This is a genomic window from Gulosibacter sp. (assembly GCF_052090685.1).
Lineage (GTDB): Bacteria > Actinomycetota > Actinomycetes > Actinomycetales > Microbacteriaceae > Gulosibacter.
Map to the genome: position 1 here is coordinate 1 of NZ_JBQDBE010000021.1, position 55,321 is coordinate 55,321.

At 61.6% G+C, this 55,321-nt stretch carries 59 protein-coding genes, 1 pseudogene and 1 riboswitch (1 of these 61 cut by a window edge); of the genes and pseudogenes, 39 read left to right on the forward strand and 21 right to left on the reverse strand.

Annotated elements, in window-relative coordinates; genetic code table 11:
• Positions 1-245: 245 nt before the first annotated feature.
• The 3 genes from rpmF to mutM are packed head-to-tail and all read left to right on the forward strand — an operon-like array spanning position 246 to position 2,092.
• The gene (gene rpmF / locus ACTHXA_RS12480) at positions 246-449 is read left to right on the forward strand and encodes a 50S ribosomal protein L32 (protein ID WP_441672848.1); all 204 of its coding nucleotides are present in this window, start codon (positions 246-248) and stop codon (positions 447-449) included.
• A gap of 3 nt (positions 450-452) precedes the next feature.
• Positions 453-1,193: a ribonuclease III gene (gene rnc / locus ACTHXA_RS12485; protein WP_441672850.1), complete on the forward strand. Its 741-nt coding sequence runs from the start codon at positions 453-455 to the stop codon at positions 1,191-1,193.
• Between the two features lie 2 nt (positions 1,194-1,195).
• Complete coding sequence (gene mutM, locus ACTHXA_RS12490) at positions 1,196-2,092, forward strand: bifunctional DNA-formamidopyrimidine glycosylase/DNA-(apurinic or apyrimidinic site) lyase (protein ID WP_441672851.1); 897 nt, start codon at positions 1,196-1,198, stop codon at positions 2,090-2,092.
• 13 nt (positions 2,093-2,105) lie between these two features.
• Here mutM and ACTHXA_RS12495 read toward each other — a convergent pair whose 3' ends face one another.
• Positions 2,106-2,690, reverse strand: a complete 585-nt coding sequence (locus ACTHXA_RS12495; RefSeq protein ID WP_441672852.1) for a hypothetical protein — start codon at positions 2,688-2,690, stop codon at positions 2,106-2,108.
• 195 nt (positions 2,691-2,885) lie between these two features.
• On the opposite strand from ACTHXA_RS12495, the gene ACTHXA_RS12500 reads away from it, so the two are divergent.
• From ACTHXA_RS12500 to ACTHXA_RS12535, 8 genes and pseudogenes are all read left to right on the forward strand, one after another.
• On the forward strand, positions 2,886-3,119 hold the full coding sequence (locus tag ACTHXA_RS12500) for a type II toxin-antitoxin system ParD family antitoxin (protein ID WP_441672854.1): 234 nt from the start codon (positions 2,886-2,888) through the stop codon (positions 3,117-3,119).
• The gene (locus ACTHXA_RS12505) at positions 3,116-3,406 is read left to right on the forward strand and encodes a type II toxin-antitoxin system RelE/ParE family toxin (RefSeq protein ID WP_441672855.1); all 291 of its coding nucleotides are present in this window, start codon (positions 3,116-3,118) and stop codon (positions 3,404-3,406) included. The genes ACTHXA_RS12500 and ACTHXA_RS12505 overlap by 4 nt, the downstream gene beginning before the upstream one ends.
• 50 nt (positions 3,407-3,456) lie before the next feature.
• Positions 3,457-3,600, forward strand: a pseudogene (locus ACTHXA_RS12510) (zinc finger domain-containing protein); the annotation flags it as partial.
• 153 nt (positions 3,601-3,753) lie between these two features.
• The gene (locus ACTHXA_RS12515; protein WP_441672857.1) at positions 3,754-4,545 is read left to right on the forward strand and encodes a CPBP family intramembrane glutamic endopeptidase; all 792 of its coding nucleotides are present in this window, start codon (positions 3,754-3,756) and stop codon (positions 4,543-4,545) included.
• 169 nt (positions 4,546-4,714) lie between these two features.
• Complete coding sequence (locus ACTHXA_RS12520; protein ID WP_441672859.1) at positions 4,715-5,314, forward strand: addiction module protein; 600 nt, start codon at positions 4,715-4,717, stop codon at positions 5,312-5,314.
• A 2-nt stretch (positions 5,315-5,316) separates the two neighbouring features.
• A complete protein-coding gene (locus tag ACTHXA_RS12525; protein ID WP_441672861.1) occupies positions 5,317-5,565 on the forward strand; it encodes a type II toxin-antitoxin system Phd/YefM family antitoxin in 249 nt (82 codons plus the stop codon).
• Positions 5,556-5,816, forward strand: coding sequence for a type II toxin-antitoxin system RelE family toxin (locus tag ACTHXA_RS12530; RefSeq protein ID WP_441672863.1), 261 nt, complete (start codon positions 5,556-5,558; stop codon positions 5,814-5,816). Before ACTHXA_RS12525 ends, ACTHXA_RS12530 begins: the two co-directional genes overlap by 10 nt.
• 111 nt (positions 5,817-5,927) lie before the next feature.
• Positions 5,928-6,485, forward strand: a complete 558-nt coding sequence (locus ACTHXA_RS12535; RefSeq protein WP_441672865.1) for an OsmC family protein — start codon at positions 5,928-5,930, stop codon at positions 6,483-6,485.
• 65 nt (positions 6,486-6,550) lie between these two features.
• On the opposite strand, the gene ACTHXA_RS12540 is transcribed toward ACTHXA_RS12535, so the two are convergent.
• Together ACTHXA_RS12540 and ACTHXA_RS12545 are read right to left on the reverse strand one after the other, a co-directional pair.
• Positions 6,551-7,960, reverse strand: a complete 1,410-nt coding sequence (locus ACTHXA_RS12540) for an AAA family ATPase (protein WP_441672867.1) — start codon at positions 7,958-7,960, stop codon at positions 6,551-6,553.
• A 122-nt stretch (positions 7,961-8,082) separates the two neighbouring features.
• Positions 8,083-8,511, reverse strand: coding sequence for a hypothetical protein (locus tag ACTHXA_RS12545; RefSeq protein ID WP_441672869.1), 429 nt, complete (start codon positions 8,509-8,511; stop codon positions 8,083-8,085).
• A 121-nt stretch (positions 8,512-8,632) separates the two neighbouring features.
• Between ACTHXA_RS12545 and ACTHXA_RS12550 the strand changes: the two genes are divergently transcribed.
• Both ACTHXA_RS12550 and ACTHXA_RS12555 read left to right on the forward strand, forming a co-directional pair.
• A complete protein-coding gene (locus tag ACTHXA_RS12550) occupies positions 8,633-8,863 on the forward strand; it encodes a FitA-like ribbon-helix-helix domain-containing protein (RefSeq protein WP_441672871.1) in 231 nt (76 codons plus the stop codon).
• Positions 8,860-9,261, forward strand: coding sequence for a type II toxin-antitoxin system VapC family toxin (locus ACTHXA_RS12555; RefSeq protein ID WP_441672873.1), 402 nt, complete (start codon positions 8,860-8,862; stop codon positions 9,259-9,261). The genes ACTHXA_RS12550 and ACTHXA_RS12555 overlap by 4 nt, the downstream gene beginning before the upstream one ends.
• On the opposite strand, the gene ACTHXA_RS12560 is transcribed toward ACTHXA_RS12555, so the two are convergent.
• Both ACTHXA_RS12560 and ACTHXA_RS12565 read right to left on the reverse strand, forming a co-directional pair.
• Positions 9,242-9,997, reverse strand: coding sequence for an ABC transporter permease (locus ACTHXA_RS12560; RefSeq protein ID WP_441672875.1), 756 nt, complete (start codon positions 9,995-9,997; stop codon positions 9,242-9,244). The genes ACTHXA_RS12555 and ACTHXA_RS12560 overlap by 20 nt on opposite strands.
• A 294-nt stretch (positions 9,998-10,291) precedes the next feature.
• Positions 10,292-10,609 carry a nucleotidyltransferase family protein gene (locus tag ACTHXA_RS12565; protein WP_441672877.1) on the reverse strand — a complete coding sequence of 106 codons (318 nt, stop codon included), beginning with the start codon at positions 10,607-10,609 and terminating at the stop codon, positions 10,292-10,294.
• Between the two features lie 316 nt (positions 10,610-10,925).
• Here ACTHXA_RS12565 and ACTHXA_RS12570 point away from each other — a divergent pair, with 316 nt between their 5' ends.
• From ACTHXA_RS12570 to ACTHXA_RS12595, 6 genes are all read left to right on the forward strand, one after another.
• On the forward strand, positions 10,926-12,047 hold the full coding sequence (locus tag ACTHXA_RS12570; protein ID WP_441672879.1) for a DUF4232 domain-containing protein: 1,122 nt from the start codon (positions 10,926-10,928) through the stop codon (positions 12,045-12,047).
• Positions 12,038-12,319: a GntR family transcriptional regulator gene (locus ACTHXA_RS12575; protein ID WP_441672881.1), complete on the forward strand. Its 282-nt coding sequence runs from the start codon at positions 12,038-12,040 to the stop codon at positions 12,317-12,319. The genes ACTHXA_RS12570 and ACTHXA_RS12575 overlap by 10 nt, the downstream gene beginning before the upstream one ends.
• Positions 12,320-12,562: 243 nt before the next feature.
• A complete protein-coding gene (locus tag ACTHXA_RS12580; protein WP_441672883.1) occupies positions 12,563-14,086 on the forward strand; it encodes an HNH endonuclease in 1,524 nt (507 codons plus the stop codon).
• Between the two features lie 140 nt (positions 14,087-14,226).
• Positions 14,227-17,742, forward strand: coding sequence for a chromosome segregation protein SMC (gene smc / locus ACTHXA_RS12585; protein ID WP_441672885.1), 3,516 nt, complete (start codon positions 14,227-14,229; stop codon positions 17,740-17,742).
• Positions 17,743-17,790: 48 nt separating this feature from the next.
• Positions 17,791-18,288, forward strand: a complete 498-nt coding sequence (locus tag ACTHXA_RS12590; RefSeq protein WP_441672886.1) for a GyrI-like domain-containing protein — start codon at positions 17,791-17,793, stop codon at positions 18,286-18,288.
• Positions 18,289-18,307: 19 nt separating this feature from the next.
• Positions 18,308-18,799 (forward strand): GyrI-like domain-containing protein, encoded by a 492-nt coding sequence (locus ACTHXA_RS12595; RefSeq protein ID WP_441672888.1) that lies wholly within the window; start codon positions 18,308-18,310, stop codon positions 18,797-18,799.
• 19 nt (positions 18,800-18,818) lie between these two features.
• Here the strand turns inward: ACTHXA_RS12595 and ribH are convergent, their stop codons facing one another.
• Genes ribH through ribD form a run of 4 tightly spaced genes read right to left on the reverse strand, consistent with a single transcriptional unit; the run spans position 18,819 to position 21,745 of the window.
• On the reverse strand, positions 18,819-19,292 hold the full coding sequence (ribH, locus tag ACTHXA_RS12600; protein ID WP_441672890.1) for a 6,7-dimethyl-8-ribityllumazine synthase: 474 nt from the start codon (positions 19,290-19,292) through the stop codon (positions 18,819-18,821).
• Positions 19,293-19,312: 20 nt separating this feature from the next.
• Entirely contained in the window at positions 19,313-19,969 is a 657-nt protein-coding gene (gene ribB / locus ACTHXA_RS12605) for a 3,4-dihydroxy-2-butanone-4-phosphate synthase (RefSeq protein ID WP_441672892.1), read from the reverse strand.
• Entirely contained in the window at positions 19,966-20,637 is a 672-nt protein-coding gene (locus tag ACTHXA_RS12610; RefSeq protein WP_441672894.1) for a riboflavin synthase, read from the reverse strand. The genes ribB and ACTHXA_RS12610 overlap by 4 nt, the downstream gene beginning before the upstream one ends.
• A gap of 28 nt (positions 20,638-20,665) precedes the next feature.
• On the reverse strand, positions 20,666-21,745 hold the full coding sequence (gene ribD, locus ACTHXA_RS12615; protein WP_441672896.1) for a bifunctional diaminohydroxyphosphoribosylaminopyrimidine deaminase/5-amino-6-(5-phosphoribosylamino)uracil reductase RibD: 1,080 nt from the start codon (positions 21,743-21,745) through the stop codon (positions 20,666-20,668).
• Between the two features lie 105 nt (positions 21,746-21,850).
• Positions 21,851-21,999: riboswitch (FMN riboswitch) on the reverse strand.
• 110 nt (positions 22,000-22,109) lie between these two features.
• On the opposite strand from ribD, the gene ACTHXA_RS12620 reads away from it, so the two are divergent.
• Entirely contained in the window at positions 22,110-24,632 is a 2,523-nt protein-coding gene (locus tag ACTHXA_RS12620) for a DEAD/DEAH box helicase (protein ID WP_441672898.1), read from the forward strand.
• On the opposite strand, the gene ACTHXA_RS12625 is transcribed toward ACTHXA_RS12620, so the two are convergent.
• Entirely contained in the window at positions 24,629-26,029 is a 1,401-nt protein-coding gene (locus ACTHXA_RS12625; protein WP_441672900.1) for a cation:dicarboxylate symporter family transporter, read from the reverse strand. The two genes, ACTHXA_RS12620 and ACTHXA_RS12625, sit on opposite strands and share 4 nt — an antisense overlap.
• 225 nt (positions 26,030-26,254) lie before the next feature.
• Here ACTHXA_RS12625 and ACTHXA_RS12630 point away from each other — a divergent pair, with 225 nt between their 5' ends.
• Complete coding sequence (locus ACTHXA_RS12630; protein ID WP_441672902.1) at positions 26,255-27,523, forward strand: ATP-binding protein; 1,269 nt, start codon at positions 26,255-26,257, stop codon at positions 27,521-27,523.
• Positions 27,520-28,215 (forward strand): response regulator, encoded by a 696-nt coding sequence (locus ACTHXA_RS12635; RefSeq protein WP_441672904.1) that lies wholly within the window; start codon positions 27,520-27,522, stop codon positions 28,213-28,215. The genes ACTHXA_RS12630 and ACTHXA_RS12635 overlap by 4 nt, the downstream gene beginning before the upstream one ends.
• A 181-nt stretch (positions 28,216-28,396) precedes the next feature.
• Here ACTHXA_RS12635 and ACTHXA_RS12640 read toward each other — a convergent pair whose 3' ends face one another.
• Genes ACTHXA_RS12640 through ACTHXA_RS12650 form a run of 3 tightly spaced genes read right to left on the reverse strand, consistent with a single transcriptional unit; the run spans position 28,397 to position 32,523 of the window.
• Positions 28,397-30,022 (reverse strand): solute symporter family protein, encoded by a 1,626-nt coding sequence (locus ACTHXA_RS12640; RefSeq protein WP_441672906.1) that lies wholly within the window; start codon positions 30,020-30,022, stop codon positions 28,397-28,399.
• On the reverse strand, positions 30,019-30,450 hold the full coding sequence (locus tag ACTHXA_RS12645; RefSeq protein ID WP_441672908.1) for a DUF485 domain-containing protein: 432 nt from the start codon (positions 30,448-30,450) through the stop codon (positions 30,019-30,021). Before ACTHXA_RS12645 ends, ACTHXA_RS12640 begins: the two co-directional genes overlap by 4 nt.
• A 60-nt stretch (positions 30,451-30,510) precedes the next feature.
• A complete protein-coding gene (locus tag ACTHXA_RS12650) occupies positions 30,511-32,523 on the reverse strand; it encodes an AMP-binding protein (RefSeq protein WP_441672910.1) in 2,013 nt (670 codons plus the stop codon).
• Positions 32,524-32,742: 219 nt separating this feature from the next.
• Between ACTHXA_RS12650 and ACTHXA_RS12655 the strand changes: the two genes are divergently transcribed.
• The 5 genes from ACTHXA_RS12655 to ACTHXA_RS12675 all read left to right on the forward strand — a co-directional run bounded on the left by ACTHXA_RS12655 (position 32,743) and on the right by ACTHXA_RS12675 (position 38,321).
• A complete protein-coding gene (locus ACTHXA_RS12655; RefSeq protein ID WP_441672912.1) occupies positions 32,743-33,657 on the forward strand; it encodes a LuxR C-terminal-related transcriptional regulator in 915 nt (304 codons plus the stop codon).
• A 341-nt stretch (positions 33,658-33,998) separates the two neighbouring features.
• Complete coding sequence (locus tag ACTHXA_RS12660; protein ID WP_441672914.1) at positions 33,999-34,670, forward strand: GntR family transcriptional regulator; 672 nt, start codon at positions 33,999-34,001, stop codon at positions 34,668-34,670.
• 39 nt (positions 34,671-34,709) lie between these two features.
• On the forward strand, positions 34,710-36,245 hold the full coding sequence (locus ACTHXA_RS12665) for an MmgE/PrpD family protein (RefSeq protein ID WP_441672966.1): 1,536 nt from the start codon (positions 34,710-34,712) through the stop codon (positions 36,243-36,245).
• Positions 36,246-36,285: 40 nt separating this feature from the next.
• Positions 36,286-37,185, forward strand: coding sequence for a methylisocitrate lyase (prpB, locus tag ACTHXA_RS12670; RefSeq protein ID WP_441672916.1), 900 nt, complete (start codon positions 36,286-36,288; stop codon positions 37,183-37,185).
• A 26-nt stretch (positions 37,186-37,211) separates the two neighbouring features.
• Positions 37,212-38,321 (forward strand): bifunctional 2-methylcitrate synthase/citrate synthase, encoded by a 1,110-nt coding sequence (locus ACTHXA_RS12675; RefSeq protein ID WP_441672918.1) that lies wholly within the window; start codon positions 37,212-37,214, stop codon positions 38,319-38,321.
• A 100-nt stretch (positions 38,322-38,421) separates the two neighbouring features.
• On the opposite strand, the gene ACTHXA_RS12680 is transcribed toward ACTHXA_RS12675, so the two are convergent.
• Together ACTHXA_RS12680 and ACTHXA_RS12685 are read right to left on the reverse strand one after the other, a co-directional pair.
• The gene (locus tag ACTHXA_RS12680) at positions 38,422-39,567 is read right to left on the reverse strand and encodes a TerC/Alx family metal homeostasis membrane protein (RefSeq protein ID WP_441672920.1); all 1,146 of its coding nucleotides are present in this window, start codon (positions 39,565-39,567) and stop codon (positions 38,422-38,424) included.
• Between the two features lie 221 nt (positions 39,568-39,788).
• A complete protein-coding gene (locus tag ACTHXA_RS12685) occupies positions 39,789-40,358 on the reverse strand; it encodes a histidine phosphatase family protein (protein ID WP_441672922.1) in 570 nt (189 codons plus the stop codon).
• Between the two features lie 51 nt (positions 40,359-40,409).
• Here ACTHXA_RS12685 and ftsY point away from each other — a divergent pair, with 51 nt between their 5' ends.
• Positions 40,410-41,291 (forward strand): signal recognition particle-docking protein FtsY, encoded by an 882-nt coding sequence (ftsY, locus tag ACTHXA_RS12690; protein WP_441672924.1) that lies wholly within the window; start codon positions 40,410-40,412, stop codon positions 41,289-41,291.
• On the opposite strand, the gene ACTHXA_RS12695 is transcribed toward ftsY, so the two are convergent.
• Complete coding sequence (locus tag ACTHXA_RS12695) at positions 41,288-42,208, reverse strand: LysR family transcriptional regulator (RefSeq protein ID WP_441672926.1); 921 nt, start codon at positions 42,206-42,208, stop codon at positions 41,288-41,290. The genes ftsY and ACTHXA_RS12695 overlap by 4 nt on opposite strands.
• Before the next feature lie 112 nt (positions 42,209-42,320).
• Between ACTHXA_RS12695 and ACTHXA_RS12700 the strand changes: the two genes are divergently transcribed.
• From ACTHXA_RS12700 to ACTHXA_RS12740, 9 genes are all read left to right on the forward strand, one after another.
• Positions 42,321-43,031, forward strand: coding sequence for an SDR family NAD(P)-dependent oxidoreductase (locus ACTHXA_RS12700; RefSeq protein WP_441672928.1), 711 nt, complete (start codon positions 42,321-42,323; stop codon positions 43,029-43,031).
• Positions 43,032-43,044: 13 nt separating this feature from the next.
• Positions 43,045-43,770: an SDR family NAD(P)-dependent oxidoreductase gene (locus ACTHXA_RS12705; protein WP_441672930.1), complete on the forward strand. Its 726-nt coding sequence runs from the start codon at positions 43,045-43,047 to the stop codon at positions 43,768-43,770.
• Between the two features lie 89 nt (positions 43,771-43,859).
• Complete coding sequence (locus ACTHXA_RS12710; protein WP_441672932.1) at positions 43,860-44,708, forward strand: substrate-binding periplasmic protein; 849 nt, start codon at positions 43,860-43,862, stop codon at positions 44,706-44,708.
• 15 nt (positions 44,709-44,723) lie between these two features.
• On the forward strand, positions 44,724-45,506 hold the full coding sequence (locus ACTHXA_RS12715) for an amino acid ABC transporter ATP-binding protein (protein WP_441672934.1): 783 nt from the start codon (positions 44,724-44,726) through the stop codon (positions 45,504-45,506).
• Position 45,507: 1 nt separating this feature from the next.
• Entirely contained in the window at positions 45,508-46,155 is a 648-nt protein-coding gene (locus tag ACTHXA_RS12720) for an amino acid ABC transporter permease (protein WP_441672936.1), read from the forward strand.
• Positions 46,152-46,799 (forward strand): amino acid ABC transporter permease, encoded by a 648-nt coding sequence (locus ACTHXA_RS12725; RefSeq protein ID WP_441672938.1) that lies wholly within the window; start codon positions 46,152-46,154, stop codon positions 46,797-46,799. Before ACTHXA_RS12720 ends, ACTHXA_RS12725 begins: the two co-directional genes overlap by 4 nt.
• Before the next feature lie 176 nt (positions 46,800-46,975).
• On the forward strand, positions 46,976-48,268 hold the full coding sequence (locus ACTHXA_RS12730; protein ID WP_441672940.1) for a flavin-containing monooxygenase: 1,293 nt from the start codon (positions 46,976-46,978) through the stop codon (positions 48,266-48,268).
• A gap of 146 nt (positions 48,269-48,414) precedes the next feature.
• On the forward strand, positions 48,415-49,626 hold the full coding sequence (locus tag ACTHXA_RS12735) for a S1C family serine protease (RefSeq protein WP_441672942.1): 1,212 nt from the start codon (positions 48,415-48,417) through the stop codon (positions 49,624-49,626).
• 43 nt (positions 49,627-49,669) lie between these two features.
• Entirely contained in the window at positions 49,670-50,173 is a 504-nt protein-coding gene (locus ACTHXA_RS12740; protein WP_441672944.1) for an aminoacyl-tRNA deacylase, read from the forward strand.
• Between the two features lie 9 nt (positions 50,174-50,182).
• On the opposite strand, the gene ACTHXA_RS12745 is transcribed toward ACTHXA_RS12740, so the two are convergent.
• Positions 50,183-50,740 (reverse strand): gamma carbonic anhydrase family protein, encoded by a 558-nt coding sequence (locus tag ACTHXA_RS12745; RefSeq protein ID WP_441672946.1) that lies wholly within the window; start codon positions 50,738-50,740, stop codon positions 50,183-50,185.
• 38 nt (positions 50,741-50,778) lie between these two features.
• On the opposite strand from ACTHXA_RS12745, the gene ACTHXA_RS12750 reads away from it, so the two are divergent.
• Together ACTHXA_RS12750 and ffh are read left to right on the forward strand one after the other, a co-directional pair.
• A complete protein-coding gene (locus ACTHXA_RS12750; protein WP_441672948.1) occupies positions 50,779-51,681 on the forward strand; it encodes a LysR family transcriptional regulator in 903 nt (300 codons plus the stop codon).
• Between the two features lie 48 nt (positions 51,682-51,729).
• Positions 51,730-53,280 carry a signal recognition particle protein gene (gene ffh, locus ACTHXA_RS12755; protein ID WP_441672950.1) on the forward strand — a complete coding sequence of 517 codons (1,551 nt, stop codon included), beginning with the start codon at positions 51,730-51,732 and terminating at the stop codon, positions 53,278-53,280.
• Positions 53,281-53,318: 38 nt separating this feature from the next.
• Here ffh and trmD read toward each other — a convergent pair whose 3' ends face one another.
• The 4 genes in view from trmD to rpsP are tightly spaced (at most 4 nt apart) and all read right to left on the reverse strand, a layout consistent with a single transcriptional unit that may run on beyond the window.
• Complete coding sequence (gene trmD / locus ACTHXA_RS12760; protein WP_441672952.1) at positions 53,319-54,047, reverse strand: tRNA (guanosine(37)-N1)-methyltransferase TrmD; 729 nt, start codon at positions 54,045-54,047, stop codon at positions 53,319-53,321.
• Between the two features lie 4 nt (positions 54,048-54,051).
• Positions 54,052-54,714 carry a ribosome maturation factor RimM gene (rimM, locus tag ACTHXA_RS12765; protein WP_441672954.1) on the reverse strand — a complete coding sequence of 221 codons (663 nt, stop codon included), beginning with the start codon at positions 54,712-54,714 and terminating at the stop codon, positions 54,052-54,054.
• A gap of 1 nt (position 54,715) precedes the next feature.
• A complete protein-coding gene (locus ACTHXA_RS12770) occupies positions 54,716-54,946 on the reverse strand; it encodes an RNA-binding protein (RefSeq protein WP_441672956.1) in 231 nt (76 codons plus the stop codon).
• 2 nt (positions 54,947-54,948) lie between these two features.
• Positions 54,949-55,321, reverse strand: partial view of a 30S ribosomal protein S16 gene (gene rpsP / locus ACTHXA_RS12775; RefSeq protein WP_441672958.1) — the 3' portion only. 56 nt of this gene lie beyond the right edge of the window; only the last 373 of its 429 coding nucleotides appear in the window; its start codon lies beyond the right edge, outside the window — the gene reads right to left on this strand; it ends in the stop codon at positions 54,949-54,951.

Consider the following 55,321-nt stretch of genomic DNA (forward strand, 5'->3'; position numbering starts at 1 on the left):
TCAAATGAGGCAACGTATCGAGCTACGCGGAGGTTTCTTATGAGTCAACGCGCGGGGTCGCGCGGTGTTCGTTTCTCGCGTAGACTTGCTCGTTGGTGTAGGGCTCACGCTTCGAGACCTCTTGACTCAGCCCGCTCCGGTCATTTGACCGATGCGCGGTGGAGCCCCATCGCCCGCGAGGCACGCACCGATTGCGAAGCCATTTCGCGGAAGCAGACATTAACTCATAGAACAGGAAGGCAACCATGCCAGTCCCCAAGCGCAAACTGAGCCGCTCGAACACCCGTTCGCGCCGTTCGCAGTGGAAGGCCAAGACCCCCACGCTCATCAAGACCGTTGAAAACGGCAAGGTTACCTACAGCCTCCCGCACCGCGCGAAGCTCGTAGAAGACGTTGACGGCACCCCGCTCCACTACGAGTACAAGGGCCGTCGAGTCGCCGACGCATAGTCAGTGACCACACGCACCAAGAAGTCCGACCCCGAGATTGCCGACCCAGCTCCGCTGGCACAGGCACTCGGGGTCGACTTCGTTCCAGAATTGCTCGACCTCGCGCTGACACACTCTTCGTGGGCATACGAGCACGACGAAGCGCCCGATAACGAGCGACTCGAGTTTCTTGGCGATTCGGTGCTCGGGCTTACTGCCGCGAGGCTCGTCTTTGACGAGTTTCCGGAGGCTCACGAGGGCGAACTCTCACGTCGACACCACGCACTGGTGTCGACTGTGACACTTGCCGATATCGCTCGCAAAATCGAGTTGGGGCCATTTCTGCGGCTCGGTCGCAGTGAGCACCTCACCGGCGGGGTCGACAAAGATTCGATTCTTGCGGATGCACTGGAAGCGGTATTCGGGGCGGCTCACCTCTCGGCAGGATTCGAGGTCGCAACCGACCTCATCCTTCGCCTTATCCGTCCCTACCTCGCCGATATCGATCGGCTCAGCGCGGAGATGGATCCGAAAACAGCCCTCATTGAGTGCTCCTTGGAACGCGGCGGCGATGTGCCCGTTTACGAAGTCACGGGCGAAGGCCCGGACCACGAGCGTGTGTTTACCGCGATCGTGCGCGTTTCGTGCCGCGAGAAGTTGCTCGTCGAAGCGAAGCGAGAAGGCCGCAGTAAGAAGCAGGCTGAAATTGCCGCGGCACTCGCTGCCTGGACCGAACTGCGCCAAACACCCGCCAAGGGCAAATAGCGATGCCCGAACTGCCCGAAGTGGAGGTGGTTCGTCAGGGCCTCGCAGCTGCCGTCGCAGGTTCGACGATTAGCGCTGTTGAGGTGCTCGACGAACGCGCACTCAAGCGACACCGCGGTACGCCGCTCGATTTCGTGTCGCGCCTCGAGGGGCGCGTGCTGTTGCCGGCCAGCCGGCGTGGCAAATTTCTTTGGGTGCCGCTGGAGCCACTGGCGGGGTTTGAGGCTGATTCCCGGCCGCAGGATGCGCTTCTTGCCCACCTGGGGATGAGCGGCCAAATGCTGGTGCGCACGCTCAGCGCGCCCGAGGACAAGCAGCTGCGGATTCGGATGCGGGTCGAAGGGCCGGCGGGGGAGTACGAGCTGCGGTTCATCGACCAGCGGCTTTTCGGATCGCTTGCCGTCGACGAACTTGTGGCTCCCGTGGATGCCGCGACCGAACGCATCCCGAGCCAGGTCACTCACATTGCTCGTGACCCGATCGATCCACTCTTTGATCGCAAGCTCTTCTCGCTCCGGATGCGATCGACGAAACGCGGTATCAAGGCGGCGCTGCTTGACCAGGCGATCATCTCGGGCGTGGGCAATATCTATGCCGACGAGGCACTGTGGCGAGCACGATTGCATTGGGCGCAGCCCGCGGCTACTGTTTCGGCACGCAAAATCACCGAACTGCTCGAGCACGTGCAGGATGTGTTTGCGCAGTCCCTGGAAGAGGGCGGCACCTCCTTCGATTCGCTCTACGTCAATGTGAACGGTGAGTCCGGGTATTTTTCTCGATCGCTGCAGGCCTACGGCCGCGAGGGCGAAGCCTGCCCACGGTGCGGCACCGCGATCAAGCGCGAGCCATTTGCGAACCGATCTTCGTATCGCTGCCCCCGCTGTCAGCGGAAGCGCTGATCACTGGGTTTCGTCAGAATGGGAGATCTGCAGCCTTCGTGTCGGTTGGGAGATAGAGCACCCCGACGATGGCGTTATCTTGGTCGAACGCGACCCGTCCCATAACCTCGCCAGCCTCTTGGCGTAGGGCGGTGACTCCAACGGCGATGCCGAGAAGCTTGCCATCGCTCATTTCGCTGAGTTCGTTGAGCGGGGATATGCCGCCGGGGTAGGTGACATAGGTCTTGGTGATTGATTCGAGGCTGCCGAATTCGGTCAAACACTGGTTCCAAACCTCAGCGATATCAGTCCAGGGCAGTTCTTTACGTGCTGTTGGGTGGATCATCCCCATGGCTAGTTCTTCTTCACCGCGTGAAACATGTGTGAAGAACTGTTCGGTGAGACGTTTTGGTTCATTGAGGTTGCGGGGGGTCATCTGTTCTCCTGTCAGGATGTTCGTTGTAGTTCCGAATCGTTTGAATGCTGCTTGTCGTGTGATGCCAAGGCGCCGGCCAATATCTGCCCATGACTTTCCAAGTGCCCGTTCGGCAGCCACAGCGTTCGCCAGGTTTTGCTCGGCGTCTTGCAACGCATTGAGTGCTCTCAATAAGTTGTCCATGAAGAAAGTCAACCATTGGTTGACTGTCGCGTCAACCATAAGTTGACAGAAATCGAAACAATCACTGCCGTACGGTGCTCGGCAGCCCCTCGGTGCGATGTTTGATCCGCTCGCTCCTCTCAGTAGCGTCGGTGGCGACTCTGAGACCTGCGGATAACCTCGGTCGACATTACCAATTATTGGTATACTCGTCGCATGGCAACCAATACCTCGGTCAGCTTGGATGACCATTTCGCAGGATTCCTCGCACGAGAAGTTGAGAGTGGGCGTTACAAGTCAGCGAGCGAGGTGGTGCGTGCTGGGCTGAGGCTGCTCGAAGATCGAGAGACTCAGATGAGGGCTCTGCGAGAAGCGCTCCTTGCTGGCGAAGCGAGTGGTGAGCCTGAGCCGTTTGACTTCGACGCATTCATTGCCGCGAAGAAATCGTGAGCATCGTTCGGTTCACTCCTGCGGCGCGGCATGATCTTTCATCGATTTGGGATTACACCGCCGAACGCTGGGATGTATCGCAAGCTGACACCTATATTGGCGAACTCCAAGCCGCGATCGAACGTGTTGCAGAACAGCCAGAACGCGGTCAGGCATGCGATGAGATTCGAGAGGGCTATCGTCGATATGCGGTCGGTAGCCATTTGGTGTTCTATGTCACGTCAGAACTCGGCGTTGATGTGATCCGTATCTTGCATCAGCGAATGGATCCAAGCAGAGACTTCTAGCGCACTGGGCAGTATCGGCCGTATTCGGACATGAACGTGCATAAGTGTTGAAGTCGGGGTACTTTTCGCGATCGCTGCAGGCCTACGGCCGCGAGGGCGAAGCTTGCCCGCGCTGCGGTACCGCGATCCAGCGCGAGCCATTTGCGAATCGGTCGTCGTATCGCTGCCCGCGGTGTCAGCGCATGCGGCAGTAATGCGGCAATAACCTATTCGGTTTGTGCAGATGGCATCATTAGAAGAAAGCGGCCCAGCCGAAGAATTTGACTTCGCTGTATTCATCTCGGCGAAGAAGTCTTGAACACTTATCGGCTGAGAGGCCGTTGATCAAAATTCGTTAGCCTCGAATCATGTCAAGGAAGACAGTCGCCAGTCGTCCCGCGCTCGCGTGGGGGCTGCTAGCTGCTCGTCTCGCCGCGATCGCGATCGTAACAGTCGTGATGTGGGCCATCCTCGCCGGATTTTTCGATACCCCTGGGTTCCCGCCGAGCATGGTCTGGGCGACCGCTGGCCTGCTCCCCGTTAACCTGCTTAGCCTGTGGCTCGTGTTGCGACTCTATCGTCGCGAAGGCATTTCATTGCGGGATGCATTAGGTATCCGCCGAGGCAAGATCGGTCGGGACATCCTCTGGGGATTGTTGTGGCTGGTCGTCGTGAACACACCGTTTATGGTCGGGGTCTCTGGCACGGTGTTTTTGATGTACGGCGCGGACGCTCCGGCTGCCTTCGAGACAATCTTCGTGAACCCGGAAGCGACTTCCGACATCGCACCGCTCTGGTTGCTGGTGATTTCGATCATCACGGTCATCCCGTTCATGCTCATTAATGCGCCGACCGAGGAACTCGTCTACCGCGGCTATGGCATGGACGGTATCGCGACAAAACACGGCGGCGTGTTCGCCGTGATCGCGACGTCGATTCTATTTGGCGTGCAGCACATGGCCTTCGCCGCGACGCCACCTGGAATGCTGGTTTTCTTCGTTGCCTTCACGCTGTGGGGTGCTGCCGCCGCAATCATTGTGCGGAAGCAAAAGCGGCTGTTCCCGATCGTGATCGCGCATTGGATCATCAACATTATGCTCGCCGCACCCGCGATCGTTTTCCCGATTCTGCAACTCACGGGCGTGATTCCAACCCAGTGACTTGACCGACCTATCTCGGTGCGATTGCCCGAAGATTTGCGAGTGGTCCACTCGACTCTCGCTTGGTGCGACAACCCGTCTCAGAACGGTTGCATTGAGCAGACGCTGCTGTAACCATGAATAAGCTGCACGCATGGTCGACGTCCGTGCGTCGCCGTACAATAAGGGCATGACTCCGAAGCTGTCTGACTGCATTGAAGCGGGCAAGAGCCTCGACGCCGATGAGCGCGAGATTGCCGCGCTCGCGCTTCAGCAGGTCGATCGGACAGCCCAGGCAGAGATCGATGCCGCCTGGGACGAGACGATCGACCGCAGGTTTGATGATCTTGCCAACGGCGAGGTTACGCCAGTCAGCGGCCGTGAGACCATCGCCATCGCGCGCGCGATCGGCTGCACGGCGCGGATGAACCTTGACTGGAGCGAGCATCCTGAGGCTCGTGCCGACTTCCTGGACGCCCACCGGCGCTACGACGAGATCGGCGACGGAACGCTGGGTGACGAGTTCATCGACGCGGCCGAATCCGCGGCGGAGCTGATTCTTCGGTGGCCGGACGAGGCGATGGTACGTACATGGCACCTCGGCAAGTTCCCTTACCGGCTCGTTTACACCGTCCGCGCGAAAAGAGGTCTTCGTGCTTGCCTACGCGCACGAGGCGCGCAAGCCCGGCTACTGGTCGCACCGCGTGAGCAACTGACCTGTCAATGCAGCAACCGCGTCGTTTCGACTCGGGGACCCTGTACGTTTCAAACTCTGAAATGTACGATATAAGCATGGCTACCTTGGCATCCTCTGACGCACGTAAGAACTTTGCTGATGCAATTCGCATGGCTCAGACCGAGCCTGTCATGATTGAAAAGCGTGGCGAACGTCAAGTAGTGATGCTTGCGCCAGAATTGTTTGAGCGCCTCACGGAGGCTGCAGAAGAGCTCGAAGACACTGTTGCCTTCGATGAAGCGATGAACGAAGAGGGGGAAAATATCCCCTGGGACGAGGTCAAAGCTGATCTGGGATGGGCGTGAGTTACCGCATTGAGGTTCGTCCCGCTGCACTCCGCGCGCTACGCAAAGTTCATCCGGACCACCGGAAGCGTATCCAAGGTGCCATAGCGTTGTTGGCTCAAATCCCAAGGCCGCCAGGAGCAGTTGCTCTCCGTGGCCGCGAAGGGATGAGGGTGCGCGTTGGCGACTATCGGATTATTTATACCGTTCGAGACGATGTGTTGCTCGTTGTTGTGGTGAGTGTTGGACACCGCAGGGAGATCTACCGTTGAGCTCAGGCACAGGCTGGGCCCTCGCGCAAAGAAATTACCTGCGATGACGCGGTATGACGACGAGTTGCATACTTCGGTGACAGTCATTCGGACACTGGTTAGCGTGGCCGCATGACTACTACACTCACTGCATCCACCGAAATTCCTGAAATCTCCGCAGACGACCGTGCCGAGCGTCTCACCGAGGCAGGTCAAGCTTGGAGCGACCGCATCGACGCGAAGCGCTCCTCTTCAGAACTCACGTACCGCGTCACCGGTTTCGGCGAAGGTGCCGTTGCGACTCGCGTGACCTCAGGGAAGCACGAGTTCGTGGTCGACGAACCGGCCGCGCTCGCGGGTGATGACGTCGGTGCGAGCCCGGTCGAATACGCACTCGGCGCACTCATTGGGTGTCAGACCGTCGTGTACCGCCTCTACGCACAGAACCTCGGCATCCAGGTTGATGAAATCAAGGTCACTGCTGAAGGTGATCTCGACGCGGCTCGTTTGCTCGGGAAGGACCCTTCGGTCCGCCCCGGATTCAGCGGCGTTCGCCTTAATGTTGAGATCACGGGACCGGAAACCCAGGAGCGCTACGAAGAACTCCGCGTTGCCGTTGATGAGAACTGCCCGGTATTTGACCTCTTCGCGAACCCGACCCCGGTCGAGGTGACCGTCACGAAGGCTTGACTCCTTCAGTTTCAAGCTGCGAAAGCCGCGCTCACAGCGCGGCTTTCGCAGCTTAAGATTCGCGATCAGTAAGAGTGCCAGTCGTCGCTCGAGTCCTCCGTGCCCGCATCCGGATCGCCACCGAGCATTTGGCGCGTGAGCTGACCTCGCGCGCTCAACAGCTCCTCGAGCGCGAGTTCCAAATGTGCGTCACCTGCGGTTTCGTCGGGGGCGGCTGCGAGCAAGACGCTGCGGCGGACCAATTCTTTGGCGAAGGATGCGGTTACCCCGTCCGTACGTTCGGCCGCTTCGACGAGGGCCCGCTCCGAGAAGTTCAGACCGCGCGCATAGTGTCGGTAGAGCCGTGTCCGTTCGTCGAGCTCGGGCAGCGGAATTTCCACTGCGAGATCCACCCGGCCCGGTCGTTGCGCGAGGGCACGTTCGAGCACATCCACCCGGTTCGTGGTCATCACGAACGCAACGTCGGCATCACCATCCAGGCCATCGAGTGCCTCAAGGACTTCGAACAGCAGTGGTTGCGGCGAATGGTGCCGTTCCATCGCCACGAGGTCGATGTCCTCCAACACCACGATCGAAGGCGAAAAGGTCCGCGCGATCTCGGCAGCCGTGCTGATGAATTGGATGCTCGTCCCAGTCAATAAAATCACGGTCGCCTCGATCGACCTCGACAGCAGGTGACGCACCGTGAGTGTCTTGCCCGTTCCCGGAGGTCCATACAGCAGCACTCCGCGTTTGAGGTGCTGGCCCGCGGTGAGCAAGAGTTGGCGATGTTCGCCAATCCCGACGACGTGTTGGACGACCTCGTCGAGGATTCCTTCCGGCAGAATGACATCCTCCAAGGACACATCCGGGCGCTGGAGGAAAGTCGCACCCGCATCGCCGCGGCCGTACTCAGTTGGTGTGAAAGACAACACCTGGCCGCGCAATACGCTGTGCTCGAGCATTAGGGCACGCAAGTGTGACAGGAACGCAGAGACGACACTGGGGTCGGTTCCCATCACTTCGAGACCCGCGCTTTTGCGCCCTCGTTCCGGAGCCGCGGCCCGCTGCGTGAGCGCGATTGGCTGTCCGTCATGGGCGAGCAGGCGCACACCCATCGAGACAACCCGACGGTTCGTCGTCGGCCCGGTTGCCCGCTCAGAATAATCCACGGGTCCTATCGGGAAGGGCACGTGCGGGTTGCTGATCAGCTCAGCCATGCCCATGTGGTGACGCTGCTCACCTCCGCCGACGCCAAGCAGTTCACCGTTCGTTTCGGCGGCGATCAAATCCAATGCGATATCCGCATCCACGAGACGGTGGTCAGCAATATCTTCTTGCACGACCGCGACTTGCGACGCATCCGCGCCGAGGTGATCGCTCACGATATCGCCGAGGGGAGTGCGTTTCGGGAGCAATTCTTGCTGACCAAGCGCATTCACGCGTTCGAGGTAGCGGGCAACGGCCCGCATTATTTCCCGGTCTTGTTCGTCCATTCGCGGCCTTCCGTCTACCGGATGCTCACGGTAGCAGGGCTGGCATGCACCGAGCCCTGCCGGCTACCGGTCCACGCAGCGAAAAACCTCGAGGTTTGAGATTGCTCGGCTATCGGCTGCTGCTAGTCCTCGAGAATTGGCGTCCGACCGTATTTCGCCATGAGGAGCAGCACGAGTGCGCCGCCCGAAAGGATGCCGTCGACCATGCCAGCAGGCAGCATGAACATCATCAGTGCCAAGGTGACCGTGCAGTTAATGAGTGACAGTACATAGCCCCACTGCCGATTTCGAAGTACCCCGATTGATCCGAGGATGCGTAGGGCCACGAAGACGCCACTGATCGCCATCATGAGGTACAGGTGGTCGTCAAAGAACGGGACGATAAAGGAAAATCCGCGCGAAAGCATCCCGGCATCGATACCCATTGCGAGCATGACAAAAAGCCCGATAAAGGGCAGTCCTTCCATGAGCACGCCCTGCGCGAACTGAAGTCCTGCGGCCCATTTCAGTTGCGTGCGGCTCGTTCGGGACTTTCCATCGGTCGGCGCCATCCGCGAAGAACTCCTTGACGTTGTGGGGAAACCTGCGGCCCTGATCCTACAGAGCCGCTGAAACATGTGAGTTTCAGGTGAAGGCTTGCGCATGTAATGGTGATGCTCGCATGCTTGAAACATGTCAATGATTCAAGTGAGAAATGTGCCCGAGGAATTGCATCGAAAGCTGAAAATGCGGGCCGCACAAGAAGGAATAACATTGTCGGAGTTTGCGCTTCGCCAATTGAGCGATGCAGTAGCGGTACCGAGCGTGCAGGAGTTGAAAGAGCGTCTAGATGGTCGCGAGCCGCAACCATATAACGGCGAGACTGCGGCAGATTCGGTGCGTGCTGAACGAGATATCCATTGATTGTTCTCGATACTTCGGCAGCGATCGAACTCTTACTCGCACTTCCGCAATCCAAAGCTGTGCAAGAAGAAGTTGAACGGGCGGGATGGCGCCTCGCGGCACCAGAGTTGTTGACTATTGAAGTGCTTCAGGTCATGCGTCGCCGCGTCGCGGCCCAGCTGTCCTCGCTTTCAAGCGCGAATACTGGGCGAGCACTGTTCACTGACCTAAACATTCAATTTTTCGATCATTCATTGGTCGCCAATCGTGTGTGGGAACTCCGGGAAAACCTCACCGCTTATGATGCGAGCTATGTGGCACTTGCCGAGCTTCTTGACGCACCGCTGCTGACTACTGATGAACGATTGGCTCGTGCTCCAGGGCATCGAGCACAAGTCATTATCGCGGGGTCGAACTAACTGGCACTTGCGCCGGGGAGCCCAGCACTTCGCCGATGATGATGGAGGCGATCGCGCCACTGAGGAGTAGCCCTGCGAGGACGACAAGTTGAAAGAGCCCCGCGTCGATCGGACTTGCGCCGGCGAAGACGGCGCCGGTGAAGGCACCGGGAAGCGTCACGAGCCCGGTGGTTTTCGTTTGGTCGATGGACGGGATGAGCGAGAGTTTCGCTGCGGCAGCACGAAACCTCGCGGTCGCTTGACGGTTCGTTGCGCCGAGCGAGAGCCACCCCTCGATTTCGCCGCGATGGTCTGCGAGTTGTTCGCGGAGGTGCCGCGCCGACAGTGTCGTCACAGTCATCGCGTTGCCGATGACGATACCGCCGACCGCGAGGAGGTACTGCGCTCCTAATTCAATCGTGCCGGTGCCGAATGCTATTCCGATCGCTGCGGTTACGCCGCTTGCGATCGACAACGCGACCGCAAGTAACACTCTGGCGCTCATCCCGATTCGATTCGCCGCTGTGAACACCGCGATGATAAGCATGACCCCGAGCCAGGCGAATACCCACCCGACATTGGTCATGATGAACGACAGAATGAGTGCGAGGACCGCGAGTTGCAGACCGGCGCGAACAATCGCTACGACCGGTTCCCAACCCAGCGGCACTTTCGCGCGCCACAGAATGCCGGCGGCGAGCAACGCCATGCACAGGCACATGATGACGATGCGGGTCGGGTCGAGGGTTTGGTCCACACTCACTAACCTAACGTGGACTGGGCAGTCCGAGTGGTGCGCCTGACCTGGGTGACGCTGTACTAATTGCCTGGCAAGCGAGCGTTGAGTGCGCTGCTGTTTGTCGCGATTGAGCGAGACAGAATCCAATTGAATACGCGAGTGGTTCGTGAAATACAAGCCATTTCGTTAGCTCGGCAATTCTAGTGATTATTCCAAGTCTCGTAGGTGCTTATTGGACCAATCATTCGAAAACTTCGTCTGCGCGTCTTAACTCCGCGCCAAGCGCAAGAATTGTCTCGCGGTGGTTCGCGCTCATAGGGGAACTGTATCGCGCAGGATCGAGCTACCGATTCCAGTTTTCTCGTATCGGTCAAACACTTGTTGGGAGTCGATGACATCAACCGAAAGTCCAGTAATTTCGGTCAACGCCTCGGACAATCGAATCAAATCTCGATTCGAGTCGGGCCTGAACTCGACGATGAGGTCGATATCTGAGCCAGGTCGATCAGTGCCTCGCGCCGTGGACCCGAATATTCCAGCCTTGCGGACTCCGAACGTCTTCAGCGCACGAATGATATCGCTGCGGTGCGCTGCGATCGCTTCTCGTGGCATCAGCGTCGGTGTACCCATATCGCAATTCTAACGAGTATTGCGTCTTGGGACGCGTTTCTGCCGCGGCTACCGAATTGTGCGGAGTCAGACAAACGATGAGCAGTTACATTGCTATCGATCTCCACTCCCATCCACAGAACTCCTCGCCAAATGGCCGATCAGCGGCAGGCACGCCGGTAGGATTCATGCATCCAGTTCCCGGCGAGCAACGCCATGCACAGGCACATGATGACGATGCGGATTGGGTCGAGGGTTTGGTCCACACTCACTAACCTATCCTGAGCGATAGTGGCCGTTTGGCGATGAGCAGGAAGCCGATCGAGTGAGGATCACTGTGCAACGCAGAATGATCGCGGCAGGAGTCTTTGCAGCATTGTGGCTCTTGTTCGGTCTCGGATCGTATGCCTTGCAGTTCGCCGGTGGTGCCGCAACGACCGTGGCCCGGCTGATTCCATCGCCGCTGACTGGCACCTATTTTGGCCTCCCCTTGGGGTGGGTGGTCGCGGTTCACGCGCTGACAGTGCTGGTCGTCTTCGCCGGGTATACAGCGATCGTGTCGCTGCTCGCGTCCCGCTCGCGTGTCTCGTTTGCTACGGGATGGCTCGCTGCGGTGCTTACGGCTTGTCTGGTTGGTGGCGTCCTCGACCTCGGGAGATTTGTGGCCTGGGTTGGCATTCTCGGCATCCGCGGTTCGCTAAACATGATGGAATCCGCGCCGCAGATCGTGTTCTGGGCCTTGCTGGTCGGGTGGATTCCCGGGCTCATCGCGGCTTCGAGCCGCCGGGCCGAAGGCGACCGTACCAAGAACAACCCGAAGGTCAGTCTCTTCGCAGTCACGTCAATCGCGATATGTGCCGCAGTTGCGCTGCCGTTTGTGGCGCACGGCGCGAGTGACGCATCCCAGGCGCAACTGCTACGAGAGCAAGAAGAAGCAGAAGCCGAGGCGCTCGCGAATGCCGATCCAGCGGGCGCTGCACCGCGCGATCCAGATGCCACCGGGGAGCCCGTACCGACTGTGGTGCCATCGACAACGCCGGCGCCAGCTGACGCGTGCACGTCCGCGAACTCGACGATCATGGCACCGAGTGCGGATGCCGCGACTGGGCATCGAGTGCAGCAACTGCAACTCGTCAATACCTCGGATGCGCCCTGCACCGTCGAGGGCTACCCGGATGTCGCGTTCGGTGATCAAAACGGCCACCTATTGGATGTGCAAATTGAGCACGGCGACTCGTTCATGGCGCAAGATCCGGGTCCGGTGCCGATCACCCTTGAGCCGGGTGATTCAGCGGCGGCGAGCTTGGGGTGGGATGCCAATTCGGTGCACGGTAGCCTCGCGGCTCGAAGCTTGTGGGCGGCGGCATACCCGGGCGCTGAGCGGCTAAATTGGGGCGTCACACACGACATCGTTCCCGGGGCGACGGTGTATGTCACGGCCTGGCAAAGGTGCGAGTAGGCGATCTGGTTTCCACGGGGCAGCTTGCGGCTCATGAGCGCATTCCTTCGGTCAGGCAACTCGCGAAGGATCTAGACGTTGCGCCGGGTACGGTCGCGAAGGCTTACAAGGCGCTCGGCACTCGAGTAAGTGAAGGCGCTGGGGCAGTTCAGCGTTCGGTGCTGACTGCCGCGCGCGAGTTAGTTGACAACAGTGTTCGCTCCGGTACGAGCTTGGACGAGACTGTTCGCATATTGCGCGCGATCTGGCCCGAAGAAGAAAGTACGCGCTAATTCGTCGGTGCCGCTTGGTTTGCTTGGTGGGTGGGACGACAACGAGACGCTACAAGCAGCTAACGTCGGAGGCCCCGGTTACCGTAATGACACCGTGCGCAGGCCTCGGCAAGCTAATGCATTCGATAAAAGATTCGAAGAATAGTGGTTGACAACTCGAATATATGTTCGCTAAAATTGAATGCAAGAAGTCGGGTGAAAGTTCGACATTGAGTTTGCTGCCACACGAGGGGGTGACACCAAATGACCATCAACCACGACGACCCAGATAACGTCGGTCGGGACCGTCCGCGGGAGAACCGTGGCCGGCGCACGGACGCGGATGCGCTCCGCGCTGGTGAGCTGAAGTCCGCCCTGTCGGAGTTTGGTGACGCATACACTGCGCGTGGTGTGAGTGAGGGGCGGATGATCCGTGCCTTGAGTACCGCATACGGCATTGCGTGGGAGCGTGCCCAAGCAACGATTGCGTCGCCTGCGCATGTGCGCGGAAGCGACGAGCAGGTGTTCTCGTGGCACTTCACCTCGGTACTTGGTGAGTTCGCGGTCGCGACTCACGACTCCGACCGATCGCTGCGCAACCGCGCCGCTGACGCCCACCTGCTCGTTACGAAGTTTCTGTCGTGGGTGGAAGCGCTCGAAGCCGGGTTCGTGGACATGCGCCATGTCACGGCGATGCTCCAGCACAGCCGGGCACTCGACGATAGTCATCTTCCGGCCTATGGGGCACAAGTGCTCGAGTACGCGTCCTCGCACACCCCCGGTCAAACTGCGCGGTTCGCGGAGCGGGCTGCGAGCACGATCGCCGCTGAGGCTTTCGAGGCTGCGCATGAGCGAGCCCGTGCGCAGCGGTCGGTGCGGATTCGCCACGACGGCCTCGGCATGGCGGTATTGAATGCCTACTTGCCGAGCGAGATCGCGGCGCCCATCGGGCAGTTGCTCGACAAGCGGGCCCGGGAACAGCGTGAGTTCGACGCGGCTGCGACCGAGGACCACGCCGCCGCGGTCCGTGCGGCTAGGGTCGCTGGCGCGGCAGCACCGGCTGTGTTCGCGCCGGATGCCCGCACAGTCGTGCAGATCCGCGCCGACGTATTCGCGGAGACTCTGTTATGTGCGACGCCGGGTGCGTCGAATGTGCGCGCGGTTGTGAGTATCACTGTCCCCGCTCTGACGTTGTTGGCGGGTCGAGTGGATGGAACCGCACCAGCGTTGTTGGATGGCATGTTGCCGATGAGTTTTACTGAGGCCCGCCAGCTTGCTGGCGAAGCGACTTCGTTCGAGCGGGTGCTTACCGATCCGGTCACCGGGCACACCACATGTGTGGACACCTACCGCCCAGACTCGAGCCTCCGGCGATTCTTGCAGGTTCGCGACCGTACTTGCCGGTTCCCCGGCTGCATCCGTCCGGCGGCGTTGTCGGATCTTGACCACACGACGCCCTATATCGACGGCGGCGCGACAAGCGAGCAGAATCTCGCGCACTTGTGTCGCGGGCATCATGTGCAGAAGCACGAAAAGCCCTGGTCGGTCACCAACCTCGGCGGTGGCGTCCTCAAGTGGCAAACACCTCTCGGACAAATCGTGGCGACTGCACCCGAACCGATCGGTCCGAGGTTCCACCCCAAGATCAATGGCACCGCAGCCGACTGCCATGATGGGGGAGAGTCGCAATTTGGCGATGAACAAAATTCTGCCAGTGTGCCCACTGACAGCAATTGGGCGGATGAAAACGACCGGCCGCTATGGGACGACACTCCGCCGCCATTCTGACTTGAAGGTGTTCTCGACGCCCAACCCACAGAACTCCGCACCAAATGGCCGATCAGCGGCAGGCGCGCCGGTAGGATTCATGCATCCAACTCCCGCAAACTGCCCACCGGGAACATCCGCGGCGAACCGAAAGCAAAACCATGCATTTGAAGACCTTGACGATCAAAGGCTTCAAGTCGTTCGCGAAACCGACCACGCTCGAGTTCGAGCCCGGGGTGACGTGCGTGGTTGGGCCAAACGGCTCCGGTAAGTCGAACGTCGTGGATGCGCTGGCCTGGGTCATGGGAGAGCAGGGCGCTAAGACGCTCCGCGGCGGGAAAATGGAAGACGTCATCTTCGCCGGTACCGCAACGCGCGGACCGCTCGGACGCGCCGAAGTTGCCCTCACGATCGACAATGCGGATGGTGCGTTGCCCATCGAATACACCGAAGTCACCATCAAGCGGACGCTCTTCCGCTCGGGCGGCAGCGAGTACGCCATCAACGGCGAACAAGTGCGTCTCCTCGACGTGCAAGAGCTCCTCAGTGACTCGGGTCTTGGGCGCGAGATGCACGTCATCGTCGGCCAAGGTCGCCTCGACACCGTCTTGCGTGCGACTCCCGAAGAGCGGCGCGGTTTCATCGAAGAAGCGGCCGGAATCCTCAAGCACCGTCGACGCAAAGAGAAAACGGTGCGCAAGCTCGAGGGCATGGAGCAAAATCTGCAGCGGCTCCGCGATCTCGTGACGGAAGTCCGCCGGCAGCTGAAACCACTCGGGCGGCAAGCCGAGGTCGCACGCAAAGCGCAAGGGATCGCCGCAATCGTTCGCGACGCCAAAGCGCGCCTCTACGCTGACGAAGTCGTGGGCCTGCGCGACCAGCTGCGTCGCGCATCCGCCACAGAACAGGAACGTTCCACCGAGCGCCTCGTGCTGCAAGAGAAACTCGATCAGTCACTCCAACGGATCGAGCAGCTCCAGCAAGCCCAGCGCGGCGACGCGGTCGACAAAGCACGTCGCGTGGCATTCGACCTCGAAAGTGTCCGCGAACGGCTCCGCAACTTCCAAATGCTGGCGGGCCAGCGGGAATCAATGCTTCGGTCTCGACTCGAAGAGCCCGCCGTGACGGTTTCGGTATCGGATGCGGACATCACTGCGGTTCGTGAGGAAGTGACCGATCTGCAGCGCCGCGGGTCCGAGGCCGAAGCGTCCTGGCAGCACGCGCAAGAGGCCACCGCCGCGGCACGAAGGGAACTCGACGCCCTCGACGAAGAGATCGCGGCGCAGTCTGCCCTGCTTTCGAAGCACGACTTGCTCTCCACCGAGCTCAAGGGCAAAGCGGATGCGGCAGCACAACGTCTTGCCGGAGTCCGCGGCGAGGTACTTCGTAGCGAGAACTCGCTGCGTTCGGCTGCGGACCGTTTGAACACTGCGGAACAAGAACTCGTCGAGGTTGAAAGCGAAGCGGAAGCGAGCGAGGTCGACTCATCGGGGCTCGACGACCGCTATGCGCAGGCACAGGACCTCGTGACGAGCGAGCAGGCACAGATGGACGAATTGCGCGATGCGATTCACGATCTCGAACGAGAACGCGATTCACTCGATGCCCGCCGCAAAGCGCTTTCGCTCGCATCCGAGGTTCGTGACGGTGCCCAAGCGCTCCTGGCGAGCGCACAAGAGGGCATTGTCGGCCGAGTCAGCGACAAGCTGCGCGTCGAGCGCGGCTTTGAAACAGCGATCGCGGCGGTACTCGGTGAAGCGGCGGATGCGGTGCTCACTTCCTCAGACGAGGTTGCGTTTGCACTCGTGGCTGAGGGCAGGACGGACGGTCGAGTCCAGCTGGTGGCGGAATTTTCGGGCGCACGTGAGGATGCAGATTTCGCTGCGGACGTGCGGAAAACAGGGGAGCAGCACGGCATTTCGCTGCAGCCCGCGACAGAACTCATCCGAGGTGTCCCGGCCATTACCGCACAGCTCGCACGAACGCTGATCGTGGAGTCGCTTCCGAGTCGCGACATTTCGCGCGCGGTGCTCGAATCACTGCCGCAGGGCTCAGCGCTTGTGAGCCGCGACGGTGCAGTCCTCACCTCGAGCACCCTCACCGCAACGAGCGATTCCGAAAACGACGCGGGTGGCGCAAGCCGCATCGAGTTGCTTGCGGAACGCGACCGGGCCGCAAGCGAACTTGAACGCGTAACCAAAGAGCTCGACGCGCGCTCAATTGAACGGGCCGAGCGCCGCGCATCCTTGCAATCGGCAAAATCTGCCGCGGAAGCCGCACTCGCGGATCTTCGCGGGTTCGACGCGGAATTGGCAGCACGACGCGAAGCGCTCAACCGGGCCCGCGCCAGAGTGGAATCCGCGAAGGGTGAACTTGGGCGCGCAGAAAAGGCGAAGGAACTCGCCTCGCAGAATATCGCCGAGGTGGAGGAACGCGCCGCCAAGGCGAAATCGGCGCTGGAGATTCACCAGTCGCAGCCCCGTCCGATATTCGATGGATCGAAGCGCGGCGAATTTGCTGCGACCGTAGAAACCCGCCGCGAGGCCGAGGTAGAGGCAAGACTCGCGGTGGAAACACTCCGCGAACGACTGCGCGCAGAACAACTGCGGATCGGTGAACTCGAACGTAAACGCGAGGCAGAACGCGAAGCCGCGGACCGGGCCGCCCGCGAGACGGTGCTGCGACGGGCGGAACATGAGCGTGTGCTCGCGATCATCGCACGCATCCCGGTGCTGCTCGAATCAATCGACCGGAGCCTGACGGAAGCACGCACCGAGCTCGCCGAGGCCGAGCGAAAACGCGAGGCGCAGGACAAAGAACTCCTCGATCTGCGTGAGCGCGAATCGCAGCTGCGCAAACGGCTCAATGTCATCACCGAAGACGTCCACAATCTCGAGCTGCAAATGTACGAGCGAAAAATGCAGCTCACTAACCTTTTGGAGCGAGCCGCCAGCGAACTCTCGCTGGCGGAAGAGGTACTTCTCGACGAGTACGGGCCGGAGAGCTACGAAGACGGGGAGGTCTTCGATCGTGCCGAGCAGCAAAAGCGGCTCAAGCAAGCGGAAAAGGAAATGTCGCAGCTCGGTCGCATCAACCCGCTTGCGTTGGAAGAGTTTTCCGCACTCGAACAGCGCCACGCCTATCTCAACGAGCAGCTCTCGGACCTCGAGACCACCCGCGCGGACCTCATGAAGATCGTGTCGGATATCGATGAGCGGATGCGCACGGTCTTCGCCGAAGCATTCGCCGACACCCGCGAAGCTTTCCACGAGGTCTTCCCGATCCTTTTCCCCGGCGGAAGCGGGGATATTTCCCTCACCGACCCCGAGAACTTGCTTCTCACCGGTATCGAAGTGGCGGTGAAACCCGCCGGCAAAAAGATCGACAAGCTTTCACTGCTCTCCGGTGGCGAACGCTCGCTCGCAGCGGTCGCGCTCCTCGTCGCAATTTTCAAGGCACGTCCGAGCCCCTTTTACATCATGGATGAGGTGGAGGCCGCGCTCGACGACGCTAACCTGGGGCGCCTGCTCGAGGTCTTTGAGAGTCTTCGGGAGTCGAGTCAGCTCATTGTGATCACCCACCAGAAACGCACGATGGAGATTGCGGATGCGCTCTACGGTGTGTCGATGCACCGCGATGGTGTCTCCACCGTGGTCGGTCAGCGTGTGCGCGAGTAGCGCCGCCTACCATGGGGAGACGAGAGTGAGATCGACAAGGGAGTCGAAATGACAGAGCAATTATCCGTCGCGCCGGAATTTGTGCGCCTGAAGACCCAGCACACCGCCGTCGTTCGAGGGGAGGGCGTGCCGGTGGAAGACATGATCCGCTTCCTCGACTCGGCGTTCACGGTGCTTCGCGCAGCGGTGGATGCCGCCGCCATTGCCCCGGACGGCCCGGCCTATAGCCGTTATGACACTGAACTCGAAGGCGACGTGACCATCGAAGCGGGGATTCCGCTCCTCGCCGCGCTCAACGGGCCGATGGAATTCAACGGCGTGACGATCGTGCCGGGGGAGTTGCCCGGGGGAGAGGTTGCCCGTGCGATTCATGTCGGTCCGTATTCAGAACTTTCGGATGTGTGGCAGGAATTCTTAGCGGACGTCGAGCGCACCGGCCGGTCGCCGCAGAAACCATATTGGGAGACCTATCACGTCACGCCGGGGCCCGGAACGGATCCCGCGCGATTGCGAACGGAACTCACCGCGCTCGTCACACCCCAATAATTCAAGGAGCACAGCACCCATGCCGCTTTCCGCAATCGAATTCATTGACTTTCCAGGGTGCCCCACCGCCGTTGTTCGGCGCGAGGCACTGACCACCGACGCGATGGCGCCCTTTATGGATTCCTCCTTCGGAGCCCTCGGTGCCGCTATCCAGTCAGGAGTGTTCACTCCGGCCGGGGCGGCATTCTCTCGCTATAACTCAGCGTTCAGCGAGACAGTCGATCTCGAAGCGGGGTTCCCGACCGTCGAACCACTGTCGCAGGATTTTGAGTCCGGGGATGTGACCGTGGTGGCCTCCGAACTGCCAGCAGGACTCATCGCCACGGCGAAGTTCACGGGAAGCTACGAGGGCCTCGGGGATGCGTGGGCTGAGTTTCTCGGCGGCGTAACGGCACAGGGGTATGAAGTGCTCATGCCGTATTGGGAGGCCTACGACACCGAGCCGACCCCCGAGATGGATCCCGCGGATCTCATTACGGGGCTCGCAACGCTCGTGCGTAAAGCCGGCTAGCAGCGCGTGACGCCGACCCCTACCAAGCTTCGAGCGCGCGCACGGTCGAGATTGCCGCTTGCGCGGCTTCCGCGCCCTTGTCTTCGCTGGAGCCGGGAAGCCCCGAACGATCAAGCGCCTGCTGCTCCGTGTCACAGGTGAGGAGACCGAACCCGACGGGAATGCCGGTGTCGAGCGCGACGGAATTAAGTCCATCCGTGGCGGCACCGCAGACAAAGTCGAAGTGCGGAGTGCCGCCGCGGATCACGACGCCGAGCGCGATAATCGCATCGGGAGCGCGTTTCGAACGGGCGATCCGTGCGGCAGCGACGGACAGCTCGAAGGATCCGGGGACCTGCACGACCTCGATATCAGTCACCTTGGCTTCTTCGAGTGCTCGCTTTGCGCCATCAAGCAGTGCCGTGGTGATCTGCTCGTGCCAAGAGGCGGCGACAATCACGACGCGCAGCCCGGTGCCGTCAACCTGAATGGTGGGGGAGCCTTCTTTACTCATGTGGTTCCTCATTCTGCAATTTAGTGGTGGGCAAGCGTCAGCTGTTTCGGATGCACCGCCAGCGGATCGTGTTCGCGTCGCCAGTCGATGAGATCGCTGATGTTGAGCAGCACGAGACCCTCCTCGGCCGTGAGTCGCTCGGCTTCGGGGAGCCGCATGACGTCGCCCTCGTCGTGCACGAGCTCAGCAATGGCGCCAACTTCACCCGCACCGGCGAGCCGAACGAGATCGGTTGCGGCCTCCGTGTGACCGGGGCGAACGAGCACCCCGCCTTCGACCGCGCGCAGCGGTATGACGTGACCGGGGCGGATGAGATCGCTCGCCAACGAGTCAGGGGCACCGAGTGTGCGCAGCGTTAGCGCCCGGTCGGCGGCCGAGATGCCCGTGGTGACACCGACTGCCGCATCCACCGACACCGTATAGGCAGTCCGTAACTGGTCCTCGTTCTTTGGAACCATCAGTGGTAGCTCGAGTCGGTCGGCACGCTCCGCGGGCATCGGCGCGCACAGGAAACCGGAGGAGTGGCGCACTACCCAGCCGATCCAGCGGGCGGTGGTTCGGTCTGCCGCGAGGATCGCATCCACTTCGTTTTCGCGACTCGCGCTATCGGCGACCAGAATCGGCCGACCCGCGCGGAGTTCGGCAAAGGCGCGTGCAAAGAGTTCGTTGGTGGTCATCGGATTGCTCCCTCGGCCTTGAGATGCTTTGGCTGATAGTGGTCCTGTGCCTCGTCGAGGAGACCGTCAACGCGTGCAGAAAGCGCTCGCTCGACATACTTCGCGAGCACATCAACTTCGATATTGACCCGGTCGCCCGGAGCGAGTGCACCGATGGTGGTGGCTTCAGACGTCGTCGGGATGATCGACACCCCGAAACCCTCGCGGGTCACCTCCGTCACGGTGAGCGAAGTGCCGTCGATGGAGATGGATCCCTTTTCGGCAATGTAGCGGGTGAGTGCTGGATCGACCGTGAAGTAGAGGTCGTCCCAACGCGTGCCCGGGATGCGGCGCGCAAGCGTGGCGACCGCATCCACGTGGCCCTGCACGATGTGGCCACCGAGCCGAGCATCCGCGCGCATGGCACGCTCGAGATTGACTTGCGTACCGGCAACGAACCCCGAAAGGGTGCTGCGTTCGATGGTTTCGGGCATCACATCGGCGGTGAATGAGCCGTCCGGCAGTAGTTCGACGACAGTGAGGCACACTCCCGAAACGGCGATTGAATCGCCGGGTCGTGCATCTTGGCTGACTGTCTCCGCTTTCACGGTAATGACCGCGTCGGGACGCGACGAGAATTGTTCGAGTTTCAGGACGGTGCCGATCTCTTCAATGAGTCCGGTGAACATAAATTGGGCTCCTGGTTGTTGGGGCGGGTTAGGGCAGCTGGTCTGGTGCGATGGCGCGGATGAAGGTGTCGTGGCCGAGCTGGCGGACTTCGGTGGTTTGCCAGCGACGTGCCTCGGCGAGGGTCGAAATGTCAAGGCTCTCGACTGCGCTCTTACCGTTACCGAGCAGTACCGGTGCGAGATAGGTGTGGAGTTCGTCGACGAGTCCAGCCTTGAGGAATGCGGTGGCGACACCTGCCCCACCCTCCACGAGGACGTGCCGAATTTCTCGCTCGTTCAAGGCCTGGAGTGCTTCATCCGGTCGGTGCGTGGCCAAGTGCAAAAATTCATCGACACCGCCTCGCATGCGTGCCGCCGCCGGCACCGGCCGGCGACCGAGCGCGACCCGCAGCGGTTGGTGGGGAAGATTCGCACCCAGCGCATCGCGGGCGGTGAGCGTCGGGTCATCGGCGAGGACCGTGCCGGTACCGACGAGGATCGCATCCACTTTGGCGCGATTGCGGTGCGCGTGCACTCGCGAATCCACCGAGGTGATCCACTGGCTCGTGCCATCCTCGGCCGCGATCTTGCCGTCGAGGGTCGTGGCGAGCTTGAGCGTGACGTAGGGGCGACCGAGTCGCACCGAGGTCGCCCAGATTCGCACCACCTCATACGCTTCCGAAAAGCTGAGCCCCGAACGCACCCGAATACCGCGGTCGCGCAGGTATGTTGCGCCACCGGCGGCCGCGGGGTTGGGATCGTCAACGGCGTAGATGACTTCGCCCACACCGGCTGCGGCGAGTGCCTCGGTGCAGGGTCCGGTGCGGCCGGTGTGTGAGCAGGGCTCGAGGGTCACAATCGCCGTGGCACCGAGGAGGCTTGCGCCGCGATCCCAGGCGTCACGCAGCGCATCGACTTCCGCATGCGCGGTACCGGCACCGCGGTGGTAGCCCTGGCCGAGCACGCGTCGTGGACCGCCCTCATCCGGAGCGAGAATCACGCATCCAACCCGAGGGTTCGGCCCGAACTCGGGGCCCAAATAGGCGAGTTCAATTGCCCGGCGCATTGCCGCAGAGACGCCATCGACGGTGTCGGTGGTCGCGACTATCGTGGCCGTGTCTAACTTCACAGTGTGTCCTCCCAGTGCTTGAGCTGCACCGGGGGAAAGAACACTCACCAACGCTCACCAAAAATGCGGTGATCGTTCGCTGAACAGCGGCACCCAATTGTGCCGCCCATGCGCCTCCCATCCAGACTTTGACTGTCGGCTCTGGAATTCCACCAGATCAGCGCTGCTCGTTCTCGACACCGAAGTGCCGGTTACGCGTAGCGGTCGCGGGCTATCACCGCCGGTTCGGATTTACACCGACCCCGGAGCATGTTGCTGCGGTTACTGTAACCGGGTCACGAAGCCAAGCGCAAGGGTAGATGTCACTTCATTACGTTCTGCGCCAAGTTTGGCCGGTCACTCGGTGTGGGAAGATCAACGGGACATGTCTGACGCCGCGCCCAAAACCATCCCGACCCTCCCCGAGCTCATCCCGACGCTCGCCGATCCTTCGGCGCCCTATGCCCCGGATCACGTCTACGAGGCGATTCTCGAGTGGACCGGATCGCGCGGCATCGACCTCTACGAGGCACAGGATGAGGCGATCATCCACCTCGTGTCTGGCGCGAATGTGGTCCTTGCCACCCCGACGGGAACCGGCAAGTCACTCGTGGCCATTGCGGCCCACGCGATCGAACTGGCCCGCGGCGGCCGCACCTATTACACGGCGCCCATCAAAGCCCTGGTGAGCGAGAAGTTTTTCTCGCTCGTCGAGATCTTTGGTGCCGAACGCGTCGGCATGGTGACCGGCGATAGTTCGGTGAATCCGGATGCGCCGATCATTTGCTGCACTGCCGAAATTCTTGCGAACAAAGCGCTCCGCGAGGGTGCGGAGGCCGACGTCGACCAGGTGGTAATGGACGAGTTCCACTACTACGGCGATCCGCAGCGCGGTGCCGCGTGGCAGATTCCACTGCTCTTGCTGCCGCGCGCGCAGTTCCTGCTGATGTCGGCGACACTGGGCGACACGGATGCGCTGCGCAAGGATCTGAGTAGGCGCACCGATCGCGCCACCGAGCTGGTAGCCGGAGCAACGAGACCGGTGCCGCTGACCTTCCACTACGTGCTCACGCCCGTTCACGAAACGGTCGAAAAGCTTCTCGAAGATGACGAAGCGCCGATCTATATCGTGCATTTCTCGCAGGCCGCGGCGGTCGAACGAGCGCAAGCCATTTCGAGCATTAAGGTAGCCAGCCGCGAACACCGGGACAAAATTGTCGCGGCAATCGGCGAATTCAGGTTCACGACCACTTTCGGTAAGGCACTCTCGCGGTGGTTACGACAGGGAATCGGTGTGCACCACGCCGGCATGCTGCCGCGATATCGGCGTCTCGTCGAGCAGCTCGCCCAGCGGGGTCTGCTCAAAGTCATCTGCGGCACCGACACGCTCGGGGTCGGGATTAACGTCCCGATCAGGGCGGTGCTGATTACGGCGCTGTCCAAATTCGATGGCCAGCGGATGCGCCACCTGAGCGCGCGAGAATTTCACCAGATCGCCGGCCGAGCGGGCCGCGCCGGCTACGACGATCACGGCACCGTGGTGGTTGAAGCGCCGGATCACGTGGTCGAGTACGAGCACGCCATGACCAAGGCCGCGGGCGACCCGAAGAAGCAGCGCAAAGTCACGCGAAAACAGCCCACCAAGGGCTTCGTGAACTGGACCGAAGCGACCTTCGACCGCATCGTTGCCGCGGAACCGGAACCGCTTACGAGCCACATGGAGATGACTTCCGCGACGCTCATCAACATTATTGAGCGCGGTGGGGACGTCTTCCAGAACGTTCGCGATCTGTGCTTCGACAATCACGAACCGCGCCCACGGCAATTTGCGATGGCGCGGCGCGCACTCGAAATCGGGCGCACCCTCCTCGATTCCGGCATCGTCGAAGAAGTGGACGGTCGCATCCAACTGACCATCGACCTGCAGGCGAACTTCGCGTTGAATCAACCGCTGTCACCTTTCGCACTCGCGATGATGGATGTGCTCGACCCGGAATCGGACACGTATGCGCTCGACGTCGTTAGCGTGATCGAGTCCACGCTCGACGACCCTCGCCCGGTGTTGCGCGCCCAAGAGCACCAGGCTCGGGGCGAAGCCATTGCCGAGATGAAGGCCGACGGCGTCGAATACGAAGAGCGCATGGAGCGTGTCGAAGAGATCTCGTGGCCGAAACCGCTCGAGGAGCTGCTCGACCAGAGCTTTGAGATGTTTGCCAGTTCGCAGCCCTGGGTACTCGACTTTGAGCTTTCCCCAAAAAAGGTCGTGCGCGATATGTTCGAACGCGGACTGAGCTTCGCAGAATACGTCGCCTTCTACGACCTTTCTCGTTCGGAAGGCGTGGTGTTGCGCTACCTTTCGGATGCATACCGTGCGCTGCGACAAACCGTGCCCTCCGATGCGCGTACCGATGAGTTCATGGATGTGCTGGAGTGGCTCGGTGAGCTCGTCCGGCAGGTCGACTCGAGTCTCGTTGACGAGTGGGCCGACCTCGTCGCCCCGGTGGATGCGCAGGGCGAGCCGGTACTTCCGCCCGCACCCAAGAGCGTGGTGCAGAACGTACGTGCCTTCACGGTCCTCGTACGGAATGAGCTGTGGCGCCGCGTCCACCTCGCGTCGCTCGAACGAGACGAGGACCTCACGACCCTTGACCCGGCGATCGACTGGCCGAGCATCCTCGATGACTACTACGCGGAATACGACGAGATCCAGATCGACGGGGCCGCGCGCTCACCCCAGTACTGCCAGATCGACAAGGCTCGCGAGGCAGCTGGGTTTTGGCAGGCTGAACAGACGCTTCTCGACCCCGAAGGCGACAACGCCTGGCGCATCCGTGCCGAAGTCGATCTGAACGAATCGGCGGCGGAAGGCCAGGCGGTGCTGCGGGTTACCGAGGTGGTGCGGCTCTAGCGCGTGGTGACGGGCTCACGGCTCGAGTCGTGAACTGCTGGACTGGTTGCAGTATCCGCTTCCGCATCCGCTTCTTCGAGCTCAGGATCCTCGTGGTCGCTATCGAGCATGCTCTCGTCAAAGGGTAGCTCGCCGCTCAGTACCTGCTTCACGCGCTCGCGGTCAACCTGCTTGGTCCAGGTACCGATGAGCAGGGTGGCGATGGCGTTACCGCTGAAGTTCGTGAGCGCACGACCTTCCGACATGAAGCGGTCGATGCCGACGATCACACCCACGCCATTGACGAGGTCCGGACGGTAGGCCTGCAGACCTGCAGCCAGGGTGGCAAGTCCCGCCCCGGTGACTCCGGCGGCACCCTTCGACGCGATAATCATGAATACCAGCAGTCCGATCTGCTCGCCAATCGACATGGGCTGACCCATCCCGGTGGCGATGAACAGGGACGCCATCGTGAGGTAGATCGCGGTGCCGTCCAGATTGAAGGAGTATCCGGTGGGCACGGTGATTCCGACCACGGGCTTCGACACACCGAGGTGCTCCATCTTCGCGATCAGACGGGGGAGCGCCGACTCGGAGGAGCTCGTGCCGACAATCAGCAGGTATTCGCGGCCGAGGTACTTCATCAGGCTGAAGACATTGACTCGAGTCACTGCATAAAGCAGTGCGCCGAGGATGACCACCACGAAGATAATGCAGGTGATGTAGAAGGCGACCATCAGCAGCCCGAGGCTCCAGATCGCGGCGATGCCGGTCTTGCCAACCACCGCGGCAATCGCACCGAACGCACCAATCGGTGCGAGCCACAGAATCATGCTGAGCACGCGGAAGACGAGCATCTGGCCGTACTTAACGGCGCGCATGATCGGCTTGCCACGCTTGCCGAGTGCCTGCAGCGCAAACCCGGTCAGTAGCGCCACAAACAGCACCTGCAGCACGTTGTCACCGGTCAGCGGTGAGAAGAACGTGGTGGGGATGATGCCGAGGATGAAGTCACTTGTCGAGCTCGCTTCGCCAGCGGTTTCGTAGCTCGACCCGGACATGTCGAGTCCTTCACCGGGGTGGATGATGTTGCCGACAACGAGTCCGATGGCGAGCGCGATAGTCGACATCACCATGAAGTACCCGAGCGCGAGGCCACCAATCTTGCCGACCGTCGCGGCCTGCGCAATTGAGCCGACCCCCACGACGATGGTGCAGAAAATAATCGGCGCGATCATCATCTTGATGAGTGCGACGAATGCCGTGCCGAGTGGTTCGAGCGCGACCGCAAAGTCGGGCACAACCAACCCGACAACCGCGCCAAGTAGGACGGCAATAATCACCGAAACATACAGCCAGGTGTGCTTGTCCCAGCCCTTCCGCTTCTGCTTACGCTGCGAGGTCGGAACGCTGGTCATTACGGTGTTCCCATCACCGGGATTCTTTGCTGAGTTCTTGACGAGAGTCATCATTGCCTCCGTGATTATTGACGGCCCTATTGCCGCCGATTTTTCATTCCGTCGCGAGCCGTCGGTCCGCGTTCGTTGATTTACGATGCTGGAGTTCGACGAAGAAGTCAGGCTTGTGGTCATATTGTTCGTGGACACGATCACTACCGCGATGTCGCGACCGAGAGGAATGCTGTGCGCGCTACCCACACTCGGAAAAGTGCCGCGTCCCGAGTCTTTTTGATCATCGTGATCGCGGTGTTCCTGCTGTCCGCCGCGCTGTTTGTGCTGCTGGTTTCGATGGGCCGGCTGCACGCGAGTGAGAAAGCAGAGGACGTGACCGAAGCAGTTTCGGTGACGCTCGCCGATCTCGAGCTGGTACAGGATGCAATGCAAACAGAGGATCCCACGGCAACCCTGCAGCCGGTCACGCAGCAAATCGTCGACCACAGTGACGTCGACTTCATTACGATCATGACCCCGGACGGGGTGCGGGTCACGCATCCCATTCCCGAAGAAATCGGGCAGCAATACACGGGCGCGATCCCTGCCGAACCGACCATCGCAGTCGGTACCTTCATGGGCCAGCTCGGTGAGTCGCTGCGCACTATTGTGCCGATTCAGGTCGATGGCGAAGTGATCGGGTGGGTCGCGACTGGACAGACGCTGGTGACGATTTCCGAGGAAGCCCTAAAGCAACTGCCGGTCAGCATCGTTGCTTTCGTGGTGCTGCTCGCGTTTGGCCTGCTGGTCGCGATGCTCGCGCGGCGGATGATTTGGAGTCTCGCGGGGGACCTCCCGGCCAGCGAGATTCGCAGCACCATCACGGCAAGAGAGTCGATACGAACGCTTTCGGATGCCTTGCGTTCCCAGACGCACGAGTACCGCAATCGGATGCACACGGCAGTGGGATTGTTGGAACTCGAACGCAGCTCGGAGGCAGTGGAACTGCTCACCCAAACCGATCAGCAAAGCCAGCTCCTGCTCGACTTTGTGGCGGCGCAGGATCGGCTCGACCCGGCGATTATTTCGCTACTGATCGGAAAGTCATCACAGGCCAAAGAGCGAGGTATTGACTGGTCCGTTGAAGTGGCGCCAGACACCCCTCGCAGTGTATTGGAACCGGTGGATTCCGTCGCAGTGGTCGGCAATATCCTCGACAACGCAATGGATGCGTCGGTAAGCGGCAGCGAGGCTCCCTGGGTTGAGGTTTCACTCCACGCAAGTGACGGCGGGCGCCTTGAAATTGTGGTGATGGACAGCGGTGACGGGATTCCGGAAGACCTGCGCGAGCGCGTGTTTGAACCGGGATTCTCGACCAAGTCGGCCAGCAGTGCAGGTCGAGGAGTCGGCCTCACACTGGTCAAACAGGTCTTGGACAGCGTTGGTGGTGAACTGGAAATAGCCACAGATCTGCCAATGACAGTCACGGTGCGTATTCCAGCCGCGGGAGGCGATGCATGATCGGCGTGCTGATTGTTGACGACGAACCGATGAGTCGGGAACTCCACCGCACCTACATCGGTCGCCTCGAAGGCTTTGAAGTCGTCGCCGAGGCCGCGGGCGCACGTGCCGCGCTGGCGCAGGTTTTCGATCCCAACCTGCGGGAACGAATCGACCTCATCCTGCTCGATATGACCATGCCCGACGGTTCAGGGCTGGACGTGCTCCGGCAGATCCGTGCCAAACGGCTCACCACCGACGTCATTCCGGTGACCGGTGTTCGCGATGCCGAAACGGTGCGTCGAGTGCTCGCACACGGGGCGGTGCACTATCTCGTCAAGCCCTTCACCTTCGCGGTCTTCCGCGAGCGGCTCGAGCAGTATCGCGAGTACCGCGAAAAACTCGCGATCGCCAAAGAAGAACCCACGCAGTCGGATATTGATGCGCTCATTGGGGCGCTGCGACCAGGAGGTTCGGGCCGACCGGGACAGGAGCTGCCCAAGGGTCTCTCACCCGATTCGCTGGAACGAGTCCGCGCCGCAATCCGCGAACGCGGCGCGCTCACCGCCGCGGAAGCCGCCGAATTGGTTGGGATGTCCCGGGTCACGACTCGGCGCTACCTCGAGTACCTGCAGGATATTGGTCGGGTCGAACGCGTATCGCGCTACGGCACCGGTGGTCGTCCGATTTCGGAGTACCGCTGGCAGGATTAGACCGAAGTTGCGTGATGGGGATCCGGCCCCAACCCCAAACACCCCAAGAGGGGAATGGGCGCCCCCCGCGTGCCCGCCCGGGCCCGGGACCCCACCCCCAAACCAATGGGGCTCCCGGTGGCTGGATTAGCCCGAAGTTGCGTTTGGGGTATCGGCCCGATCCCCATCACGCAACTTCGGCTTAGTGCTCGACCGCAGCTTCCGCGCCGTGACCGGTCAGCGAACGCACTTCCATTTCGGCCGCGAGTTTCGCATCCTCGGCCCGCTTCGAGGTGACCGAACCGAGCCAACCCAAGAAGAAGCCGAGCGGGATCGAGATGATGCCGGGGTTCGCGAGCGGGAAGATCGCGAAGTCCACGCCCGCCCCGAGGAGCGAAGTTTCCGAGCCCGACACCACCGGCGAGAACGCAATCAGCAACAGCGAGGAAGCCAGCCCGCCGTACATGCTCAGCACCGCACCGCGGGTGTTGAATTTCTTCCAGTACAGCGAGTAGATGATCGTTGGCAGGTTCGCGGAGGCCGCGACGGCGAAGGCGAGGGCTACGAGGAACGCGATGTTCTGCCCCTGCACACCAATGCCACCGACAATCGCGACGATGCCGAGCACCACCACGGTGATTTTGCCGACGCGCACCTCGGTTTCGGGCGAGGCCTTGCCTTTCTTAATGACGCTGCCGTAGATGTCGTGGGCGAAGGATGCGGCGGCAGTGAGGGCCAGGCCCGCCACCACCGCGAGGATGGTTGCGAAGGCGATTGCGGAGACCACGCCCATCAGGAAAGGGCCGCCGAGTTCAAGTGCGAGCAGCGGTGCGGCCGAGTTCACGCCGCCAGGGGCACCCAGGATCTTCTCCTGGCCCACGAGCGCCGCAGCGCCGTAGCCCATCACGAGGGCGAAGAGGAAGAACGCGCCGATCAGCCAGATCGCCCAGACCACGGACTTGCGGGCTTCCTTCGCGGTGGGCACCGTGTAGAAGCGCATCAGCACGTGGGGCAGACCCGCGGTGCCGAGCACGAGCGCGAGGCCGAGCGAGATGAAGTCGAGTTCCTTGCCACCGTATTGCAGGCCCGGAGCGAGGATCGCCGCGCCCTGTTCGGAGGCAGCCACCGCGTGTTCCAGAACGCTGGAGAAGTTGAAGCCGTGCAGGCCGAGCACCCAGACGGTCATGATCAGCGCGGCGCCGACCAGCAGCCAGGCCTTGATGATCTGCACCCAGGTGGTGCCCTTCATCCCGCCGATCAGCACGTAGACGATCATCAGTACGCCGACCACCGCGACGACCACACTCTGGCCGACCCTGTCGTCGATGCCGAGCAGCAGCGACACGAGCCCGCCGGCACCGGCCATCTGTGCGAGGAGATAGAAGAAGCACACCGCGAGGGTGGTGGTGGCCGCGGCCATGCGTACCGGCCGCTGCTGCAGCCGGAAGGAGAGCACATCCGCCATGGTGAACTTGCCGGTGTTGCGCATCAGCTCGGCAACGAGCAGCAGTGCCACGAGCCAGGCGACGAGGAAGCCGATGGAGTAGAGGAACCCGTCGTAACCGTTGATCGCGATCGCGCCGGTCACGCCGAGGAAGGATGCGGCCGAGAGATAGTCGCCCGAGATCGCGAAGCCGTTCTGGGTGCCGGAGAAGGAACGACCACCCGCGTAGTAGTCCGCCGCCGACTGGTTCTTGCGGCTCACGCGAATCACGATGAACAGCGTGATGGCGACGAACGCGATGAAGATGGAGATATTGAGCAATGGGTTGTTTTCGATCGTGTCGACCGCGGCAGCGAGCGGCGTGATTAGTTGTTCGAGGTTCATGCGCGGTCTGCTCCCTCGGTCTCAGGCGTGGTGGATTGCGCGGTGGATTGTGCGGTGTCGATGGCGCCGGCCTCGATCGCGGCCAGCTTTTCCCGGAGCGCTTCGGCCTCCGGGTCGAGCTTGGCGTTGGCGAAGCGGACGTACCACATGGTGATCGCGAAGGTGGTTACGAATTGTGCCAGCCCCAGTAGCAATCCCAGGTTGATGGTGCCGAGCACCGGGGTTGCCATGAATTCCGGCGCGTAGGCCGCGAGGAGTACAAAGGCGAAATACCAGGCCAGGAAGAACGCGGCCATCGGGAATACGAATGAGCGCTGGCGCTTCCGCAGCTGCTGGAACTGGGGTTCCTGCTCGAACTTGAGGTAGTCGACGGTGTGTGGGGAATTGCTGGTGGCGCCGCTTTGGGTCGCCGGATTTGCGTCGTGCATGAGGCCTCCTTGCCGCATGGTGGGACGGATGATGTGGGGTGAGCGTGATGCTCGGGGGAGTTAGCCTGCGATTTGGGTCTTGACGGCGCCGGTGTGGGCGACATCCGGGTCGGCGGTGCCGAGCGCGAGGATTTCGTCCAGCGTCGAGCGATCTTCGATGGTCGCCGGAACCTTGACTTCCTCGCCGTCGAGGATCTGTCGGATGGTCTTGCGCAGCACTTTGCCGGAGCGGGTCTTTGGTAGCCGCGAGACGATAGCTACGTCGCGGAAGGCCGCAACCGGCCCGATGCTCTCGCGGACATGTGCGATGAGTGCCTTCTGGAGCGCATCCAGATCGCCCTCGAATCCGTGCTTCAGCGTGACGACGCCGTAGCCGCGGTGACCCTTGAGGGTGTCGCGCACGCCGACCACCGCCGCCTCGGCGACCGCGTCGTGGTGCGCGAGGGCCTCTTCGATCGCGCCCGCCGAGATGCGGTGGCCCGCGACGTTGATGACGTCATCGGTGCGGCCCATGACGAACACATAGCCATCCTCGTCCACGAAGCCGGAGTCACCGGTCGCGTAGTAGCCGGGGAATTCCTTGAGATACGAGGAGAAGAACCGCTCCGGGGCGCCCCACACGGTCTTGAGGTATCCCGGCGGCAGCGGCAGCTTCAGCGCGATATTTCCTTCGATACCCGGCTCGGTGATCTCGTGGCCCTGGTCATCCAGGATGCGCAGGTCGACTCCCGGGCAGGGGACGGTGGAGGAGCCGGGCTTGGTTTCGAGCAGTTCGATTCCGCGCGGATTGGCGGTGATCGCCCAGCCGGTTTCGGTTTGCCACCAGTGGTCGATCACGGGGCAGTGCAACCCGTCATTGGCCCAGTGGTAGGTCTCGGTGTCGAGGCGTTCGCCCGCGAGGAAAAGCGCTTCCAAGGAGCTGATGTCGTAGCGGCCGGCGCCTTCGAGTTCCGGGTCCTCTCGGCGAATCGAGCGCAGCGCGGTCGGCGCGGTGAACAGCACCTTCACGCCGTACTGTTCGACGACTCGGAAGAAGGCTCCTGCATCCGGAGTTCCGACCGGCTTGCCCTCGTAGATCACCGTGGTGGCCCCGGCGAGCAGCGGCGCGAAGACGATATAGCTGTGGCCCACGACCCAACCCACATCCGAAGCCGACCAGAACACATCCCCGGGCTTGATGCCGTAGATCTGGCTCATCGAGCGGGTCAGCGCGACGGCGTGACCGCCGGTGTCGCGCACGACACCCTTGGGGTTTCCGGTGGTGCCGGAGGTGTAGAGAATGTACGCGGGATGCGTGGCCTCGACCGGGACCGGCGCAACCGGCTGGGCCTTTGCCTCGGCCTCCTGCCAGTCGAGGTATTCGACGTCCCCACCCTGGTAGTCGGCGGCCGAGCCCGGGATGAGCTCGCGATCGGCGACGATCACGGTGCGCACCGAGCCATTCGAAGCCTTCAGCGCCTTGTCCACGATCGGCAGGTACTCGACCACGCGCTTGGGCTCGAGGCCACCGGAGGTCGTGACGATCACCTTTGGGGAGGCGTCGTTGATGCGCACCACGAGTTCGTTCGCCGCGAAGCCACCGAAGACCACCGAGTGGATTGCACCGATGCGCGCACAGGCGAGCATCGAGATGATCGCCTCGGGAATCATCGGCAGGTAGATAAGCACGCGGTCGCCCTTGTCCACGCCGGATGCGCGCAGCACCCCGGCGAAGCGGGCCACATGGTCCTGCAATTCGGCATAGGAGATCTTCGACTGGGTGCCGGTCATCGCCGAGTCGTAGATCACCGCGGTGCGGTCGCCGTGGCCGGCGAGCACGTGCCGATCCACTGCGTTGAAGCAGGTGTTCAGCTCGCCGTCGGGAAACCACTCCCACTCGGTTTCGGAGTGTCGGTCGATCGCGCGGGTGGGTTTGCGGTCCCAATCGATCAGCTCGGCCGAGTCAAGCCAGAATTTTTCGGGGTCGTTGATGCTCTCCTGCCAAATCTCGGCATAGGCATCCGTTCGGACCGGCACATTGGCGGTGCCAAGGTTCGGGGATACGGAAATCGGTGACAGAGACTGAATGCTCATTTGCTTCTCCTCGCTCGCAACTTTGCGGGGTTGGGTTCAGTTTCCGCAGTGCATCGGTTCGATGCGCTGCGGGTAGGGGACAACACGTCATGCACGTCGCTGTGCCAGGTGCTAGGGTTCACGCTACGAATCTCCTCAGCGACGAGGTACCCCCGAAAGTTGGTATCGCCTCGGTACCGGAAGTTCCGACTCGATTCATACCGCTGGAGCAAGTACCCCATGGCACGCAGCAAGCCGCGATCCGAATACGAACTCCTCGAAGCCGCGCTCACCGAACTTGGCCACACCGGCACGTTTCCGCTGGTGTTTGGCGGACTTACGAGTGGGGATGGCCTTCGGGTGTCTTCGCTGCGCGGAAATGAAACCGGTTCCCTAGCGGGGCTGCACGTCGTGCAACGGCGGGGTTTGGGCGGCCAGGCTCTCAGCGAAATGCGACCGCGGCTCGCGAGTGATTACCGCACCGCCCGCCACATCACGCATGACTACGACCACGAGGTGCTCGCCGAAGGGGTCACGGCACTGCTGGCGGTGCCGGTGATGGTGGAAGGCAATGTGCGCGGCATGCTCTACGGCGCCGAACGCGAGGGCATTAGCGCCGGGAATCACTCGGTGGATGCGGTGGTCCGGGCGGCAGCCTGGCTGCAGGAACAGCTTCGAGTACGAGACGAGGCCGAACGCGAGCGACTGCGGATTGAGCTGCGACGGGCCATGCCTTCCCAGCGAAGCGCTGCCGTGCGAGCTGCCGAACCCATGGCCGACGCGCAGGCGCTGCCCGCAGAAAAACTCGAGGAACTTCGTGCCAGCTACGCCGACTTGCGCGCGATTACCGCCTCGCTGAGCGATCCCGCGCTGATCGAGCGGATGCGCCAGGTGGAAGCGCGGTTGGCGGCGATTTCGCAGGTGGACCCGACCGGGCATCCCACCCGGCAGGAAGCCGAGGTGCTGCTGTCCCCGCGCGAGGTGGATGTGCTCGGCTACGTTGCGATCGGTCTGAATAATGGTGAGATCGCGCAGGAACTCGCGCTCGCGGAATCGACGATCAAGAGCTATCTGGCTGCCGCGATGCGAAAGCTCGGGCAGCGCACGCGGCTCGGCGCCGCGACGGAAGCGCGCCGACTTGGTCTGATTCCGTAGCGTGCGGGTGCGCATCTCGAAGCCGACCGTCTGGTAGCTCTGCGTCTGGTAGCGCAGCGTCTGGAAGCCAGCGTCTGACCGGCGAAGCTCCGGAATCGACCATTCAACCCTCCCTGAGAGCTTGCTGTATGCACAGGGAGGGTTAGTTGTCGATTGCAATTCCAAATACTGGCGCTAATGTATACATAACGCTAATGTATACATAAGCTTTAGCGGGGCGGCGAGAACTGGATACCGGGACAGGCTCGGCATCAGGGCTATCGGCAACAGAACTCACAGTCCCGACAGCAGAACTAACCCGGCTTCAGAACTAACCCGGCATCAGAATCAACGGAGGATTCATGCGAGCAAGCGATAGGGCGTACGCGACACTGCGCGACGAGATCCTCGCTGGCGAGCTCGCGCCCGGCACCGCGCTCGCGGAAGTCGAGCAGTCCACCCGCCTCGGCGTAAGCCGCACCCCCGTGCGCGAAGCCTTCTCTCGGCTCACCAGCGAGGGCCTGCTCACCTCGAAGTCGCCCCGCGTGCTGGTGGTCACCGAACTTTCACCCGACCGCATCCGCTCACTCTATGAGCTGCGCTCGGCACTCGAAACCAGTGCCGCAGCCCTCGCCGCCCAGCGTCGCGATCCGCACGCGTTCATGGAACTTCGCGTGCAGCTCGAAGCTGCTCCGAAACTACTCGATCGAGCAGCAGGACAGGACGGCATCTCCCGCTACTTCGAAATTGTGGATGCACTCGACCTCGCGATCGAAGACGCGGTCGCGAATCCCTATGTCACCAATGCGCTCGCGAGCGCCCGGCTGCACTCCTCACTCGTGCGCCGCCTCTCGCAGCACGACCCCGAACGACTTCGCGCCGCGGCGAGGGAACACCTCCTCGTGGTCGACGCGATCATCGCCGGCGACGCCGACCTGGCTGCTGCCGCGATCAAGATCCACCTGCACAACAGCCTCGAAAGTGCGCTCGCGCACATCGGGGATGACCACCACACGCCAGCCCTCACACGATAGGACCCACCTCCAATGGCTCAGAAAGTTGACGCACGTTCCATGAAGCAGCACGAAGTTCGCACCTACAAGTCCGAAGAAAACCTCGCCCGCGAGGACCAGCTCGCGTGGAAGATCGCCCAGGTAGCGACCGACCCCGTCGAGGTCACCGAAGAGGTCACCGACATGGTGATCAACCGCGTGATCGACAACGCATCGGTAGCCGCCGCATCCCTCAACCGTGCCCCGATCGTGGCCGCGCGCGGACAGGCGACCTCACACCCCGCATCCAACCACGGCGAAGGCGCAACCGTCTTCGGTCTCGAGGAATCCGAGCGTACGAGCCCCGAATGGGCCGCCTGGGTGAACGGCGTCGCGGTTCGCGAACTCGACTTCCACGACACCTTCCTCGCCGCAGAGTACTCGCACCCGGGCGACAACATCCCCTCGATCCTGGCCGTGGCCCAGCACGCTGCGAAGTCGAAGGGCCTCAGCGGTAACGACCTCGTGCGCGGTATCGCCACCGGCTACGAGATCCAGGTCGACCTCGTGAAGGCCATCTGCCTGCACGAGCACAAGATCGACCACGTCGCCCACCTCGGTCCCTCGGCCGCCGCCGGCATCGGCACCCTCCTCGGCCTCGATACCGAGACCATCTTCCAGGCTGTCGGACAGGCGCTGCACACCACCACCGCCACCCGGCAGTCGCGCAAGGGTGAGATCTCGACCTGGAAGGCGCACGCCCCGGCATTTGCGGGCAAGATGGCGGTTGAAGCAGTCGACCGTGCGATGCGCGGCCAGACCAGCCCCACCCCGATCTACGAGGGTGAGGACGGCGTCATTGCGTGGCTCCTCAGCGGCCCCGAAGCTCGCTATTCGGTGCCCCTGCCCGAGGCGGGCGAAGCGAAGCGCGCGATCCTCGACACGTACACCAAGGAGCACTCGGCCGAATACCAGGCGCAGGCCTGGATCGACCTCGCCCGCAAGCTTCACCGAGAGCACCCCGAGCTCGTGCAGCACCCGGAGAACATCGCCTCGGTGCTCATCAAAACCTCGCACCACACCCACTACGTGATCGGCTCGGGTGCCAACGACCCGCAGAAGTACGACCCCACCGCCTCGCGCGAGACCCTCGACCACTCGATTCCGTTCATCTTCACCGTGGCCCTGCAGGACGGTGCCTGGCACCACGTCGACTCCTACTCGCCAGAGCGCGCCGGTCGCCCCGACACGGTTGAGCTGTGGCAGAAGGTCACCACGGTGGAGGACGCCGAGTGGACCCGCCGCTACCACTCGCTCGATATCTCGGAGAAGGCCTTCGGTGGCGCGGTAGAGATCACGCTTACCGACGGCACCGTGATCCGCGATGAGATCGCCGTGGCCGACGCCCACCCACTCGGCGCCCGTCCGTTCGCCCGCGAGCAGTACATCGAGAAGTTCCGCAGCCTCGCCACCGGCATCCTCGAGAACAGCGAAATCGACCGCTTCCTCGACGTCGCCCAGCGCCTGCCGGAGCTCAAGGCCGAAGAACTCGGCCAGCTCAACATTGTCGCGGCACCGGGCCTGCTCATCCCGAGCCCGACCACCGGCCTCTTCTAAGCGTTCCTTCGAACACAGTACTGGAGAGGACAACAACTTCATGCTTTACGCCAAGAACACACCCGCACAGAAGCGGGCCAACTTCCGCGAACAGCTCTCGAGCGGTGAGCTCCTTCGCTTCCCTGGAGCCTTCAACCCGCTCTCCGCGCGCATGATCGAAGACAAGGGCTTCGAAGGCGTCTACGTTTCGGGCGCCGTGCTCGCGGCAGACCTCGGATTGCCCGATATCGGCCTGACCACGCTCAGCGAGGTCGCCGGTCGCGGCAAACAGATCGCCCGGATGACCGAACTGCCAACGATCATCGACGCCGACACCGGTTTCGGCGAACCAATGAACGTCGCGCGCACAGTGCAGGAACTTGAGGATGCCGGTCTCGCCGGGCTCCACATCGAGGACCAGATCAACCCGAAGCGTTGCGGCCACCTCGATGGCAAACAGGTCGTCGACTCCGAAACCGCGACCAAGCGCATCCGTGCCGCCGTCGACGCCCGCCGTGATGACAACTTCCTCATCATGGCGCGCACCGATATCCGCGCCGCGGAGGGACTCGACGCGGCACTGGATCGAGCCAAGCAACTCGTGGATGCGGGAGCGGATGCGATTTTCCCCGAAGCGATGCGCACCCTCGAAGAATTCGAAGCGATGCGCGCGGCGGTGGATGTGCCGCTCCTCGCCAACATGACGGAGTTTGGCAAGAGCGAGCTGTTCTCAGTCGAGGAACTCAAGAACGTCGGCATGAATCTCGTGATTTGGCCGGTGTCCATGCTCCGTATTTCGATGGGTGCCACCGGTCGCGCGCTCGACGGACTCAACGAAGTCGGACATCTCCGTGACAAACTCGACGAGATGCAGCATCGAGCAGATCTGTACGAACTTGTCGACTACGAGGCGTATAACCACTTTGACACGTCAGTATTCAACTTCCGAGTAGAGCGCTAGCCGCCCAAAGCTGATTGGAAATCTCAATGGATGAGAAGGAAATTTACAAAGGTCTTGCCGGCGTTCCGGTGGACTACACCGCGATCTCGAAGGTCAATCCTGAGACGAATTCACTGCTGTATCGCGGGTATCCCGTGCAGGAGCTCGCTGCGAAATGCAGTTTTGAGGAAGTCGCATGGCTCTTGTGGATGGGGGAGTTGCCGACCGAGTCCGAACTGGCAGAGCTTGTGGCTGAGGAACGCGCGGGTCGCGCACTAAGCCAGAACCTTCGAGACATCATCGACAGCCTGCCAAAGACCGTGCACCCGATGGATGTTGTGCGCACCGCCGTCTCGGTGATCGGCGCGAATGACCCCGAGGCAGAAACGAACACTGCGGAAGCGAATCTCGCAAAGTCGAAGCGGTTGTTCGCGGCACTGCCCGCGGTGGTCGCTTACGACCAGCGTCGCCGCCACGGTCTAGACGTTGTCGAACCGCGCGAGGACCTCGACTATTCGCAGAACTTCTTGTGGATGACGTTCGGCGAGGAAGCGGCCCCTGAAGTTGTGGATGCATTCCGCGTCTCGATGGTGCTGTACGCCGAGCACTCATTCAACGCATCCACCTTCACCGCGCGCGTGATCACCTCGACGCTGTCGGACCTCTACAGTGCAGTGACCGGTGCGGTCGGCGCACTCAAAGGTGCGCTGCACGGTGGGGCGAATGAGGCCGTCATGCACACCTTCGCCGAGATCGGCTCTGCCGAGAACGTCAACGCGTGGCTCGACGACGCACTCGCGAATAAGAAGAAGATCATGGGCTTCGGTCACCGCGTCTACAAGAAGGGTGACTCGCGTGTTCCCTCCATGGAAACGGCGATGGAGCGCATGATTGCGCACTACGAGCGCGAAGACATACTCGAGTTGTACCGCACCATGGCCAAGGAATTCGTCGAGCGCAAGGGCATCCACCCGAACCTCGACTACCCGGCGGGCCCGACCTATCACCTGATGGGCTTCGACACCCCAACCTTCACGCCAATTTTTGTCGCTGCACGTGTGACCGGGTGGACCGCGCACATCATAGAACAGAACGCGAACAACGCGCTTATTCGGCCGCTGTCGGTGTACAACGGACCGGAGGAACGGCACCTATAGCGCGCGCTACTCAATTCGAGGGCCCAATAAATCGGGGCTGCCAAGATCGCTGAAAGAGATCTTGGCAGCCCCGATTTAGTTGGTCGTATTGCCTGCGCGGCTACCGTTTGCCGTTGCTCAGTCCATTTTCTTTGCGGTCTGCGGGCGCGGCTGCCTCGGCGTCGCTATCAGCATCCGAACTGGCGTTGTCGCCCGCATCCGAGCCAGCTTCGAGCTCGCCATTCTCCGCATCCTTGCCGTTCTCCGCATCCTCTGCTGCCGCCTTCTTATCTGCGGGGCCGTCTGGACGCGAGTAGATGAGGGACGCGATCGTGGCGATCGCCAACACGCCGAAGATGAAGACGAGGGAGAACCACGTGGGGATCTCGGGTGCCCACAGGATAGGTTCGCCGCCGTTGATCCACGGAACTTCGTTGACGTGCATCGCGTGGAATACGAGCTTGACGCCGATGAAACCAAGGATGAACGCAATACCGAGGTCGAGGAACACCAAGCGAGAAAGCAGCGCATCGAGCAGGAAGTACATCTGCCGCAAGCCGAGGAGCGCGAGGGCATTCGCCATGAAGACGAGGTAGGGCTCTTGGGTAATACCGAAGATTGCGGGGATGGAGTCCAGCGCGAAGAGGATGTCGGTGAAGCCGAGCGCGATCACGACGAGTACGAGAGGAGTAAACAGCTTCTTGCCGTTTTCGACGATGGTCCACTTATCGCCGTTGTAGTTCTCCGAGGAGGGAATGAACTTGCTGATCTTGGACACCCATTTGGGCATTTCGGGATCGGAATCATCGAAGGAGTCAACGAACTGGCGTATGGCCATGAAGAGCAGCCAAGCACCAAAGATATAGAACACCCACGACAGTTCATTGAGGACCCAGGCACCGGCAATGATGAAGATCGTTCGGAAGACCAGCGCCATCGCAATACCGATGAGGAGCGCCTTTTGCTGCGCGATCTTGGGGACTTTAAACCCAGTCATGATCAGGAGGAACACGAACAGATTGTCAACAGAGAGTGCTTTTTCTGTCGTATACCCGGCGATGAAGTCACCCGCTTCGTTCCAGTTCCAGAACAAGCCGATGCCCACCATGAACAGCACCGAAAGCACGATGTAGAACAGCGTCCACAGACCGGATTCTTTGATTGATGGCACGTGCGCGTGTTTGACGTGGGAATAGAAATCAAAGAAGAAGAAGCCGATGATGACGGCGAGACTGATGATCCATACCCAAAGATCGACATGACCCATTGATTTAGCCTCCAGGGTTCTCAAAAACTCTGAAGGTCTCTTCCGCCGCGGTTGCGGCCGACGCTCCCGGGACGGAACTTAGGTGTCCGATGCCGTGATGACGAGAACGTCGCGAGAGGAATACTCCCCTTCACCATCCGCAAGGTTACACGTAGATAACGAAGATGGCACATTCACTTTCAGATACTGTGACATATCCCGGCTGGTGGCGTGCGGCGTGTTTACTGTGGATAAATCTGATAGCCGTTCGCGGAACGCACCACGAATCCGCGAGGGGCTGCGGGATCGGTCTCCAATACCGACAGCGCCACGTTGGAAATATGCGGAGCCTGCCAAGCCAAGAGCTGATCGAGCGTAAACCGGATCACCGTGCCGTGGGAGAGCGCGAGCACATTGTCATTCGGATAACGGTCCGCGATGTCGTGCAGCGCCTCGAAGACCCGGGTGACCACCGCATCCACCGGCTCGACGCTGGGGTGTTCGAGTGAGGTTCGGCTGCCATCGGGCCGATAGACGTGCTGGCCCTCGAGCTCGCCGAAGCTGCGTTCCGCAAGGCTCGGGATGAGCTCGGGCTCGGCTAAGCCCAGTTCGGCAGCAATGACCTCGCCGGTGTTGCGGGCGCGGACGAGCGGGGAGGCGACCATTCTGGTCCAGTCACTGCCGCGAAGCAGGCGACCGGCATCAGCGGCCTGCTCGAGACCGCGTTCATTGAGTGGAATATCGGTGGCTCCCTGGAGCTTCATTTGAGCGTTCCAGTCAGTTTCTCCGTGCCGAATCAGGCCGATACGCATGGTTCCTACCGTTCAAGATTGAAAGAGGTGGTCATCCCGTACCCTAATGGCATGGCGGAACGTAAATCCTGGTCGCTCGGCGGCGCACTTCGCAATATGTTTGGTCGGCAAACGATCGACGAGTCGACCTGGGAAGATCTCGAGGATGCACTGCTCACGGCCGACTTCGGGCCCACCATCACCGACGAGGTGATTGAAGAGTTGCGAGATCAGGTCAACCAGTTCAACACCACCGACCCTCGCGACCTCAAGCGGATGCTCCGCGAAGTCATCGAAGACCGGCTCGCGAAATTCGACACCACGCTGAATCTTTCGGCACGGCCTGCCGTGACGCTTGTGGTCGGCGTGAACGGTGTGGGGAAGACGACCACCATCGGTAAGTTCGCAAAGTTCCTCCGCAACTTTGGTCGGACGGTGGTGCTCGGCGCCGCGGACACCTTCCGGGCGGCTGCAGTTGAACAGCTCGACACCTGGGCGATGCGAGCCGATGTCCGCATTGTGCGTCCACAGCAGTACGGCCAAGACCCCGCATCCGTGGCCTACCAGACGGTGGAAGTGGCCATGCGCGAGGGTATTGAGATGGTGGTTATTGACACCGCCGGTCGCCTTCAGACCAAGGCCGGGCTCATGGACGAGCTCACCAAGGTTCATCGCGTGGTTGAAAAGCTCGCACCGGTGAGTGAGGTCCTGCTCGTGCTTGACGCCACAACCGGACAGAACGGGGTATCGCAGGCCGAAGCCTTTATTGAGCACGCCGGGGTGACGGGGCTCGTGATCACGAAACTCGATGGCTCTGCAAAGGGCGGCTTCGTGCTCTCGGTGCAGGAACGCACGGGGCTACCCATCAAGCTGATCGGCACCGGTGAGGGCATTAATGACCTCACCGGGTTCACCCCGCACGTGTTCGCCGAGCAGCTGCTCGCCGACGCTTAGCGCGGTGCTTGCTCTGCAAGTCGCTGCAACGCGAGCTCCGCTTCATCGATGAATGCCTTCGTCGCGGGGGAGAGCTGGCTATCGGGCCGGGTCGCGAAGGCAAAGTGATCTTCATAGGCGGGGTCGAGGAAAGCCCAGCGCAGACCGTAGCGTTTGATCCATTGGCGAGCCACGTGGAAGGACGCCACGGTGCCACCGATACCTGCGGCCGTGAGATCGAGCGCGTGGGTGAGGTGCTCCACCTCGACCACGGTATTGAGGCTGAGTCCTTCGGCTTGCGCACGCTCGAGCATTGAGCCCCACAGTGGGTCATTGACGCCCCAACTCGCCTCTGAACGGATGAACGGACGCTCGGCAATATCCCGCAGCGGGACGGATGCGCGATCACCGAAGGGCTGCTTCGACACGTAGACGAACTGGTCCTGGAATTTCGAGGGCTTGAGCGTGAGCCCGCGGGCATCCACCGGCAGCTGCAGCAGCCCGGCCTCGAGCTCACCCGAGCGGATCTTATCGGCCACCTCCGAGGAATTGAGCCCGACGATACGGATATTTACGCCGGGATATTTCTGCCGGAAGGTCTTGATCAGATCGGTCAGCAGGTAGAGATGCGCGCTGCTGAAGGTACCGAACTTCACCGTGCCCTGCTCGAGTCCTCGTACCGACTCGCCCCACTGCGCGATGGCCTCGGTCTGGCGAATCGCATCCTGGGCCAGCGGCAGTAGTTGGCGTCCCGCATCCGTCAGTGAGAGTCCGCGAGAGCTGCGATTGAAGAGCGTCAGGTTCAGCCCCGACTCGAGTGAGGCGATCTGTTCCGACAGGCTCGGCTGTGCAATGTGATTTGCCGCGGCGGCACCTGAGAGGGTGCCGATGTCTGCAGCCGAAACGAAATACTGCAGTTGTCGAATAGTGGGGAGCACGGGTTTAAAGCCTCCATAGGTTCATCCTTGAACGACCTGCTCATTCTAGGCGTTGTTCCGATACAAAATCTCCTGTGCACTGTCTCTATTACGTCGGACAGGGAGGTCAGACATGACGCAGCCTCATGCGGGCTCGGTGATCGTCACCGGAGCCGCTTCGGGAATGGGCAGGGCAACTGCCGAGTATTTGCTGGCACAGGGGCGGCGCGTCATCGCGCTCGACGTGGCGCCGTTCACCACTGAAGTGGCGGGAGAGTTCGTCTCGGTCGTCGCGGATGTACGCGATCGCGCGGCACTCGAGCGAGTGCTGGCGGATGCGGTGGACGAGCACGGTATTTCCGGGGTCGCGAATATCGCCGGGATCTACCCGCCGAGCACCCTCGACAGCTACGACGAGGAACTCTATCGACGCGTATTCGACATCAATGTGCTCGGGGTGGTCAACGTCATCGCCGCGGCCAAGCCCTATATGTCCGAGGGCTCGGGGGTAGTGAATTTCACCTCGGTGGATGCGTACACCGTCTCGCCGGGGCAGCTTATGTACGGGGCGTCCAAGGCTGCCGTTTCGATGCTCACCAAGGAACTCGCGCTGGAACTCGCGCCCGAGGGCATCCGCGTCAATGGCATCGCGCCCGGGTGGGTGGCAACGCCCGGCAACGCCGCGACCGGTCGCATGGCGGCCGTGGCCGACAGCATCCCGCTCGGGCGCGTGGCCCAGCCTGAGGAAATTGCGCGCTGGGTCGGGCAACTCACCGACCCCGCATTCAACTCGTTCATGACCGGAGAAGTCGTCGTGCTCTCCGGCGGTGCCGTAATTCGATAGGGAAGAAATGACAGTGATTAATAGTGCAGTGGTCATCACCGGCGCGGCTCAGGGTCAGGGTGCGGCGCACGCTGAGGCACTCGCGAAGGCTGGGTACCGCGTGGTGCTCACCGATGTGCAGGTCGAGGCCGGTGAGGCCACCGCAGCCCGGATTCGCGAGGCCGGTGGTGACGCGCAGTTCCGCAAACTCGACGTCACCAGTGCGGAGGATTGGGCGAACTTTGCCGCCGAGTTGCGCGCCTCCGAGGTGCCGCTGCGCGGGCTCGTGAACAATGCGGGCATCCTGCGCTATGCCTCGATTGCCGAAACCACCGTCGAGCTGTGGCAGTTCCACGATCGCGTGAACGTGCACGGCCCATTCCTCGGGATCCAAGCGCTCGCGCCGCTCATGGTGGATGCTGGCGGCGGTTCGATCGTCAACGTGTCCTCGACGGCGGCGCTGATGGGCGCGGCCGGCTATGCCGCATACTCGGCCAGCAAGGCCGCGATCCTCGGGCTCACCCGCGTCGCGGCGGTGGAGTACGGCCCCAGTGTGCGAGTGAATGCGATCTGCCCAGGCGGGGTTGCTACTCCTATGAATGACTTTGAACCGCAGGGTGGCTCGAGTTCCGCGGCACCCCTGGGACGTCGCGCCGATCCCGCAGAAATCTCCCCGCTGATCACCTATTTGATCGGTACCGACTCGAGCTTCATGACCGGATCCGCCCTCACAATCGATGGGGGGTTGACCGCAATTTAGCCGCGTACCACCACAGCGAATGATTGCGGACACAACGGTGTGCCCGCGCCGCAGAAACGGAAAGAGAACATGCTGAAAAACCAGGTCACATGCGCCGAATCGGTGTCTCGTTGGTGGCCATCGGTGCCCTTGTCGGGCTGACCGGATGCGGCCGTGTCGCCGCCACCGAGGTTGCCCCGGACTGTGTACCAACCAGTAGCGATTTTGAAACGGTGAGTGAAGGACAGCTCACGGTGGGGGTTCCCGAGAATCTGCCTTGGACCACGACCACGGGCAATGACGCTGACGGCTATGAGATCGATTTGATTAAACTCATCGCCGCCGATCTCTGCCTTGAGCTGGTCTTTATGCCGGTCACCTACGGCACCGGTGTCCCGATGATCAGCCAGCAGGAACGCGTGGACATGATCAGCGGCGGCTGGTATGTGACGGAATCTCGCGCCGAGCAGGTTGGCTTCACGACCCCCACCTTCTACGACTCGATGGCGATCATCTCGAAGCAAGGAGCCGAGGAAGTCGACGAGCTGGAAGCCATGAACGGGGTGGGAAGCGGCGCCGGATTCTCCTGGGAAGCGGATATGTCCGCGATCCTAGGCTCAAACCTCAAAACCTACCCGGGCACCATCGAAATGAAACAGGACCTCCTTGCCGGTCGCATCGAAGCTGGGCTCGACGGGTATTCGGTGGCCGTCTACTTCTACGAAGACACAGAATTCGAAGTGCGCATGGCGCTTCCCGACGACCGCGTTGGCATTACCACCGAAATGCCGGTGGTGGCCTTCCCCGTGAACAAGAACAATCAGGCACTCAACGACGCCCTCAGCGAGCAGATCGACGTGTACCGCGAGGACGGCACGCTCGCGCAACTGCTGACCGACTGGGATCTCGACACCTCGCTGGTGGTGCCGGCGGATGTCGCTGCGACATCGATTCGATAAACGAAGGACACACTCGTGAACGACAAATTGCTAACCAATGCCATCGACCTGCCGCGCGGCGTCAAAGTTGAAAACATCAAGAAATCCTTCGGCAGCAACCACGTGCTTAAGGACATCTCGCTGGATGTGAAGCCGGGCAGCGTGACCGCGATGATCGGTCCTTCCGGCTCCGGCAAGAGCACCCTGCTGCGCTGCGTCAACCTACTCGAAACCCCGGATGCGGGACGCATCAGGGTTGGCGACCAGGTGATCGACGCGAGCAAGCGCATCCGCCCGGCGGAACTCATGGAACTTCGTCGCGAGGTCGGCATGGTCTTCCAGCATTTCAACCTCTTCCCGCATTTCAACGTGCTGCGCAATGTCGCGTTCCCGCAAGAGAAGATCCTCGGCCGCAGCCGCGAAGAAGCTGAAGAGCGCGCGATGACCCTCCTCAAGCGCGTGGGTCTTGGTGATAAAACCATGCAATTCCCCGCACAGTGTTCGGGCGGACAACAGCAGCGCATCGCGATCGTGCGGGCGGTCGCGCTCAACCCCCGGGCAATGCTCTTCGATGAGCCGACCAGCGCCCTCGACCCCGAGGTCGGCGTGGAAGTACTGAACGTGATGCGGGAGCTGGCCGACTCGGGAATGACGATGATCGTGGTCACCCACGAAATGCAATTCGCCCGCAGCGTCTCGGACCACCTGGTCGTAATGTCCGACGGCTACATCATCGAAGAGGGCGACCCGAAGGCGATCATGGCAGACCCTCAGCATGATCGCACTCGACGTTTCCTCAGCGCAGTCATGGAGCGCTGAGATGATCGCCGATGCCTTTCTCGCGGTCATCCTTGGCCTGCCACTGACCCTCGCTGTCACCGCAGCGGCCTTCGCAGTCGGTCTCATTGGCGGCATTCCGCTGATGCTAGGGCTGCGCTCGCGGATAAAGCTCGTGAGCCTGCCCTGTCGACTCCTCGTTGACGTGATCCGCGGTATCCCGCCGATTGTGTGGCTCTTCCTGATCTACTTCGGTGTCCAGATCGGTGCGATTCGCTTCGACTCTTTCGCTGCCGCGGTGATTGGGCTCGGGCTCATTGCCTGCGCCTACCTCGCCGAGATCTACCGAGGTGCCTTCATCACGCTGCCAAATGGCCAGAAAGAAGCCGCCGACGCACTTGGCCTGCACGGTGCGACCACCTTCACGCGCATCCTCACCCCACAGGCCTTCCGCACGGCACTGCCCTCCATGGCTACCTACCTGTTGAGCCTGATCAAGGACTCCTCGATCGCATCCACCATCGGTGTCGTCGACATGGTCTTCATGGCGAATCAGTTCGTCCGGCAGAGCGCGACCATGGTCGGGATCACGCCGTTCGTGATTGCCGCGGTGATCTACCTACTCATTAGCCTGCCGATCGCGATCGCTTCGCGTCGACTGGATGCACGGCTTAAGGAGGCCCGAGCATGAATCTCATCGAGTTCTTGCCCCGCTTTGGCGAGGGTCTGTTGGTCAGCCTGCAGCTGACCGTGATCTCCGTATTCTTCGGATACCTCATTGGCACGGTATTCGCGGTGTCGGTGACTGCCGCGAACCCCTGGATTCGCTGGATCGCACTGGTGCTGGTGGAGATCGGCCGCGGTATTCCGGCACTGGTCGTGCTCTACATCGTCTACTACGGATTGCCGGCCCTGGGTATCCTGCTTGACAACTTCGGGGCGGCAGCGGTGGGTCTGACCTTCACAGTTGCCGCCTACTCCTCGGAGATGATTCGCGCGGGGCTCGCCTCGGTGCCGCGAGGACAACAGGAAGGTGCGGATGCGCTGGGCCTGTCGAAGACCACCACCTTCCTACGCGTGATTGTGCCGCAGGGCATCCGCTCCGCGATACCACCGCTGATGGGTTTGGCGATCATGTCCTTCCAGGGCACCTCGCTGGCCTATTCAATCTCGGTCAATGAGCTCATGAGTCAGGCGTATCAGGTGAGCACGATTTCCTTCCGCTATCTCGAGGTTTATGGCTTTACGGCACTGCTCTACGCCTGCATCGCGGTGCCGACCACCTGGCTTTCGGTGTGGATGGAGAAACGGCTGAACCGCGGATTCGTGCGCTGATCGGGTGTTCCGGAAGCCGTGAGTTGTTTCAAGGAAAAACCTTGAGTAGGGCTCGCATATCCAGGATTGCCCTGGATGTGCGAGCCTCGTACGTTTTAACCATCGACAAGGAACCAAGTCGAAACCGGTGACACCGCAAAGAAGCGATGCTCACAGAACAGAAAGGATGGTCGGTCATGACCAGGTATTGCGTAATTGGTGCTGGCGCGGCTGGAATGTCCGCCCTCGTGCAACTGCTCGAAGGCGGCTTCGAGGTCGACTGCTTCGAAAAGGCCGATCGAGTCGGAGGGCACTGGAACCACGACTATGACGCACTGCACCTCATCACTTCGCGTGACATGACGCACTTCGAGGGCTTCCCAATGCCCGCGGACTACCCGCACTTTCCGAGTCGTGAGCAGATCGTCGCCTACTTCGAGTCCTATGCCGAAGCAAAGGGGCTCTACGAGAAGATCACCTTCAACACCGGCGTCAAGAGCGTCGAGCCGATCGCAACCGACGGCCCGGTGGGCTCGACAGGCTGGGAGGTCACGCTGGAAAGCGGCGAGCGCCGCGAATACGACGGCGTCTTCATCGCCAACGGTCACCTTTGGGACCAGAAGGTACCGAGCTTCCCGGGCGAGTACACCGGCAAGCAAATTCACTCCGGCTCCTACAAGAACACGGATGAGCTCGCCGGTCAGCGGGTGCTCGTTGTCGGTGCCGGTAACTCGGCCTGCGACCTCGCGGTGGACGCCGCGCAGCACCGGTTCGACGTGGACATTGTGATCCGTCAGGGCACCCACTTCCAGTCCAAGACCTACTTCGGGGTGCCGCGCCAAGAAGTGCCCTGGCTGAGCGAATTCGCTCCCGACGAGGTGGACTTGCTCTCGCGGCTGCTCTCACGCGCCAAGCTGGGGGAATGGTACAACTTCCCGGGCCTTCCGGAGCCGAAGGAGCGCACCCTCGCCGAGGGGCGCGCGGTGGTCAACGACCTGCTGCTCTACTGGGTGCACCACGGCCGCATCCGCATTGTGCCGGGCATCGAGCGCTTCGATGGCAAGACCGTGTACTTCACCGACGGCACCAGCGGCGAATACGACACCATTCTCTGGGGCACCGGCTTTCACGCGAGCCTTCCCTTCCTCGACGAATCACTCATCGAGCGCAGCCGCCAGGTGCCACTGCGCTACGGTGCGGGCATCGTGCCGAAGGGCCTCGAAAAGCTCTACTACATCGGCCTCAGCGCGCCGCGCGGCCCGCAGGTGCCGATCTATGGGATCCAGATGAAGCGTGCGATCCGAATGATTCAGCTGCATGAGGCATCCGAGACGGGCTTTGTGCCGGTGCAGGACTACCTCTCGAAGCTGCAGGATGCTGACGACCGGATCGACTTCGCGCGCCACTTCTGGGAGGACCAGCTTGCGGACACCGACCGCCTGCTGGAGGCATTCGCCTCGCTTGCGCGAACCAACCTCGCGACGGTCTAACCGTATTCCGATCGGTTCGGAGCTAGTGGCTCCGCCTCGCCGCGCTTCAACGAATCGCCATTCGTTGAAGCGCGGCGATGATTCGCATAGGGAAATCATAGGAAGCTCATCGCGTACTCATGAGGGTCGCTGGTGTAGTCGCTCCCATGAACACCACATCGATTCCCGAACCCGAGCAGCAGACCCCTCCGCAGAAATGGAAGCGGTCGATTATGGCGGCGGGTGCGGCCCTCGCGCTGGTGATTGTGGGTGGTTTCGGTGGCGTCGCGGTTGGTACGGCACTTGCGGACGGCTCGGTGCCAACAGACAACTCGATCCCCGCAGACGACTCGACGCAGCAGCCTACCGAGGACGCGTTCCCGTGGAGCCAGTTGCCGGATCAATACGAACAGCAAATGCCCAATGCTGAGGATTCGGCAGACAGTACTGACATTGACGCGAGCCCCGCGAGTGACAGCGAAGCTGCTGGCATCGCAATGATCGAAACGGTGCTCGGGTATCAGGGCTCCGAAGCTGCCGGTACCGGAATCGTGCTGAGTTCGGATGGGCTCATGCTCACCAATAACCACGTCATTCAGGGGTCGACCGAAATCAGCGTGAGGACTGCGGATGGCGAGACCTACAGCGCTACCGTGGTCGGTACGGACGCCACGGCAGATATTGCTGTGCTGCAATTGGAGAACGCAAGCAACCTCACCACAGCAACGATCGATGATGACGATGATCTCGCCGTCGGTGACGAAATCGCGGCAGTCGGCAACACGCTGGGTGGCGGCGAACTGCTCACCAGTAGCGGTGTCGTCACCAACCTTGATGCGAGCGTGACCACGATGAGCCAGAGCAGCCGGGATGCCACGGAAACGCTGTCTGACCTCATGGAGATTGACGCGGATGTGGTCTCGGGCGACTCCGGCGGTGCGGTACTCGACGACGAAGACGAAGTCGTGGGCGTGACCACCGCGGCCTCGAGTGGCGCCGTGAATATCACCGGGTATGCAATCCACATCGACGACGCGCTCGCCATCGCTGAAAGCATTGTGAACGGAACCGAAACCGACACCAACACGATCGGCACTCCGGCATTCCTTGGTATCGCACTCGGTTCGGATACCGCCATGCAGCAAACCAGCGGTGCAACCGTCGCCGGTGTCTATGAGGACACTCCCGCGGCAGGGCTCGGACTCGTTGCTGGTGACACCATTACGGCCATCGATGGAATCAGCGTGAGCAGCGCATCCGAACTCTCCGGGGTGATCGCGGAATACACCCCCGGCACCGAAATCTCCGTAACCTGGACGACCGGTGCTGGTGAATCAGTCTCGGGTGACACCACGCTTATCGCCGGTCCGGCCGACTGAGAACAGCGGGAATAGATCCTGGACCTAGAACGTCTCCATTCCTATGACCACCCAGACTCTCGAAGAACTTGACCCCGCTACCAATCCGGCAATCGCTGCAATCCAGGCATCCGGTTTGGACCACGAGATCCGTACTCACGGGCGGGCGAGTTCCCTGCGGGAAGCGGCAGAACAGCGCGGAGTGACGCCCCGGCAGATCCTGAAGTCCATGGTGGTTCGACACGGCGACGACTATTCGATAGTGCTGGTTCCAGGTGACCGCGTGATCTCGTGGCCGAAACTCCGCGCCGCATTGCGGGTCAATCGTGCGGTGATGCCATCGGCGGAGGAGGCGAAGACGGTCACGGGGTTCGCGCGCGGCACCATCACTCCATTCGGCACGGCAACGCAGCTGCCCGTGCTCGCCGATGAGCTGGTTGAGCACGGGCCGGTTACGCTGGGCGGTGGGGCACACTCCGTCGCGTTCTACGTTAATGGCGACGAACTACTCGCGCACTTCGGGGCGAGTCGGATCGACATTACGGATGCGGACCCGAGCTTCGAATAAGCCGAGCCGTTACTGGAAGCGAACGCTGTCGAGCGAAACCGCCTCAGCCGCACCAGCTTGCGCTTTCGAGAGCTCGACGTAGCTGCCAGCGTGGGGGATGAAGCCGGCGGACTCCTCGTCACTGAGTTCGCGACGGACTTTCGCAGGGACTCCCGCCGCAAGAGATCGGGCGGGCACCTCTGCGTGCTCGAGCACGACGGCTCCGGCAGCGATTAGGGAGCCTTCGCCGATGACCGAGTGGCTCAACAGTGAGGCGCGCATCCCCACGAGGGTGCCGTTACCCACGGTGGTGCCGTGCAGCATCGCGGCGTGGCCGACCGTGACGTCATCGCCGAGAGTGCAGGGCGCGTCGCTATCGACGTGCACCACGGTGCCGTCCTGAATATTGCTGCGCGCACCGATCCTAATTGGACCGGAGTCGCCGCGAAGGACACAGCCGTAAAAAACACTTGAGTCGGGACCGATTTCGACATCACCAATGATCGTCGCGTTCGGCGCAATCCATGCGGTTTCGTGGATGCGGGGGAGCTTGCCATTGTGCGGAAGAATAAGAGGACCGGTATTCATGGAGCCAATCTTCGCACGCCCAAAGGTATGTTGAATCTATGCGTCATTTCGACCACGAATCGCTCGAGCTCTTCGTCCGCGTCGTCGACGTCGGAAGCATTAATGCCGTTGCCGCGCAGGTAGGTCGCTCCCAACAGGCGGTTTCAGAGCGGATGCGCCGACTCGAAACGGAACTCGAACTGAATCTGCTGGAGCGGGGCGCTCGCGGCTCGAAACCGACCGAGGTGGGCACGCTCGTGGCCGACTGGGCCGCTGACCTCATTGAGGCGACGAACACGTTTACCGCGCGGATCGAATCCCTGCGAACCGATAGCAACGCAGATTTGTGGGTCGCCGCATCCCAAACTATCGCTGGTTATCTCCTGCCGCAGTGGCTCGGAGCCCTCAAAAGTAAAGGCGTGAACGGTGCCACGAGCCCGCACGTCCACGCCGTCAATTCCGTCGAGGTAGTGCGAGAAGTTCGCGCCGGAACGGTGTCACTCGGGTTTATCGAAACACTCGACCTGCCCACGGACTTGGTGATGCGAACGGTGGGCCATGATGAGCTCGTCGTTGTGGTCGCGCCCGAACATCCGTGGAGTGAGCGCTCCGAGGGCATCTCGCCGGCAGAACTGGCGGGCACCCCGCTCGTGGTGCGCGAAGAGGGGTCGGGCACGCGGCAGGCCCTCGAAACCCTGCTCAAGGAGGGCGACCCGGGCATTGTGATTGTGCCGCCCGCCGCCGAGTTTTCAGCGGTGGTTTCGGTGAAGGGAGCGGTGACCGCGGGGATTGCGCCGGCGGTGATGAGCGCGATTACCGTGGCGGATGAGCTCGTCTCCGGCCGACTGGTCAGCGTGCCGGTGCGCGGGCTCGATCTGAGTCGGCCGCTGACCGCGGTGTGGCGTGAAGACCGCAATCTGACTCAGACGGCGCTGGAACTCATCGAGATCGCTGCAAGCTAAGTGAGGGAGTAAGCGAAGACGGGTGCGTAGACGGTAGGATTGATCCCTATGGCTATGTTCGGGAACCTCTCAGATCGGCTCGTCGAAGCCCTCGGCAATCTTCGCGCGAAGGGCAAACTCACGGCGGCCGACATTGACGGCACAGTACGTGAGATTCGTCGTGCGCTGCTCGAAGCTGACGTCGCGCTGCCGGTGGTTAAGGAATTCGCCACGCATGTCCGCGAGCGTGCTCTCGGTGATGAAGTCAACCGTGCGCTGAACCCTGCCCAGCAGGTCGTGAAGATCGTGAACGAAGAGCTCGTTCGCATCCTCGGTGGCGAAGAAACTCGTCAGCTCACCTTTGCGAAGCGGCCACCGACGGTCATTATGCTCGTCGGTTTGCAGGGTGCGGGTAAGACCACCCTCGCCGGCAAGCTCTCGAAGTGGCTCGTCGGGCAGAAGCACTCGCCGATGCTCGTCGCCGCTGACCTCCAGCGTCCGAATGCCGTGACCCAGCTGCAAATCGTTGCGGACCAGGCTGGCGTTCCCGTATTTGCTCCGGAGCCCGGCAACGGTGTTGGCGACCCGGTTCGTGTCGCTCGCGAATCCATGCGCATCGCCGAAGAAAAGCAGCACGACGTGGTCATCATTGACACCGCCGGTCGTCTCGGCGTCGATGAAGAACTCATGCGCCAAGCTCGCCTCATCAAAGAGGCAACCAACCCCGATGAGATCCTGTTCACGATCGACTCGATGATCGGTCAGGATGCGGTCGCCACCGCGCAGGCCTTCAACGACGGCGTCGGGTTCTCCGGTGTGGTCTTGACCAAGCTGGATGGTGACGCTCGCGGTGGTGCGGCACTCTCGGTTGCGCAGACCACCGGAAAGCCGATCCTGTTCGCCTCCACGGGTGAGCGACTCGAGGACTTTGAAGTCTTCCACCCGGACCGGATGGCCTCGCGCATCCTCAACATGGGTGACGTGCTTTCGCTCATTGAGCAGGCCCAGCAGGCTTTCGATGAAGAAGAGGCGCGAAAGACTGCCGAGAAGATCGCGCAGGATAAGTTCACGCTGAACGACTTCTTGTCGCAAATGCAGCAGATTCGCAAGGCTGGCAACTTCAAGAAAATGATCGGGATGCTTCCGGGCATGGACCGTCAGATGAAGGACCAGCTGGAAAACTTTGATGAGTCGAGCCTCGTACATATTGAGGCGATCATCCAGTCGATGACTCCGCTCGAGCGTGACAATCCGAAGGTGCTCAACGGTTCGCGTCGTGCGCGTATCGCGCGCGGTTCGGGTCGTCAGGTGAGTGAAGTCAATGAGCTGATCAAACGCTTCGAAGCCTCGGCGAAGATGATGAAGACCATGGCTCGCGGTGCGATGCCCGGCGTTCCCGGGATGGGACCGATGGGAGCCGGTGCACCGGCTCGCGGTGGTGCCAAAAAGGGAAAGAAAGCCGCCAAGGGCAAGAAGTTCTCGGGTAATCCCGCGAAGCGCGGACTGCCGCCAGCACCGAAAGAGAAGCCAGCAGGCGCCGCATTTGGTGCGGCCAAGCCGTCAAGCGACGGTCCGACTCCAGAAGAGCTCGAGAAGCTGCAGAAGTTCCTCGGACGCTAGCTGCTGCGACGGCCGCCGCTCTATGCTGGAGCGAGCGCTCAGCCCTGAGTGTCGAGCCAGGCCTCGTAGAGGTCGGGGCGAACTCGCTGCGTGCGTGCCACTTGCTGTTCGTGGCGCCACTTCGCGATATTGGCGTGGTGTCCGCTGAGCAAAATCTCGGGCACGGCGTGGCCGCGCCATTGGGCGGGCTTCGTGTAGCTCGGGTATTCGAGGAGTCCACCCTCGTGTGATTCCTCGACGAGGGATTCCGGATTCCCAACAACTCCGGGAATCAGCCGCCCAAATGCTTCGATCATCGCCATGACAGCAACCTCGCCACCGTTGAGCACGTAGTCGCCCAGCGAAACGAGTTCAACGCGGGCACGGTCGCCAGCCCAGTCGAACACGCGCTGATCGATGCCTTCATAGCGGCCGCAGCCGAACACAATGTGCTGCTCTCGCGCGTACCGGCGAGCAGTTGCCTGGTTGAATACTTCGCCCGCAGGGGAGGGGAAAACAACGAGGGGAGCGTCGGCTGTGGTGGCGTCGGTCAATGACGCATCGTCAAAAATCCCGTCGAGCGTTTCACCCCACGGTTCGGGCCGCATGACCATACCCGCACCACCGCCGTATGGCGTGTCGTCTACGGTGCGATGACGATCGTGGGTGGCGTCGCGCAGGTCGTGGATGCGCAAGTCGACCAGCCCATTGGCGCGGGCTTTGCCAAGCAGTGAGATATCGAGGACATCAAAAAACTGCGGAAAAATGGTGACGATGTCGACGCGCATTGGGTTAGGCATCCTTGGGCGACTCAGCGTGAGAATCTGCCTCAGCACCCTGCTCAGTTCCAGCATCCTGGTCGGTTTCGACCCGCTCAGCGTGGGCCACCGCATCCGCTGCCGCATTTTCGGCATTCTCGGTGTCGAAGAGGCCGCCCGGGGGCGTCACGGTCATAGTTCCGGCTTCAATATCGACCTCGGGCACGATCGCCTTGACGAACGGCACCATGACGGTCCCCTTCGTTGTCTCGATTTCGAGCAGATCCTGCGAGGGCAGGTGGTTGACGCGCGTCACCTTGCCGACGACCTTGCCTGCGAGTACGACTTCGAGATCGACAAGCTGGTGGTCATACCAAGTGTCGGGATCGAGCTCTTCGGCGTCGTCCTGATCCACCCAGAGGATCGCTTTCACGAGCGATTCCGCGGTGGTGCGGTCGACTACGTCTTCAAAGAACCCCACCGGAGCGTCATTGAACCAGCGGAGTTCGCGCAACACGAGCTTCTTGCCGCGCCACGGCGAGGTGCTTGGCACCTGCAAAGAAAAGGATGCACCGGGAACGAATCGCTTCTCCGGCTCATCGGTGTAGAGCTCGAGTTTGAGGGCTCCTTTGAGCCCGTGTGGTTTCGACAGTCGGCCAACACGCAGCTGGGTGATGCCGCGATTCTTGGCAGCCAATTTAGTTGTCTGCCACGTCCACACGGACGCGGCGTCCTTCGGCAAGTGCCGTGACGACGGTGCGAAGTGCTTTGGCGGTACGGCCCTGTCGGCCGATTACGCGGCCGAGGTCCTCAGAGTGCACGTGCACTTCGAGGACCTCGCCGCGTGAGGAGGCGAGTGCGTCCACGCGGACATCATCGGGTCGATCGACAATGCCGCGGACGAGATGTTCCAGCGCGGACGCAAGCATTACTAGGCCTCGTTCTTTTCGGTTGCTGCCTCAGCAGCGTCTTCTGCGGGGGCTTCTTCAGCCTTGGTCTCAGCCTTGGGCTCCGACTTGGGTCGAAGGACGGGCTTCTTGGCGGTGTCAGCGACGAACTCTTCCTTCGCTACCTGCGGCTTGACCTGCGATTCGGTCTCGCCTTCGCCCTTGTACTTGCCCCAGTCACCGGTGAGCTTCAGCAGCGCAAGTACCGCCTCGGTCGGCTGTGCGCCAACGGAAAGCCAGTACTGTGCGCGGTCCGAGTCGATCTCAATGAGCGAAGGCTCAAGAGTCGGCTGGTACTTGCCGATCTCTTCGATGACTCGACCATTGCGCTTCGAACGCTCGTCGGCGACTACTACG

Bases quoted from the DNA above. Each gene is read 5' to 3' on its own strand.
- rpmF (WP_441672848.1), top strand. From the start codon at position 246: ATGCCAGTCCCCAAGCGCAAACTGAGCCGCTCGAACACCCGTTCGCGC.
- mutM (WP_441672851.1), top strand. From the start codon at position 1,196: ATGCCCGAACTGCCCGAAGTGGAGGTGGTTCGTCAGGGCCTCGCAGCT.
- ACTHXA_RS12495 (WP_441672852.1), bottom strand. From the start codon at position 2,690: ATGGACAACTTATTGAGAGCACTCAATGCGTTGCAAGACGCCGAGCAA.
- ACTHXA_RS12500 (WP_441672854.1), top strand. From the start codon at position 2,886: ATGGCAACCAATACCTCGGTCAGCTTGGATGACCATTTCGCAGGATTC.
- ACTHXA_RS12515 (WP_441672857.1), top strand. From the start codon at position 3,754: ATGTCAAGGAAGACAGTCGCCAGTCGTCCCGCGCTCGCGTGGGGGCTG.
- ACTHXA_RS12520 (WP_441672859.1), top strand. From the start codon at position 4,715: ATGACTCCGAAGCTGTCTGACTGCATTGAAGCGGGCAAGAGCCTCGAC.
- ACTHXA_RS12525 (WP_441672861.1), top strand. From the start codon at position 5,317: ATGGCTACCTTGGCATCCTCTGACGCACGTAAGAACTTTGCTGATGCA.
- ACTHXA_RS12530 (WP_441672863.1), top strand. From the start codon at position 5,556: ATGGGCGTGAGTTACCGCATTGAGGTTCGTCCCGCTGCACTCCGCGCG.
- ACTHXA_RS12535 (WP_441672865.1), top strand. From the start codon at position 5,928: ATGACTACTACACTCACTGCATCCACCGAAATTCCTGAAATCTCCGCA.
- ACTHXA_RS12540 (WP_441672867.1), bottom strand. From the start codon at position 7,960: ATGGACGAACAAGACCGGGAAATAATGCGGGCCGTTGCCCGCTACCTC.
- ACTHXA_RS12545 (WP_441672869.1), bottom strand. From the start codon at position 8,511: ATGGCGCCGACCGATGGAAAGTCCCGAACGAGCCGCACGCAACTGAAA.
- ACTHXA_RS12550 (WP_441672871.1), top strand. From the start codon at position 8,633: ATGTCAATGATTCAAGTGAGAAATGTGCCCGAGGAATTGCATCGAAAG.
- ACTHXA_RS12565 (WP_441672877.1), bottom strand. From the start codon at position 10,609: ATGGGTACACCGACGCTGATGCCACGAGAAGCGATCGCAGCGCACCGC.
- ACTHXA_RS12580 (WP_441672883.1), top strand. From the start codon at position 12,563: ATGACCATCAACCACGACGACCCAGATAACGTCGGTCGGGACCGTCCG.
- smc (WP_441672885.1), top strand. From the start codon at position 14,227: ATGCATTTGAAGACCTTGACGATCAAAGGCTTCAAGTCGTTCGCGAAA.
- ACTHXA_RS12590 (WP_441672886.1), top strand. From the start codon at position 17,791: ATGACAGAGCAATTATCCGTCGCGCCGGAATTTGTGCGCCTGAAGACC.
- ACTHXA_RS12595 (WP_441672888.1), top strand. From the start codon at position 18,308: ATGCCGCTTTCCGCAATCGAATTCATTGACTTTCCAGGGTGCCCCACC.
- ribH (WP_441672890.1), bottom strand. From the start codon at position 19,292: ATGAGTAAAGAAGGCTCCCCCACCATTCAGGTTGACGGCACCGGGCTG.
- ribB (WP_441672892.1), bottom strand. From the start codon at position 19,969: ATGACCACCAACGAACTCTTTGCACGCGCCTTTGCCGAACTCCGCGCG.
- ACTHXA_RS12610 (WP_441672894.1), bottom strand. From the start codon at position 20,637: ATGTTCACCGGACTCATTGAAGAGATCGGCACCGTCCTGAAACTCGAA.
- ACTHXA_RS12620 (WP_441672898.1), top strand. From the start codon at position 22,110: ATGTCTGACGCCGCGCCCAAAACCATCCCGACCCTCCCCGAGCTCATC.
- ACTHXA_RS12625 (WP_441672900.1), bottom strand. From the start codon at position 26,029: ATGACCAGCGTTCCGACCTCGCAGCGTAAGCAGAAGCGGAAGGGCTGG.
- ACTHXA_RS12635 (WP_441672904.1), top strand. From the start codon at position 27,520: ATGATCGGCGTGCTGATTGTTGACGACGAACCGATGAGTCGGGAACTC.
- ACTHXA_RS12640 (WP_441672906.1), bottom strand. From the start codon at position 30,022: ATGAACCTCGAACAACTAATCACGCCGCTCGCTGCCGCGGTCGACACG.
- ACTHXA_RS12645 (WP_441672908.1), bottom strand. From the start codon at position 30,450: ATGCACGACGCAAATCCGGCGACCCAAAGCGGCGCCACCAGCAATTCC.
- ACTHXA_RS12650 (WP_441672910.1), bottom strand. From the start codon at position 32,523: ATGAGCATTCAGTCTCTGTCACCGATTTCCGTATCCCCGAACCTTGGC.
- ACTHXA_RS12655 (WP_441672912.1), top strand. From the start codon at position 32,743: ATGGCACGCAGCAAGCCGCGATCCGAATACGAACTCCTCGAAGCCGCG.
- ACTHXA_RS12660 (WP_441672914.1), top strand. From the start codon at position 33,999: ATGCGAGCAAGCGATAGGGCGTACGCGACACTGCGCGACGAGATCCTC.
- ACTHXA_RS12665 (WP_441672966.1), top strand. From the start codon at position 34,710: ATGAAGCAGCACGAAGTTCGCACCTACAAGTCCGAAGAAAACCTCGCC.
- prpB (WP_441672916.1), top strand. From the start codon at position 36,286: ATGCTTTACGCCAAGAACACACCCGCACAGAAGCGGGCCAACTTCCGC.
- ACTHXA_RS12675 (WP_441672918.1), top strand. From the start codon at position 37,212: ATGGATGAGAAGGAAATTTACAAAGGTCTTGCCGGCGTTCCGGTGGAC.
- ACTHXA_RS12680 (WP_441672920.1), bottom strand. From the start codon at position 39,567: ATGGGTCATGTCGATCTTTGGGTATGGATCATCAGTCTCGCCGTCATC.
- ACTHXA_RS12685 (WP_441672922.1), bottom strand. From the start codon at position 40,358: ATGCGTATCGGCCTGATTCGGCACGGAGAAACTGACTGGAACGCTCAA.
- ftsY (WP_441672924.1), top strand. From the start codon at position 40,410: ATGGCGGAACGTAAATCCTGGTCGCTCGGCGGCGCACTTCGCAATATG.
- ACTHXA_RS12700 (WP_441672928.1), top strand. From the start codon at position 42,321: ATGACGCAGCCTCATGCGGGCTCGGTGATCGTCACCGGAGCCGCTTCG.
- ACTHXA_RS12710 (WP_441672932.1), top strand. From the start codon at position 43,860: ATGCGCCGAATCGGTGTCTCGTTGGTGGCCATCGGTGCCCTTGTCGGG.
- ACTHXA_RS12720 (WP_441672936.1), top strand. From the start codon at position 45,508: ATGATCGCCGATGCCTTTCTCGCGGTCATCCTTGGCCTGCCACTGACC.
- ACTHXA_RS12725 (WP_441672938.1), top strand. From the start codon at position 46,152: ATGAATCTCATCGAGTTCTTGCCCCGCTTTGGCGAGGGTCTGTTGGTC.
- ACTHXA_RS12730 (WP_441672940.1), top strand. From the start codon at position 46,976: ATGACCAGGTATTGCGTAATTGGTGCTGGCGCGGCTGGAATGTCCGCC.
- ACTHXA_RS12735 (WP_441672942.1), top strand. From the start codon at position 48,415: ATGAACACCACATCGATTCCCGAACCCGAGCAGCAGACCCCTCCGCAG.
- ACTHXA_RS12740 (WP_441672944.1), top strand. From the start codon at position 49,670: ATGACCACCCAGACTCTCGAAGAACTTGACCCCGCTACCAATCCGGCA.
- ACTHXA_RS12745 (WP_441672946.1), bottom strand. From the start codon at position 50,740: ATGAATACCGGTCCTCTTATTCTTCCGCACAATGGCAAGCTCCCCCGC.
- ACTHXA_RS12750 (WP_441672948.1), top strand. From the start codon at position 50,779: ATGCGTCATTTCGACCACGAATCGCTCGAGCTCTTCGTCCGCGTCGTC.
- ffh (WP_441672950.1), top strand. From the start codon at position 51,730: ATGGCTATGTTCGGGAACCTCTCAGATCGGCTCGTCGAAGCCCTCGGC.
- trmD (WP_441672952.1), bottom strand. From the start codon at position 54,047: ATGCGCGTCGACATCGTCACCATTTTTCCGCAGTTTTTTGATGTCCTC.
- ACTHXA_RS12770 (WP_441672956.1), bottom strand. From the start codon at position 54,946: ATGCTTGCGTCCGCGCTGGAACATCTCGTCCGCGGCATTGTCGATCGA.